The organism is Variovorax ureilyticus (assembly GCF_037889935.1).
Taxonomy (GTDB): Bacteria; Pseudomonadota; Gammaproteobacteria; order Burkholderiales; family Burkholderiaceae_C; genus Variovorax; species Variovorax ureilyticus.
Genome location: NZ_JBBKZU010000026.1, coordinates 1 through 53490, shown reverse-complemented (window position 1 = coordinate 53490; position 53490 = coordinate 1). Strand labels below are relative to the sequence as shown.

The following is a 53490-nucleotide window of genomic DNA, read 5'->3' as shown; positions in this document are numbered from 1 at the left end:
CGATTTTTTGAAGTTCAGAAAAAATTTTTGAAGATTTTTTTCTTTTCTTCCCTCCGCCCAACTCGCTACACCCCGAAGGATCTAACTCGTCACCGTGTTTGGCGGAGCCTTTGATTATGACAGGTTTTTTTAAATCCCGTCAACCTCCAGGGTCTTTGCTTCTTCAACTGCTCTTGCGAGCCGCTGATTCAGCAGAGCCTGCGATTATGACCTGTTTTTTAGGACTTCGTCAACACGCCGACTCTTTTTTTCTCTCCCGATCCGCTTGCGCGTTTTCAGTCGAGCCGCAGAGTATATGCCATTTTTTGCCGCCAGCGCAGCATCGTCGACGCCAACACGCGGCCCGATCCGATAATCCGGGGCACATGGCACTCATCACCCTTCTCGACGCACAGCTGGCATTCGGGCACGTCCCGCTGCTGGATCACGCAGATTTCTCTCTTATAGAGTCCGAGCGCATTGGCCTGATCGGGAGAAACGGCGCAGGCAAGTCGTCGCTCCTCAAGATTCTGGGAGGACTGGAGAAACCCGACGACGGTGTCCTGCAGGTGCAGCAGGAGGTGAGGATCACCTACGTGGCCCAGGAGCCGTCGCTCGACCCCGATGCGGACGTGTTCACCGCAGCGAGCGCCGGCCTCGCGCACGTCATCGCACTCCGGGAGCAATATCTGTCGGCTGCGCCCGGCATCGATCTGGACGCGCTTCAGTCGCAGATCGAGGCCTTCGACGCATGGAATTGGGAGCAGCGCGTCGAGGAAACCCTCCACCGCCTGCACCTGGACGGTTCGGCTCGCGTCGGCGCGCTGTCCGGCGGCACCCGCAAGCGGGTGGCGCTGGCGCAGGCGCTCGTGGCTGCACCGGACGTTCTCCTTCTCGACGAGCCGACCAACCACCTCGACCTCGACTCCATCGAATGGCTCGAGCAACTGCTCATCGACTTCAAGGGCAGCGTGGTGACGATCACGCACGACCGGAGCTTTCTCAACCGTGTCGCGACGCGGATCGTGGAGCTGGATCGCGGCAAGCTCACCTCGTACCCCGGCAACTTCGAGCAGTACCTCGTACAGAAGCAGGAGCAACTGGCGCAGGAAGCGATCGTGAATGCGAAAGCAGACAAGCTGCTCGCACAGGAGGAGATCTGGATACGCAAAGGCGTCGAGGCGCGCCGCACGCGCAGCCAGAGCCGCATCAACCGTCTCGTGGAACTGCGCGCCAACCGGGCGGCGCGCCGCGAAGCGTTGGGCAGCGTGAACATGGATGTCTCTGCAGGCCAGGCGAGCGGCAAGATCGTGGCCGAGTTGACGGGTGCGTCCAAATCGTTCGGCGACAAGACGATCGTGCGCAACTTCACGAGCACGATCCTGCGCGGCGACAAGGTGGGGCTGGTCGGGCCGAACGGCGCAGGCAAGACGACGTTGCTGAAGCTGATCCTCGGCGAGCTCGAACCCGACGCGGGCACCATCCGGCGCGGGACCAATCTGCAGGTCGCGTACTTCGACCAGATGCGCAACGCGCTCAACCTCGATGCAACGCTCGAGGACTTCATCAGTCCGGGCAGCGAGTGGATCGAGATCGGGAACCAGCGCAAGCACGTCAAGAGTTACCTCGCCGACTTTCTGTTCTCGCCCGCGCGGGCGCATTCGCCGGTGCGCTCCCTGAGCGGCGGCGAGCGCAACCGGCTCCTTCTCGCGAGATTGTTCGCGCGGCCGGCCAATGTGCTGGTGCTCGACGAGCCCACCAACGACCTCGACATCGACACGCTCGAGTTGCTCGAGGACTTGCTCCAGAACTACGACGGTACGGTCTTCCTGGTCAGCCACGATCGCACGTTCCTGGACAACGTGGTGACGAGCACGATCGCGTACGAGGGCGATGGCCACTGGCGCGAATACGAAGGCGGCGTTCAGGACTGGCTCACCCAATCCAAGCGGGCCCGCGAGATTGCGGAACAGCGAGCGTCCGCTTCCATATCGGCGCCCGCGCCCGCCCCCGCCACTCCGCCGCCGGCCGCGCCCCAGCGAAACAGCGCCAGGCGAAAGCTTGGCTACAAGGAACAGCGCGAACTGGAGATGCTTCCTTCGCGGATCGCCGATCTGGAGGACGAACAGAAGCAGATCGCGGAGATCCTCGGGAAGGACGGCGGTGCGATCTACGGCACCGACGCCTCCCGCGCCGCTGAATTGGGCGAGCGCCACGCCCAGATCGAAGAGGAACTGCTCGCCGCGCTCGAGCGCTGGGAAGAACTCGGCTCGGTCGGCCAAGGATAGCGGCGTCTTTGTCTGACGCGCGGCGCGCCAAGGCCGCGCTATACATCCGGCGTCGAGACTTTCCGAACGCCGCATGAGGTCACTCCACCCATTCGAACGATTGTCCGCCGCGATGCAGTGCCTCATCGTGTCGCTTGGCGTGGTCCTCTGTCTTTCGGCGTGCGCGGAGTTGCCCAAGAATGTGGAGCGCCCTGTTTCCACGGCACTGGAGGCTCCAGCCGACACGCCTCTGGCGCGCCTGGTGAAGCAGCGACGCGAAGCAGCGGCGACGCGCTACGACTCCGGCTTCCTTCTGGTCGATGGCCCGTCGGCGGCCTATGGCAGCCGGCTCGCTCTGGCGCAAGGCGCGCAAAAGACACTGGACCTGCAGTACTACACGATCCACGCCGACGAGAGCACCGCCCGTCTGCTTCGCGCGGTGCGAGACGCGGCCCGGCACGGGGTGCGGGTGCGTATCCTGCTGGACGACTTCCACAGCACCGGACGAGACGCCGTCGTGATGTACCTCGCGTTCGAGCCCAACATCGAGATGCGGATGTTCAACCCGCTCGCCGGCGCGCGAACCTCGACGCTGTCGCGGCTCGTCAACTCGATCGACGATGCCTCGCGCATCCAGCAGCGGATGCACAACAAGCTCTTCGTCGCCGACAACGTCCTCGCCGTGACCGGCGGCCGCAACCTTGGCGATGCGTACTTCGGCAACGCGGCCAATGCCAACTTCGTCGACCTCGACGTGCTGGTGGCGGGCCGCGCGGTGCAGGATCTGTCGCGCAGCTTCGACGCCTACTGGAACAACGAGCGCGCCTACCCGGTGGAGTCGCTGGTCACCCGCGAGGAGCTCGAAAAGATCCGCGCCGATGCGAAAGCCGCGGGAGAACGCGAGCAGGCTGAGACCCAGGCAACCCAGGCCGACGAACAGGGCGCAGCGCAGGCCGATCCGCGCCGACCACGCTGGGACCGGCAGCCGATGGATCTCCGTACCGCATCGTTCATCTGGGCTCCGGCCGCAGTGATGGTGGACAAGCCAGCCAAGATTCCATCGGATCGAACGAACGCGGCGAGCGGCGAAGGCAAGGCACCGGGCGTCGAGATCAGCGGCGGCAAGGCGCGGGCGGCGGGCAAGGGCACGAGCGGCTCGCTCCAGGTCGCGGTCAGCGCCGCGGCCGACGGTGATACGGTGGTCGAGGGACTGCTGCAGTTGATCGGCCTCGCGCACAAGGATCTTCTGATCATCTCGCCCTACTTCGTTCCCGGACCGGATATGAAGCAGGCCTTTGCCGCCGCCCGGGCGCGAGGCGTCCGGATTCGCGTGCTGACCAATTCCCTCGCGTCCAACGACGCGCCGGTCGCGCACGTGGGATATGCGCGCCATCGCGACGAGTTGCTGAAGATGGGCGTCGAGCTCTACGAGCTTCGCAGCGAGCAGGCCGGCCTCGGCAGCGCCTTCGGCTCGTCGGGCGGCGGGGCGTCGGGCGAGTCCCGCTCCATGCTGCATTCGAAGGGCCTCGTCATCGACGGGGGGTGGGTGGTGGTCGGCTCGATGAACCTCGACCTGCGCTCGCAGCTCCAGAACACCGAGATCGCGGTGCTGATCCGCAGCGACGAACTCGCGCGCGTCGCCACCGACAAGATCGAGGTCACGCTGCGCGAGGGCTCATGGCATGTCGAGGAAAAGGACGGCCAGCTCGTATGGCATCCGCCGCAGGGAAGCGGGCTGCAGGACTCGACCACCGAGCCCGACGCAAGCCCCAGCCTGCGGCTGATGCTCAAGCTCTTCGGGCCGCTCGCCCCGGACAAGCTCCTCTGAATCAGAGCTGATCGCGCACGCGCGCGAACACCTTCCAGAACGCCGCGTCCTGTCCGGTCGCGAAGTTGATCCGCATCAGCGTGGTCGGAGGACGTCGCGCGTGGAACAGCGAGCCCGGCGCGATGAGATAGCCCTCGTCGAGCATGCGCTGCGTCAGGGCGTCGGTATCGACGCCGGTGTCGACCCAGCCGAAGAGGCCGGCGGGCTCCGCCGCCAGCGTGCAGCCCGCGCCGAGCGCGAGCTTGACCGTGCGCCCGCGCGCGCCGTCGAGCCGCAGGCGGATGCGCTCGGCGTGGCGGCGCAGCTGGCCCTGGTCGATGCACCAGGCCAAGGCACGCTCGAACAGGGACGGCGTGGTCAGGGTCGTGATCAGCTTGGTCTCGAGAAAGCGGCCGACCATGTCGGGCGAGGCTGCGAGAAATCCGATGCGCCAGTTCGGGGCGAGGATCTTGGCGAAGCCGCTCACATAGACGGTGCGCTGCAGGCCATCGAGCGAAGACAGCCGGGTCGCGTGTTCGGGCGCGAGGTGGCTGTAGGTGTCGTCCTCGACGATATGGAAGTCGTGCTGGTTCGCAAGTTGCAGCACGCGGTGGGCGCTGCCCGGCGAGAGGCTGTATCCGGTCGGGTTGTGCAGCACGCTGACGCTTACGAACAGCTTGGGCCGATGGCCTTCGCCGGCGTTGCAGTAACGCGCCATCACTTCCAGGTCGGGCCCGTCGGCGTTCCGCGGCACCGGCAGGATGCGCATGCCGAGCGCCTCAAGCCGGGCGAATTCGAGCGCCCATCCCGGCTCCTCGACCATCACCGGATCGCCGGGACGCAGCAGCGTGCGGCTGACGATATCGAGCGCGTGGGTCGCACCGACCGTCGTCACGATCTGGTCGGGCCCGGCCGGCACGTTGATGCGCGCGAGCTTGGTGGAGAGGCTGCGCCGCAGGCCGCCGTCGCCCGCCGGCTCGCCGTATTGCAGCGAGAACTCCTGAAGGGACTTGGCGCCGGTGACGCGCCTCAGCGCGGCGGGCATGAAGGTCGATTCGAGCCAATCGGGCGGGAACACGCCCATGCCCGGCTGCGGCTTGTCGCTGGGCCTGTGGAACATGCCGCGAATCAACGTGCTGGCGTCCGCGGCCACGACCGGCACAGCTGCAGGCTGGCTGACGAAGCTCATGCTCGTCGCTGCCGTACCGTTCACGGCCGCCGCGTCACGCACATAAAAGCCCTTCTGCCGGCGCGCCTCGACCAGGCCCTGCGCAAGCAGCTGATCGTAGGCGGCAACCACGGTATGCGGGCTCACACCCTGCTGGCGCGCGCATTCGCGCACCGACGGCAAGCGCGCCCCCGGGGCGAGCAAGCGATTGCGGATTCGTTCGGCAAACCGGTCCGCCAACTGGCCGGTGAGGGACTGCGAAGACGTTCGTGTCAGCATATGTGCCTGCTTCTGTGTCGATCGGTAAACCGATACAGACCACCCTCTTGTTTGACCAACTGTATCGCTACTGTAATGGTCCCCAGTTTAAAGTGTGTCCCATGAACTGGCAAGAATTCACCGCGCTGCTGGTGCTCGCCACGGCGATGAGTTTCTCGCCAGGCCCGAACACGACGCTTTCCACGGCACTGGCGGCCAACGGCGGCCTGCCGCGCGCGATGCGGTTCGTGATCGCGGTTCCCGTCGGTTGGACCTTGCTGCTCCTGTTGTGCGCCGCCGGCGTCGGCGCCCTGGTGGTGGCGGCTCCATCGCTGCGTTGGGCCATCAAGGCTTTCGGCGTCGGCTACCTGCTATGGCTGGCGTGGAAACTCGGGCGCGGTGCCTCGCTCGGCCAGGCGGACGGCGCGCGGCTGAACGTCGGATTCAAGCAGGGCGTGCTGCTGCAGTTCCTCAACATCAAGGCCTGGCTGCTGGCGCTGACGCTGGTGGCCGGCTGGATCGCCGGGCAGCCGGATGCGCTGCGGCGTCTTGCGATCGTGGCGCCGGTGATGCTGCTCTACGCATTCGTCAGCAACCTGACGTACGCCGTCGCCGGTGCGTTGCTGCGCCATTGGCTGGCTCAGGGACAGCGTCTGCTGTGGTTCAACCGTCTCATGGGCGCAGTGCTGGTTCTCACCGCCTGGTGGATGCTGAGCGTATGAAAAGACATCGGGACGAAACCCTCGGCATGTGGCTGGGCGTGCTCGGCGTTGCCTTCTTCGCGGTCACGCTGCCGATGACGCGCCTGGCCACCGGGACGCAGGCCGACCCGCAGCTCTCGCCGTGGTTCGTGACGCTCGGACGGGCGGCACTCGCCGGCGTGCTGTCGACCACCTTTCTCGTCGTCACGCGCGCGCCGCGTCCGCAGCCGAACCACTGGCGGCCGCTGGGCATGGCCGTGTTGGGCAATGCGATCGGTTATCCACTCCTGCTGGCCTACGCGCTGCGCGTCGTCAGCGCGAGCCATGCGGCGGTGATCACCGCGCTTCTCCCGCTGGTGACGGCGGCATGCGCCGCATGGGTGCTTCACCAGCGCGCACGACTCGGCTTCTGGCTTTGCGCCGTGGCCGGCAGCACCCTGGTGGTGGTGTTCTCGCTGCTGCGCGCATCGGGCCACGGCACGGGCTTCGGTTTCGAATGGGCGGACCTGCTCCTCGTGGGCGCGGTGTTCGCGGCTTCGCTGGGGTACATCTACGGCGCGCAGGTCACGCCGGCGCTCGGCGCCGAGCGCGTGATCTGCTGGGTCTGCGTCCTTGCGCTGCCGGTCACGCTGCCCGGCACGATCGTGCTCTGGCCTCGCGAGCCGGTGGCCGCATCGGCGTGGGTCGGGTTCGTCTACGTCGGGGTGTTCTCGATGTGGATGGGCTTCTTCGCCTGGTATCGCGGTCTGGCGATGGGCGGCGCGCTGCGCGTGAGCCAGACGCAACTGCTGCAACCTTTTCTTTCCATCCTCGCCGCGATGCCATTGTTGGGCGAGCCCCTCGATATCGTTACGCTCGGCTTCGCGGCCGCTGTCGTCGCCACCGTGATCGCCGGCAAGCGGCTGTCGCAACCCGCCACGCCCGCCGCGCTCGCCCCGGCTTCGCGATAGCGATTCACACACCTCAAGGAGTCAAGAAATGCAATGGAAACTCGCCGCACGCGCCGAAAAGATGAATCCTTCGGTGATCCGTGAAATCCTCAAAGTCACCGAACGCCCCGGCATCATCAGCCTGGCCGGCGGCCTGCCTTCGCCCAAGACCTTCCCGATCGCGGAGTTCGCCGAGGCTTGCGCCAACGTGCTGCACAAGGACGGCCAGGCGGCGCTGCAGTACGCCGCCAGCGAAGGCTACGGCCCGCTGCGCGAAGCGGTGAGCCAGATGCTCCCCTGGAAGGTGGACCCGGCGCAGGTGCTGATCACGACCGGTTCGCAGCAAGGCCTCGACCTGATCGCCAAGGTGCTCCTCGACCCCGGCAGCCGCGTGCTGGTGGAGACGCCGACCTACCTCGGTGCGCTGCAGGCCTTCTCGCCGATGGAACCCGAGCCGGTGAGCGTCGCGAGCGACGACGAGGGCGTGAGCGTCGAGGACATGGTCGCCAAGTCGAAGGACGCGCGCTTCATCTACCTGCTGCCGAACTTCCAGAACCCGACCGGCCGCACGATGACCGAAGAGCGCCGCGCCGCGGTGTCCGCCGCCGCGGCCAAGGCCGGCCTGCCGATCATCGAAGACAACCCCTACGGCGAACTCTGGTTCGACGAAGCCCCGCCGCTGCCGCTCACAGCTCGCAATCCCGAGGGCTGCGTCTACCTCGGTTCGTTCTCGAAGGTGCTGGCGCCGGGCCTGCGGCTCGGCTTCCTCGTGGCGCCGAAGGCGATCTTCCCGAAGCTGCTGCAGGCCAAGCAGGCGGCGGACCTGCACACGCCGAGCTTCAACCAGCGGATGGTGTCCGAGGTCATGAAGGAAGGCTTCCTGAACAAGCACGTGCCCACGATCCGCGCGCTCTACAAGCGCCAGCGCGATGTGATGCTGGCCGCACTCACCCGCGAGATGAATGGCCTGCAGGTCCAGTTCAACAAGCCCAACGGCGGCATGTTCCTGTGGTTGCGCCTGCCGCCGGGCGTGGACGCGGTCGCACTGCTGCCCAAGGCGGTCGAGCGCGGCGTGGCCTTCGTTCCGGGCCTGCCGTTCTACGCCGGAGAGGGCGATCCACGCACGCTGCGGCTGTCCTTCGTGACTGCCAGCGACCAGGAAATCGACACCGCGATCGCCGCACTCGCGGACGCGATCCGCGAACAGCTCGCGCACAGCGCCGCCGCCGAGGTCGAGCGGCAGATGGCTGCCAACCCCCGCTGAGGCCACGGCGAAAGACCCGACATGCTCAACATCTGGGGGCGCATCAGCTCCATCAACGTGCGCAAGGTCGTCTGGTGCGCGCAGGAACTCGGCCTCGACTTCCAGCGCACCGAAGCGGGCGGCAAGTTCGGCGTGGTGCAGACGCCCGAATATCTCGGCATGAATCCGAATGCGCTCGTGCCCGTCATCGATGACGGCGAAGGCGCAGACCGGGTCGTGCTCTGGGAATCGAACGTCATCGTGCGCTACCTCTGCGCGAAGCATTCAATGGGCCGGCTCTATCCCGAGCCGCTGGCCGAGCGCTTCGACGCGGAGCGCTGGATGGACTGGCAGCAGACCACCCTGAACCCGGTGAGCGCCGGCGCCTTCAGGCAGTGGGTCCGCACGCCCGCCGCGCAGCGCCAGCCCGAGGTGATCGCGCATTCGGTGCACGCCACCGAACCGCTCTTCGCCTTGCTCGATGCCCACCTCGCCACGCGCACCTTCATGCTCGGCGACCGCTTCACGATGGCCGACATCCCGGTCGGCTGCGAGGCGCATCGCTGGTTCGGCCTGCCGCAAACCGAATACACGCGGCCTTCGTGGCCGAACGTCGAGCGCTGGTTCGCCGACCTGCGCGCCAGGGCCGGCGCGCGCGGTGTTCTCGACCTCCCCCTGGAATGACTCCAATGAAGACACGCCCCTTCAAGCAAGTCGACGTTTTCACCTCGACGCCGTACTTCGGCAATCCCCTCGCCGTGGTGCTCGACGGCACCGGGCTCGATGATGCGACGATGCAGCGCTTCGCGTCCTGGACGCATCTTTCCGAGACCACCTTCCTGCTGCCGCCGACCGATCCTTCGGCCGACTACCGCGTGCGCATCTTCACGCCGGGCGGCGAGCTGCCTTTTGCCGGCCATCCGACGCTGGGCAGCTGCCACGCCTGGCTGCAGGCCGGCGGCAAACCGAAGGGCGGCCATCTGATCGTGCAGCAGTGCGCGAAGGGCCTCGTGCCGATCCGGCGCGAAGGCGAGCGGCTGACGTTCGCTGCACCGTCGCTGCGGCGCAGCGCACCCAGCCCCACGCTGCTGGCGAAAGTGGCGAGCGCGCTCGGTATCCGGGCGCAGCAAATCGTCACGGCGCAATTGCTGGACAACGGTCCGGTGTGGCTCGGGCTGCTGCTGAACGACGCGGACACCGTGCTCGCCCTCGAGCCCGATCACCGTGCACTGGCCGAGCTCGGGCAGAAGGTCGGCGTCGCCGGCATCTATCCGGCGAGCGCCGCATCGGCACTGATCACACGATCGAACCGCGAGGCCCGCGCCTTCGTGCGCGCCGAAGAGACCGCCCCGAGCGTGGAGGTGCGCGCATTTGCAGCGGCCATCGGCGTGGAAGAGGATCCGGTGACCGGCAGCTTCAACGCGAGCCTCGCCGAATGGCTGATCGCCGAGGGACATCTTCCGGACCGGTTCATCGCATCTCAAGGCCAGGTGCTGGGCCGCGATGGACGCGTTCACATCGAGCGCGACAGCGACCGGCAGGTCTGGGTCGGAGGTGATTCGGTCACCTGCATCGACGGACAGGTCACCCTCTAGCACCACCGCGCAGCACCGTCCCGCTGCATTCACGAGGTATCTGACGTGCTGACGCCCACCGAACTCGCGTGGTTCACCCTGGCGGCCCTGGTGCTGGTCCTCACGCCCGGACCCAACATGATCTATTGCGTTTCCCGGGCACTTTGCCAGGGGCGGGCCGCGGGGCTGATTTCGCTCGGCGGCGTCCTGCTCGGCTTCGTCGTGCACCTGATGGCCGCGGCCCTCGGCCTCACCGCACTCCTGATCGCGGTCCCCTTCGCATTCGACACGATCCGCCTGGCCGGCGCTGCCTATCTGCTCTGGCTCGCCTGGCAGGCGCTCAAACCCAATGGCGCCGCGCCGTTCGAAGCCCGCCTGCTCCCACACGACCGAACGGCCAAGCTGTTCAGCATGGGATTCCTGACCAACGTCCTGAATCCCAAGGTCGCGATGTTCTATCTGTCGTTCTTCCCGCAGTTCCTGCATCCCGATCGCGGCTCCGTGCTGCTGCAGAGCCTGGCGTTGGGCGCCATACAGATCCTGGTAAGCGGCGGAATCAACGCGCTGCTGGTTCTGGGCGCAGCCGGCATCACGGCGTTCCTCTCGCGCACCCGCGGCTGGCTCCTCGCACAGCGGTACGTGATGGGCAGTGTTCTCGCGGCGCTGGCGGTGCGCATCGCCTTGTCGGACCGGAAATGAAGGGACCGGATTGCGGGGCACCGACGGGGCCCGCAATCAACGCCCACTTTGGCATTGGTGACATTGTTCACCGAATGCACCGTACTGAAACGACCCTCCCCCGGAGGCGGGGTTCGACCTACTGGTCGCAAGTAGAATGTGTGCCCCCGGTTCAAGGGAGCCGCACCGTTCTCAAGATTGGGTTGATTGCATGAACAAGCGCGTCATCATCGCCGACGACCACCCCATCATCCGGGCCGGCGTCCGCATGGTGCTGGAAAGCGCGATGAACACCTCGATCGTTGCCGAGGCTGATTCACCGGAAGCGCTGCTGTCGGCGTTGCGCGAGACGCCCGCGGATCTGCTCATCACCGATTTTTCAATGCCGAGCGGCCAGGAGGCCGATGGCCTGGGCCTGCTCCAGCGGATCCGCCGCCTGTACCCTGATCTGCCCGTGATCGTCCTGACCATGGTGGGCAATGTCGGCGTGATTGGCGCAATCCTCGGAACCGGCGTGCGCGGTCTGATCGACAAAGCCGCGGGCATGTCCGAGATTTCGCTCGCCATCCAGGCGGTGAACCAGGGGCGGGACTACGTCAGCACCACTTTCAAGCAAAACCTTCTACAAAGCCAGTTCGACGCCGAGAACGGCGGGGCCGCGCGCCTGTCGCCACGGGAAGTCGAAGTCCTTCGACTTTTCGCGTCCGGGATGACCGTGTCCGCGATCGCCGATCGCCTCTCACGAAGCGTGAAGACGGTCAGTCGCCAGAAGACCGATGCGATGAACAAACTCGGCCTCAAGAGCGATCTGGAGATCTACGCTTTCGCGAGAGAGCACAACCTGATTTCCTGAACCCGTCCGGCCGACGGCCCTCATGCCGGTGTGTTCGCGGCCACACTGGCAAACGCCGTTGCCCGCCGCAGGACGGACACGAGCTCCCCGCGAGCGTTCGGGTAGAGCGCGAGGGTCTGCGGGTCGGAGTCGCTGTGCTCGACGGCCTGTAAGGCACGCACCGCGGCATCCTCGTCGAGCTGATGGCAGGCGGAGCGCAGGCGATGCGCGAGCTGACGCAGCGCGACGTGATCGAAGGCGGCAGCGGCCCGGTCCATCGCTCTCATATCTTCTTCGCTGGCCGTCACGAAGACACGCACCAGTTTGCGGACCTTGGCCTCGTCGCCATCGCACAGCTGCATGAGCCGGGCGTAGCGCAGCGGAGAAACAGGTGCGCCAACGGCGCCGCCCGAACTGGCCTGGATCGCGCCTCCCTCGCCGGCGCCCGTCTGCAGTACCTTCGACAGCGCCTCGGACAGATCCTCGAGCTGCAGCGGTTTGGACAGATAGGCATCCATCCCCAGCGCGAGACAGCGCTCCGCCTCACCCAGCAGCGCATTGGCCGTCAGCGCCACGATCGGCAGCCGAAGCCCGCCTCGCAAGGCCTCCCGCTCACGCACGCGGCGGGTCAATTCATAACCGTCCATGCGGGGCATGTGGCAGTCCGTCAGCAGCACGGCGTAGCCGGCGCCGAGCGCCGACGCGGCTTCCAGCATCTCCCACGCCTGTTGCCCGTCCTCGGCGCAATCGCTCGCGTAGCCCAGCTTGCGCAGTTGCCGGGTGAGCACCTCGCGGTTGATCGGATGATCTTCGGCCAGCAACACCCGCCAGCCCTGGACGGTCGGGGGTACTCGCAGCGCTCCGGCGCCCATCGGCTGCTGGCCCGCATCGATGGCCAGCCGGTGTGGCGCACTGCGCCCGGGCATGGAGCCGACACTGGGCACCCAAGGGCGCAGGGGCAAGGTCACGATGAAGCGGCTGCCCACGCCGAGCGCGCTCTCGCAGCGCACGCTGCCTTGCATCAGTTCCACCAGCTGCCGGACGATCGTCAGCCCCAGGCCCGTGCCGCCGAAGCGCCGGGTGGTGGCGATGTCGGCCTGGCGGAAAGGCTCGAAGAGCGTCTGCGTGGCTCGCGGATCGATGCCGATGCCAGTGTCCTGCACGGCGAACTCGAGCTCGCCCTGCGCGCTGCGCAACGCCTCCACACGAACTTCTCCGTTCGCGGTGAACTTGACCGCATTGCCGATCAGGTTGGTGAGCACCTGGCGCAGCCGCACGGCATCGCCCACCACGAACTGCGGGATGGCCGCGTCGACGTGGAAGTCCAGTCCGATGGCCTTGCGCGCAGTCTCCGCCGCGAAGGTGGCGCACACGTCCTCCACGAGACTGGCCAGCGACAGCGGCCGGCTCTCGATGTCCAGCATGCGCGCCTCGATCTTCGAGAAGTCCAGGATGTCGTTGATGATGGTCAACAGCGACACCGACGACTCCCGGCAGCGCATGAGCATCGTGCGCTGGTCGTCGTCCAGGGGCGTGTCCAGCACCAGGTCGATCATGCCGAGCACGCCGTTCAGCGGCGTGCGCACCTCGTGGCTCATCATGGCGAGGAAGTGGGCCTTGGCGTCCACCGCCGAGCGCGCCTCCTCGGCCTTGGTCACCAGGCTCGCCTTGAGCGCTTCTTCATCGGTGATGTCCTTGACGATGCCGATGAAGGAGATGACGGTGCCCGGGGCGGCCGGGTCGCTGCGCATCGACAGGCTCCCGCGCACTTCCAGGGTGCGCTCCACGCCTTCACGGGCGAGGACGCGGAACTGCTTGCGGTAACTGCCGCGGCGCTGACGGTACACCTCCTCGAGTCGGGCGGCCACACGCTCGCGGTCCTGCGGATGGATGCGCATGAACACTTGCCGATAGGTGACCGGCTCATCGTCGCTGAAGCCGCAGATCTCGCGGATGCGGCGGTCCGCGCGGATGGGTGCGTCCAGAAACGCCGGGTCGCTCAGGCGGGCACGCCTGCAAAGCCGCGCGACCGAGCGCCACACACCCAGTCCGCCGATGCTCAGCGCAAGCTCCAGGTCGGCGCGCGATTGTTCGAGCTCGCGTCGGATCCGCAATTCCGGCGTGACGTCGATCGCGACACCGACAAGCCCCTGAAACCGCCCCCGCCGATCGAAGATCGGCTGCTTGCGTGACTGGAAGTTGTGCAGGACGCCATCGACCGCGATCTCGTCGTCGTAGGTGCTCGCAACGCCCGAGCCCATCAGCTCACGGTCCTGGGCTCCGAATCGCCTGGAAAGGTCGGGGCCGAAGATTTCCCGATCGCTCCTGCCGACGACACGCTCGGAGTCAATGCAAAAGACGCGTTCGAACTCCGAATTCAAGGCCTTGTAGCGAAACTGGGCGTCCTTGACGAACAGCGCGTGCGGAACCGCATCAAGAATCGCATTGAGCGTGTCGCTGCGCCGCTGTGCCCGCAACGAACTGGTGAACCGCAGCACGGCCAGCGCAATGATGCCTATCGACATCAGGGCCACCCATTGCCAACTGAGCTCAATGGCGCTCGGTCGCCCGAACAGATAGCTCGCGACACCGAGCAGACAGGTCAACAGCGTCGCGAAGATGCCGCCGTCGAGCACACGTCGAAGAGGGCCGGACGCCGCGCGGGAGCGAAAGGTCCCATCGAATTTCGACGAATGGAAAGGCGACACGGACGGATCTCGAACCGGTGAGCGCGAAACCCGATCCGGTCCCGGCGATGAGGAAGACGTCAGGCCGCGGCGACCGGAGCCGAATGCGAGCCGCCTGCACGCAGGCGCGGCGGCGCGACGCACGCTGTGCTCCAGGACGAAGCGAGCCTGATGGGTGCGTGTCGGCCACTCAGAAAGACGGAATGCGTACGCGCGTAGCGCTCCCATTCCGACGTTTCGAAGACCTCCATGGCGCCTCGCATGCCGAGGCCGACCAGCGCAGCCATCGAATAGACCTTCCACGAGCCGTAGTGCATGCGCGCACGAAGAGTCAATCGCGCGAGGACCGCTTCCGCCTGGCCGTGCGAGACGTGACCAACGGCGCGCGCGAGACGAACCAGATACGCGAGCTGCTGGATATCCCATGCCAGCACACTGAGGTGGCCGTGGCTGAGGTCGTCGGCAGAGGCAAGATGCTCAGCCGCCGGCCGTGCAGGACGAGCGCCTTCGCCCCTTCGGCGCCGATCATCGAGCCAGGCCGCCACAGCTTGGATTTCCGCGGGAGAGGTCTCCCCCAGCCGCTCCATGCGTTGCTCGATCACATGAACGCAATCCGCGCGGTTCTCGATGCCCCAGTGTTCGGCCAGCAGCTTCCTGATACGGTGTTCGGGCAACGCGCTCGCCAACTGGTTGAAGTCGTCTTTCATCAGCACGGCGAAGTTCGCGCTGAGCAGGCACCCAAAGAGCAACTCGGGGCACGTGTCGTGGGGCGGAACGGATTCGACGGGGCGTGCGTTCCCGACGCGCGCGCTGAGCCTTAATCGAACCGAAGCCAACGATTTCATACACCACGCCAGGGCGGCAGCAAGCAGAGCCATCATGAGAGTTCCCAGGATTTCTGAAACAAGAAGCGGGGGCGGCAACGGCGCCCGAGGAGGTTCGATTCAGACTGGGGGGTGCCACGAATCGAGTGAAACTGATCGTAAGAAGAGGTGACCGGCGCACCCATGAGAACCATCTGAAAAGCCTCATCCGACCGGTCGCCGAGTGGGCTCTCCGTGAACAAAGTCCGCTGGCCCGTGCTCAAGGTCAGGTCACCGCGGCGACGCAGAAAATTGCAGGCTCTCGGCAGAATTCGGCGCATGGGAACCCTCTATCTCGTCCGTCACGGACAGGCCAGTTTCGGCGCGGCCGACTACGACCAACTCAGTGAGCTGGGCCACAGGCAGTCGGTGCGCCTGGGTGAGTACTGGCGCGAGCGCGGCATGCGCTTCGATGCGGTGATCACCGGCACCTTGCGGCGTCACCGGCAGACCTGGCACGGCATCGCCGAAGGTCTGGGCCTGTCGCCGGACGACGTTCTCCCCTGGCCGGGTCTGAACGAATACGACAGCGAAGCCATCATCGCGACCATTCACCCCGGAAAGCTGGAGAAGGCGGATACGCCGGAGATGTACAGGCATCACTTCCGACTCCTGCGCGATGGACTCAACGCCTGGATGGAGGGACGAACCACCCCCGCGGGGATGCCGAGCTACATCGATTTTCTGGCCGGCGTGACCGGCGCGCTGGACCATGTGCGCGCACGGCACCATGGCGCGAAGGTGCTCGTCGTGTCCAGTGGCGGCCCGATCTCCACGGCAGTGGGTCACGTCCTCGGCACCAGCCCGGCAACCACGGTGGAACTCAATCTGCGCATGCGCAATTCGGCCATCACCGAATTCGCGTTCACACCCAAGCGCCACATGCTGGTGACCTACAACACGCTACCCCATCTCGATGGGCCGGCGTACGAGAAGTGGATCACCTATTCCTGAGTGCGGCGCGGCGTGCTGCCGGCCCTGAGCCAGTCGAGATAGTCGGCAGATCCGGCCGTTATCGGCACGCGAACGATCTCGGGCGTGTCGTAGCTGTGCCGCTCGCGGATGAAGGCTTCGAGCGCGCCGTAGCGCGCGTCGAGCGTCTTGATGTGCAGCACCCACTCCGGCTCGCGGTGCAGCACGTCCTGCCACACGTAGAGGCTGCGCACCCGCTGCACCTGGACGCATGCCGCAAGCCGCGCCTCCACGATCGCTTCGGCGAGGGATTCCGCCTCGTCCTCGGTGCCGATGCTCGTCATCACGATGCAAACGCCTGAATCCATTTGGTTCTCCCCCGGAATGAGTCGCTAGCCCTGCCACACGCCGTATCCCGCCTCGCGCAGCGCGATGCCGAGTTCGACCTCCATCTCGCGAGCGGCTTCGTAGGGCATCGGGTTGTACATGGCGTAGAGGGCGGGCAGCAGCCGCACGCCGTGGTCGCGCACGTAGGCATTGGCCTGGATGCCGGCCTTGTGCTTGTCGAATCGCACGTCGGGGTCGAGCCCCGTCATTCCGACGTAGACGAAGGGCATGCCGAGCTTGTAGTCGGGGTTGGCCCGCCGGAACCGCGCCGCGTTCCACACGCGGTCGTCGAGTTCGATCACGTAGACGTGATGGTGATGGCGACTGCGCGTCTTGCGCGTTGGCATGCGCCAGACCGGTTCGATCTCACTTGCGCCTGATCAGGCCGTAGAGGACCAGCAGCACGATCGCGCCGAGCACGGAGGCGATGAACCCCGCGCCCTGCCCTGCCGAGTACCAGCCCATGGCCTGTCCCGCGTAGGTCGCCAGGAGCGAACCGGCGATGCCGATCAGCGTCGTGACGATGAAGCCGGCCGAATCGTCGCCGGGTTTGATTGCGCGAGCCACCAGGCCCGCAACGAAGCCGATCAGAATGGTCCAAACGATGCTCATACGGTGCCCCTGGTGGAGAAAGTCGACACATGCCGCTGCGACGATGTGGGTTTTGATGATAGCGGAGCCCCCGTGAATCGTTCCTACACGCGGTGCGATCGGGGACGCTATATAAGAACGGCATGCTGGAAAAACTCCCGGACGCGATCGGCCACGCATTGCACGAGGTGCGCGCGGGGCTCGACAAGATCGCCTTCAACACCATCGGCCTGCGCCAGGGAATGGCATCGATCCAGATCTCCAGCCTGGCTTTCGCCGATCACGCGCCGCTGCCCGCGCGCTACACGGCGGACGGCGAAGGCCACTCGCCGCCGCTGCACTGGATCGGCATTCCGCCCGGCGCGGTTTCGCTGGTGCTGCTGGTGGAAGACGCGGACTCGCCCACGCCGCACCCGCTGGTCCATGCGATCGCGGTGGACCTGCCGGCCGCCGATGGCGGCCTGGCCGACGGCGCGCTGTCGGACGACGACGATGAAAAGGGCGTCCACACCGGCCGCAACTCCTACCTGCGAACCGCCTGGCTGCCACCCGATCCGCCGCCGGGCCACGGCGTGCACCGCTATGCGTTCCAGATCTTCGCGCTCGGCGCGGCGCACGAGTTCTCGGCGAGCCCGGGGCGCGACGAGTTGCTCGACGCCCTGAAGGCGCACGCCATCGCAAGCGGCCTGCTGATCGGCACCTGCGAGAGGCCCGACGGATCGATCAAGATCGGCGACGCCGTGCCGAGCGGCGCGGCGCCGGCGGGTTGAGGACTTCAGGGGTTCGGCGCGTTGCCGATCATCCCGAGCGGCAGGCGGGAGACTTCGGCCAGCAGCAATGCGAGCTGCTTCGCCGCCGCATCGACCAGCGCCCGGCCTTTCGCGGGAGTGGCTGCCGCAGCGTTGCCCGCGGCTCCGGCGGGGTTGTAGTCTTCCATCGCCCAGCCCAGCTTGGCGCTCTTGCCATTGCCGAGAATGGCGTAGGCGCGCGCCCGGTCGCGCGAGGTCGAGTCGAAATCGCGGGCGGCTTCCATCGCGACGTCGCCCGGCGCAAGCGCCAGCATCATCGAGGTCTCCATGTCGCCGGCGTGGACCCCGAACCGGTGTTCGTCCGCGCTGAACTGCGCGCCCGCTTCGCCGAGCGGCAGGTTGAACCAGCTGACGCTGTAGACGATCAGGTCATGCGCCATGCGCAGTTCTCGGGCCACGATGTCCATCGCACCGACATGCCCGCCGTGCGCATTGAAGAGCACCAGTTTCCGGATGCCCGCGCGCGCCACGCTGGCGCCGATCTCGCTCCAGAGCCGGATCAACGTTTCGGACGACAGCGTCAGCGTGCCCGGGAAGCGCGCATGCTCGGGGCTGAGTCCGATCTGCTGGGTCGGCAGGAAAAGCACGGGCAGGTCGGCCGGCAGCAACGGCAGTGCCGCCTCGATGATGCCGTCCGCCAGCGTCGAATCCACGCCGAGCGGCAGGTGCGGGCCATGCTGCTCGGTCGCACCCAGCGGCAGCACCGCGACGGTCACAGTCGGGTCGAGCGCGGCGAAGTCGCGCGTGCTGAGTCGGGACCAGAAGCGGCTGGCAGGGGCATTCATGCGGGCGATCTTAGTGCCCCGGCTTCACTTGCGGGGCGACGCGCCACACCGCATTGCCGACATCGTCCGCGACCAGCAGCGCGCCGCCCTTGTCCAGGGCCACGCCCACCGGGCGGCCTTGCGCCTTTTCGTCGGCCGACAGAAACCCCGTCAGGAAATCCACGGGCTGCCCGCTCGGCCGGCCATTGGCGAAGGGCACGAACACCACCTTGTAGCCCGCCAGCGGCTTGCGATTCCACGAGCCGTGCTCCCCGATGAATGCACCGCTGGCGAATTCCGGCGGCATGCCGCGCGGGCTCGAGAAGGCGATGCCCAGCGGTGCACGGTGCGAGCCCAATGCGTAGTCCGGCACGATCGCCTTCGCCACCATGTCGGGGCGCTGCGGCTCGACGCGGGTATCGACGTGATTGCCGTAGTAGCTCCACGGCCAGCCGTAGAACGCGCCGTCCTTCACCGACGTGAGGTAGTCGGGCACGAGGTCGCTGCCGAGTTCGTCGCGTTCGTTGACCACGGCCCACAGCGCCTGCGTTGCCGGCTCCCAATCCACCGCCACCGGATTGCGCAGGCCGCTCGCGAAGAGGCGCTTCTGACCTGTTTTCGCGTCCACCTCCCAGACCGACGCGCGCCCATCCTCGACCTGCAGCCCGTTTTCGCCAACATTGCTGTTGGAGCCGACGGTCACGTAGAGCTTGGTGCCGTCGCGGTTGGCGACCACGTGCTTGGTCCAGTGGTGATTGATGCCGGCGGGCAGATCGGTCACCTTCGCCGGCGTCGCGCCGATGCGGGTGTCGCCATCGGTGTACGGCACCTTGACCAGTGCATCGGCATTGGCGATGAACAGTTCGCGGCCGACGAGGACGACGCCGAAGGGCGATGTCAGCTTGTCGATGAACACTTTCCGGACCTCGGCCACCCCATCGCCGTCGGTGTCCCGCAGCAGGGTGATGCGGTCGGCGCTCGGCACCCCGGCGCCGGCGCGCTTCTGGACGATGTCCATGGCCTTCTGGCGCACCTTGGCGGTGAGGCCGTTCGCTTCACTGCCGTCAGGCTTCGGTGGCCGGTTGCTCTCCACCACGAGGACGTCGCCGTTCGGCAGTGTGTAGACCATCCGCGGATGGTCGAGCCCGCGCGCGAAGGCGGTCACGACGAAGCCTTCGGGCGCGGTCGGGCCGGCGGTGTCCGCCCAGCCGACGGCCGGCGCGATGTGGATGGTCGGGATCACCGTCTTGACCGGCGGCGGCAGTTCGGGGGCCTGGCCGATACCGGCTTCGGCGGGCAGCTTCGCGGTTTCGCCGCAGGCACTCAGCAGCATTGCCGCCAGCATCGGCGCGAAGATCGCGGTGTGCACGGCGTGGGGGGTGAGCACTCTCGTCATTGTCAGGATCCTGGGATCGCCACGAAATGGCATCCGTTTGTATCGTGCAACGGGTGTGATCTCCGAGTGTCGGCGACGGGCGCTTTCGGGCGTGGGAGCCACCGGCATGACGCGGCCGCTACCATCGCGCGATGACCGACGAACTCTTCCGCTCCGACGCGTACCTGCGCGACTGCGAAGCCTCCATCCTCCGCATCGAAGAAGGAGGCATCGTGCTCGACCGTACCGTGTTCTATCCGCAGGGCGGGGGGCAGGCCGGCGACAGCGGCTGGCTGGCGCTGGCCGATGGCCGGGAAATCGCGATCGCCGATACCCGCAAGGCCAAGGACGCGGAAGGCCAGGCGACCCAGGACATCGTCCATGTTCCCGCCCCGGGCCAGGAAGCGCTGCTGGATGCATTGCACCCCGGCGACGGCGTGAGGGTACGCATCGACTGGGAGCGCCGGCACAGGCTGATGCGCTTCCACACCGCCACGCACCTCCTGTGCCACCTCGTGCCGCAGCCGGTCAACGGATGCTCGATCACGCCCGAGTACGCGCGGCTGGACTTCCACATGACCGAACCGCTCGACAAGGAAGCACTCACCGCCGGCCTCGCGCGGCTGGTCGCGGCCGGCCATCCGCTCACCGTCGGCGCGATCACCGATGACGAGCTCGATGCCAATCCTGCGCTCGTCAAGAGCATGAGCGTGCAGCCGCCGCGCGGCACCGGCACCGTCCGCACGATCCGTATCGGCGACGCCGAGTCGATCGACTTCCAGCCCTGCGGCGGCACGCACGTGGCCAACACGCGCGAGATCGGCGCGGTCGTCGTGACCAAGATCGAGAAGAAAAGCGCCAACAGCCGCCGCGTCGTGCTCGGGTGGGCGCTGTGACGCGGCCCCGGAACTTCGACCGAAGCGCCCGCTCCGACTGACCGCATGGCAATCCTGATTCGTCGACACCTCGCGGGCCTCTGGCTCGCCGCCTTCGCCACGGCCGCCTCGCTGCCGGCCGCGGCACAACTCTCCCCCCGTGTCGGTCCGGTCGTGACGACGCCGCATGTTCGCGCCGAGCTGATCGCGCATGCGCCCGACGGCATATCGCCCGGCACGCCGGCCTGGGTCGGTTTGCAGATCACGCACCAGCCCGAGTGGCATACCTATTGGAAGAACGCCGGCGACTCCGGCCTGCCGACCGAGTTGGCGTGGACACTCCCGCCCGGCGCGTCGACGGACGACATCGCCTGGCCGGTTCCTCGGAAGATCCCCATCGGCAATCTCGCCAACTACGGCTACGAAGACACGGTGCTGCTGCCGGTGCCGCTCAAGGTCGGCCAGGACTTCAAGCCGCCCGCGTCGCTCACGGGCGCACAGGAACTCGACGTCAGGCTCAAGGCCTCCTGGCTGGTCTGCCGCAAGGAGTGCATTCCCGAAGAGGGCGAGTTCCAGCTCAAGGTGCCGCTGCACGGCTCGACCGCGCTGCACAAAAGCGAATTCGAGGCCGCATGGGCCGCCCAGCCAGTCGCGCTCGGCAAGCCCGGCGAGATCACGATCGACGGCAACAAGCTCCAGATCCGCCTGCAAGGCTTGCCCGCGTCCGCGCGCGGAAAGACGCTCGAGTTCTTCCCGGAGACCAGCGAGGTCATCCACACCGCCGCGGTGCTCGGCAAGGACTGGACGCAGTCGTGGCAGGGCGACGCCTGGATTGCGACCGTCCCGCTCGCGGAGCAGCGCAGCGCGAGCCCCGCCGTGATGCCGGTTGTCGTCTCGTTGGCCGATGCCGACCGGCAGCCGGGCCAGCCGATGGCTTGGCGGGCCGAGGCACCGGTGAGCGGCACGTGGCCCGCGGTGGCCGCCAAGGCCCAGGTCTCCCCGGCACTGCAAGCCGCGCTCGAAGCCAACGCGGCGCCCCCATCGTCGCCGCGCCCTTCGGGCACGCTCGTCGCCGCACTGCTGGGCGCGCTGATCGGCGGCCTGCTTCTCAACCTCATGCCATGCGTGTTCCCCGTGCTGGCGATCAAGGTCCTGAACTTCACGCGCCACGCGGAAGATCGCCGCAGGCACCGTCTCGCCGCGCTCGCCTACACCGCGGGTGTGATCCTGTCGTGCCTGGCGCTCGGCGGCGCGATGCTGGCGCTGCGCGCCGCGGGCACCCAGCTCGGCTGGGGATTTCAGTTGCAGTCCCCGGCGGTCGTGGCCGCGCTTGCGGCGCTGTTCACGCTGATCGGGCTCAACCTCGCGGGACTTTTCGAGTTCGGCAACGTCGCGCCCCGGTCGCTCGCGGCGGCGCAGGTCCGGCATCCCGTGGTCAACGACTTTCTCTCCGGCGTGCTCGCGGTGGTGATCGCCTCGCCGTGCACCGCGCCGTTCATGGGCGCCTCGCTCGGTTTCGCCATCGGGCTGCCTGCGGCGGAAGCGCTACTGATGTTTGCCGCGCTCGGGCTCGGCCTGGCGCTGCCGTATCTCCTGGCGGGCTTCGTTCCGGCAGTCGCGCGGCTGCTGCCGAGGCCCGGCGCCTGGATGCAGACTTTGCGCCGCCTGCTCGCGTTTCCGATGTTCGCCACGGTGGCATGGCTGGTCTGGGTGCTGGGCCAGCAAAGCGGGATCGATGGCGTGGGCGCGCTGCTCGGCCTTCTGGTCTGCCTCGCGGCGGTCGTCTGGGCATTTACCCTGCGCGGGCGCACCCGGATCGTGGTGGCCGGCATCGCGCTCGCCGCGACCGCCGCACTCGCAACGGCGATCGGCGGCAACGTCGTACGGGTCGCCGAACCGGCAGCCGCCGCCTTGGCGGGCGATCGCTGGCAGCCTTGGTCCGAGGCGAAGACCGCCGAACTCCGGGCCGCCGGCCGGACGGTGTTCGTCGACTTCACCGCCGCCTGGTGCGTCACCTGCCAGTACAACAAGCGCGCCACGCTTTCCAATCCCGAGGTGCTGGCCGATTTCGATGCCCGGAACGTCGCGATGCTGCGCGCCGACTGGACGCGGCGCGACCCGGCCATCACCGCCGCACTGACCGCGCTGGGGCGCAGCGGCGTGCCGGTCTATGTGCTGCACGCGCCGGGGAAGGCGCCGGTGGTCCTGACCGAAATCCTCAGCACGGAGGAGGTGCGGGCCGCGCTCGCCAAGCTGTGAGACCATGAACCGGTACGGGTTGTCACAAGAGCATGAAGAATCCGTTCTAAGCTGTCGTGGTTGTTGAGTTTTATCGATTGGAGTTCAAGCTGACCATGTCGTCATCGTCATCTGTAGATTCCCGCTCGTATCGCGCGGCGCGCCAGGCCCGGGCCGCGCTGAGCCGTGCCTCCCGCCGCGCCGTGATGGCCGCCGCGGTCGCCCTCGGTGCCACCTTCCTCATGAATGCGCAGGCCGTGGCCGCCCCCGCCGTCGGCCAGCCGGCGCCCGATTTCATCGCCGTCGACACCGCCGGCAAGCAGCATCGCCTTTCGGATTTCGCCGGCAAGTACGTGGTTCTCGAATGGACGAATCCCGGCTGCCCATTCGTGCGCAAGCACTACGGCAGCGGCAACATGCCGGCCACGCAGAAAGCCGCGACCGCCAAGGGCGTGGTCTGGCTCGCCATCAATTCGACCGAGCGTGCCGCCGGCGACTACCTGAAGCCCCCGGCGCTCGACGCCTGGATGAAGGACCAGTCCGCCGCGCCGACCGCCGTGCTGATGGATGAAGACGGCGTGATCGGCCGCGCCTACGGCGCCCGCACCACGCCGCACATCTTCATCGTCGATCCCAAAGGCACGCTGGTGTATGCCGGCGGCATCGACAGCATCGCCTCGGCGCGGCCCGAGGACATCAAGACCGCCACCAACTACGTGAACCAGGCGATCGGCGAAGCCTTCGGCGGCAAGCCGATCAGCGCGGCGACGACCCGACCCTACGGGTGCTCGATCAAATACAAGAGCTGACGACGCTCCGGCGGCGCGAAGCGCCCGCCCGTTCGCGGGCTGCCGTGGAACCGGCTTCGCCGGGCCACCGGCGGCGCCCCCGGTAGGGGGTTGGCGGCTACACGAAGTGAGCAAGCCTGGGGGCGAGCGACAATCGAGGGATGCCTTTCGCCCCTCTGAAGAACGACACCTTCCTGCGCGCCTGCTGGCGTCAGGCCACCGACCACACGCCCGTCTGGCTGATGCGGCAGGCAGGGCGCTACCTGCCCGAATACGTGGCAACGCGCGCGAAGGCGGGCAGCTTCATGGGGCTCGCCACCAACGTCGACTACGCGACAGAGGTCACGCTCCAGCCGCTGGATCGATATCCGCTGGATGCGGCGATCCTGTTTTCCGACATCCTGACCGTGCCGGACGCGATGGGCCTCGGCCTGTCATTCGAAGCCGGCGAGGGCCCGCGCTTCGCGCGCCCGGTGCGCGATGAAGCGGCGATTTCCGCTCTGGCGGTGCCCGACATGGACAAGCTGCGCTACGTCTTCGACGCGGTCACGTCGATCCGCAAGGCCCTCGCCGGCCGCGTGCCGCTGATCGGCTTTTCGGGTAGCCCTTGGACGCTCGCCTGCTACATGGTCGAGGGCGCAGGCTCCAGCGACTACCGGCTGGTCAAGACGCTCATGTACAGCCGTCCGAACCTGATGCACCGCCTGCTCGAAGTGAACGCGGACGCGGTCGCCACCTACCTCAACGCCCAGATCGCGGCAGGCGCGCAGGCGGTGATGGTGTTCGACAGTTGGGGTGGCGTCCTGGCCGATGGTGCGTTCCAGGCATTCAGCCTCGCCTACACCGCGCGCGTGCTCGCGCAGTTGCGTCGCGAAGGTGCCGACGGCCATCCGGTTCCGCGCATCGTGTTCACCAAGGGCGGCGGACTCTGGCTTCAGGATATGCGCGCACTCGACTGCGAAGTGCTCGGTGTGGACTGGACCGTGAACCTGGCCCGCGCGCGCAGCCTCGTCGGCGAAGGCAAAGGTGGGAAAGCGCTGCAGGGGAACATCGACCCGAACGTGTTGTTCGCGCCGCCGGCGCAGATCGAAACGGAAGTTGCAAAGGTGCTGCAAAGCTTCGGCAAGCCGCACAAGGATATGCAGACGAACGGCCCGACGCACATCTTCAACCTCGGCCACGGCATCAGCCAATTCACGCCGCCAGAGCACGTCGCCGCGCTGGTTGCGGCAGTGCACGGGCAGTCGCGCGCGCTTCGCGCATGACCGTATTGTTATGACTTGTAAACACCGAGATCGTCGATCCGAGGTTTGTCAAGGGCTTCGAAGCGTGAGGAGAGACTGACTTATGCACAAAACAGCTGTTGCGGTGCGCAAAACCATCTGAAGCGCGCCGAGCCCCGCTCCTAAAGCGATAGCGTCGCTAAGTCATTGATTTATATAAGTTTTGAACTTTGCTTTTTTTGCGGGCATTCCAGCGGGAGCCTTGATTTTCAAGGGCTGGCGGCGCGTCGGACCCCAATATCAACAAAGTTATCCACAGAAACTCTGGATGATGCGCAAAGCACTGTCAAATCAACAACTTAGGTCGTTTTGCTCCAAGTCGCTTTAACAAACCCGCCCGACGGAGAACGGCGTTGAGCTGGCGAATCGATGTCGCGGTTCAGACGCCGGCGCACAGTGCACTAGGGGATGTCCTTAGCTACGCCAGTGGCGTGCGCGTCACGCCGGGCGCACTGGTGCGGGTTCCGCTGGGACGCCGGGAGGTGCTCGGCGTCGCCTGGGCGGCGCATCAGGAAGACGCCGGGCCGGCGGCAGTGGAACTCAAGCCCATCGGCGCCGTCCTCGACGCCTTGGCGCCGCTCGATGAGGCCTGGCGCGATCTGGTCGCCTTTGCGGCGCGCTACTACCAGCGCTCGCTCGGCGAGATTGCGCTGGCCGCCTTGCCGCCGCAGCTTCGCGATCTTTCCGCGGTCCAACTGGCGCGGCGGCTGAAGCGCAAGCGCAGCGACAGCCCGCCAGGCGGCGTTTCGCCCTGCGCGGTGGCGCTCAGCGCCGAGCAAACCGAAGCGCTGTCGCGATTCGAGGCCGAAGCCGGGCCGTTCCTGCTCTTCGGCAGCACCGGCAGCGGCAAGACGGAGGTCTATCTGCGCGCAGTCGCCGCGCTGCTCGCGCGGGAGCCGCAGGCCCAGGCGCTCGTGATGGTGCCGGAGATCAACCTCACGCCGCAGCTCGAAGCCCGCTTCAAGGAGCGCTTCGGCGCCGATTCGGTGGTTTCGCTGCACAGCGGCATGACGAACCCCCAGCGTCTGGCGAGCTGGCTCGCGGCGCACAGCGGCGCAGCGCGGATCGTGCTGGGCACGCGCATGGCAGTGTTCGCGTCGATGCCGGCGCTGCGGCTCATCGTCGTCGACGAGGAGCACGACCCCAGCTACAAGCAGCAGGAAGGCGCCCGCTACTCGGCGCGCGACCTGGCCGTCTGGCGGGGCCGGCGCGAAAGCGCGAAGGTGATCCTCGGCTCGGCCACCCCCTCGCTGGAAAGCTGGCACCAGAGCCGGCCGGCCGCAGGCGACGATGCCGGCGGGCGCTATGTACGGCTGTCGATGCCATCGCGGATCGGCACCGGTGCGCTGCCCCGGGTGCGTCTGGTGGACATGAATCTGCAGCCGCCGAAGACGGTGCTTTCCGCCGCGCTGCTCGATGCGATCGGGCAGCGCATCGCCCGCGGCGAGCAGAGCATGGTCTTTCTGAACCGCCGCGGCTACGCGCCGGTGCTGGCCTGCGCCGACTGCGGCTGGAAGAGCGAATGCCCGCACTGCAGTGCCTACCGCGTGTTCCACAAGATCGACCGGACCCTGCGCTGCCACCACTGCGGCTTCACCGAGCGCGTGCCGCGCGCCTGCCCCGAATGCGGCAACCTCGACATCGCCCCGGTGGGCCGCGGCACCGAGCGGCTGGAAGAGCATCTGGGCGAGCTCTTCGCGGCGGTCCGCCGGCCGGACGGCAGCGCGGTGCGCATCGCCCGCATCGACGCCGACAGCACCCGCAAGCAGGGCGCGCTCGAATCGCAGCTCGCCGCCGTCCATTCCGGCGAGGTGGATGTCCTCGTGGGCACGCAGATGATCGCCAAGGGGCACGACTTCCGGCGCATCACGCTGGTCGCCGCGATCAATCCCGACGGGGCGCTGTTCTCGGGCGACTTCCGCGCGCCCGAGCGCTTGTTCAGTCTGCTCATGCAATCTGCAGGGCGCGCGGGCCGCGACGCGGCTTATGTTTCGGCGCAGGGGGCAACCGCGGAGATGTGGATCCAGACCCACCATCCGCAGCATCCGCTCTTCGTCGCGCTGAAGCGGCACGACTACCCGGCGTTCGCGCAAGGAGAACTCGAAGATCGCGCTGCCGCCGGCATGCCGCCTTTCGCCTTCCAGGCACTCCTGCGCGCGGACGCGCGCACGCAGGAAGTCGCTCAGGCATTCCTGGGCGCCGCAAATGCCGCCGCGGATGCGCTAGCGGGTTCCGACCAGGTCACGAGATACCCGGCGGTGCCCCTGGCGATTCAGCGCGTGGCGAACGTGGAACGGGCGCAGATGCTGCTGGAGAGTGCGTCGCGCGCCGTGCTGCAGCGGGTACTTGCGGGCTGGCAGCCCTTGCTGCATGAATTGAGGCGCACGCCAGAGGGCAAGGGCGTGATCCGGTGGCTGGTGGACGTGGACCCACACAGCATCTGAGACGCTGCGTCGCCCGTCGATGACGGGGCCGGCGGTTCAGAGCTGGCCGACGGGGTCCTTGCCCATTTCGACGTACTGCAGGCTCGATCGCCTTCTTCGGCTCGCCGTGCTCGGCCATACGAGCAGCAGCGTGCTCAAGAGCCCGGCGGCCAGCGCCGCGCCCGTGCGCAAGGCCCCCATGTGCCATAAGGCGGCGGCCATGGTGAGCCAGACCAACCACAAAGCCCCTCGCAACCATGTCGTCATGCCATCTCTCCCGATCTGAGAAACCACTTTAGCAGCGCTTGTGAAAACCTAAGCATTAACAATAGGCAATATTTGGCACTATTGCCTTATTGCGCCGCCCGCCGTGTAGGAAATACTCTGAAACAGTGGTTGACGACGCATCGACGCGCTGTTCAAGCTACGGAAAAGGATGGATTCATGCCGGATCCGACAGGGGTGGACCAGTGAAATCGCCGCTCGGAGTCATTTGGGGTATTTCGCTCGCTTTGCTGTGCCCGGCCGCGCTCGCGGCGGAGCTGGAGCTCCAGGGCACCCGGCTCCTGGTCAGCGGCATGCTGGACGGAACGGCCGTCAAGGCCTTCGAGGAGCAACTCGCGTCCGGCCACATCCGGACCGTCGTGTTCGAGAACTCGCTCGGCGGCACACCCGAGGTGGCCAGCGAATTCGCCCAGGCCATCCGGGCCAACGGCGTCAACACCGAAGTCAAGGGACAGTGCCACGCCGCCTGCGCCTATGCATTCCTGGCGGGCAAGGAGCACCGGTTCGGCCGCGGCTTCCAGGTGAACGGGCTGCTGATTCCGGTCGCGGGGCGGCCGCGCCCGGCCGATCTGGTGAGCCGATGGAACGGCGACGACGGGGTGCGGACCCTGTCTGATTTCATCGCGCCGCCCGCGGAAGCGGCGCCGACGGACACCGCCGCAACCGCCCTACCGTCAGCGGCAGCTGCATCGGCCAGCGCCCCGGCGGCCGTCCAGGCCGCAGCAGCCCCCAAGGAGCGCTGGCAGGCCAACCAGGGCGTGCTGTTCGTTTCCACGCCCACGCTGTTCGGCCGGGTCTACAACAGCTTCTACTGCGACGGAACGCAGGGGCGCGACATGTCGCGCTGCGAGCTGCTCTCCGACGCCGATCCGTACAAGCTTGGCGTCCTGACGCCTTAGTCACCTGGTCAAGGCGCCCCGTGCAGCCAACCCGCGACGAGCGGGAAGCTGAAGAATGCCGCCACGGTGGTCCAGAAGATGATCCGCGCGATGCGCGCGTTGTCGGCCCCGAATCGCTCGGCGAGCATCGAGACATTGCTCGCACTCGGCAGCGCGGCGATGAGGACGATCGTGACCAGCGTCGACGGTGCCAGCGCCACGCCCAACGCCATGGCAGCGCGCGCGACGCCGTAGACCAGGAGCGGATGCACCATCAGTTTGATCGCGATCACCGGCAGCACATCCCCAAGAGGCGCCTTCGGCGACAGCGCGGATGCACTCCCCATCGCCTTGGCCACGACCGCGCTCGCCTGATGCTCCCGCGCCAAGACAGAGGCACGTGCGAGCACCGCGCCGATGGTGAACAGCGCGACCGGCGAAGCGGCTTCCGCGAGCATCGTGATCGTCCGGTCCATTGCAGCGGGCAGGACCAGCCCGGTCGCGGAGGCGAGCCCGCCCAATACGATCGACCACGGCATCGGGTTCTGCGCGATGCCGCGGAGCGCCTGCCGCACCGCCTTCGCGCCGCCATGCTCATCCGCGCCGTCGAGACGCGACAACGCGATGCACAGCGATGACGTCACGATCATGTCGAATGCGATGGTGATGATCGTCGGCGTCGCCGCTTGCCCGCCGAGGATCGCCACCAGCAGCGGGACGCCCATGAAGCCCGTGTTCGGGAAGGCTGCCACCAGCGCGCCAAAGGCCGCGTCGTTCCATCCGATGCGCCGGTTGCGGCTCAGGGCCACGGTCACACCCACCACGATCAGCGCACAGAGGCCCCAGATCAGCACCACGCCCGCATCGAGCAACTGGCCGATCGGCGCGCCGGCGCCGAACCGGAAGAGCATGCAGGGCAGCGCGAAGTACAGGACGAAGACATTCAGGCCCGGGATCGCAGCCAGCGGCAGCGCCCCGCCGCGCGCCGCGGCGTAGCCGGCTGCGATCAACGCGAAGAAGGGGACTGTGACAAGAAATATCTGCAGCACGCGGCGATTGTCCCTGCCCCGCGCCGCACGGCCGGGCAGCGTCCGGCTAACGCAAAAAGCGGCGCGGGTCTAGCACAAATCAAGAAGGCGGCGACCTCGAGCCGACCCGTATCATTGCCCGCTTTGCGCCTCCCCGTTCCCACTCTCCATGTCCTCCGGTCTCAATTTCGCGCAGCAAGAAGCGGTCAACTACATGCACGGGCCCTGCCTCGTGCTCGCGGGCGCGGGTTCCGGCAAGACGCGCGTGATCACCCACAAGATCGCGCGGCTGATCCAGGCGGGCCTCGAGCCCAAGCGCATCGCCGCCATCACCTTCACCAACAAGGCCGCCGCCGAAATGCGCGAGCGTGCCAAGGGGCTGATCGGCCGCGATGCGAAGAACGTGGTGGTCTGCACCTTCCACGCGCTCGGCGTGCGCATGATGCGCGAGGACGGCGCGGTGCTCGGACTCAAGCCGGCCTTCAGCATCCTCGACGCCGATGACGTGGCGAAGATCCTGAAGGACGCCGGCGGCACCAGCGACCTGGCGACCGCACGCATCTGGCAGTGGACGATCAGCAAGTGGAAGAACATGGGCCTGAACGCTGCGCAGGCCGAGGCCCAGGCGGCCGACGACAACGAGCGCATCACCGCGCGAATCATGGCGCGCTACGAAGAGCGCCTCGTCGCCTATCAAAGCGTGGATTTCGACGACCTGATCGGCATGCCGCTCAAGCTGCTCAAGGACTTCGACGAGGTGCGCGCCAAGTGGCAGGCCGCGCTCGGCCACATCCTGGTCGACGAATACCAGGACACCAACGCCACCCAGTACGAAGTGCTCAAGGCGCTGGCCGGCGAACGCGGCCGCTTCACCGCGGTGGGCGACGACGACCAATCGATCTACGGCTGGCGCGGCGCGACGCTCGACAACCTCAAGAAGCTCCCCGTCGACTATCCCAGCCTCAAGGTCATCAAACTCGAACAGAACTACCGGAGTACGAGCGCGATCCTGCGCGCGGCGAACAACGTGATCGGGCCGAATCCCAAGCTGTTCCCGAAGACGCTGTTCAGCGAGCTCGGCGAAGGCGAGCCGGTGCGCGTGGTCGACGCGGACAACGAACAGCACGAGGCGGAACGCGCGGTGGCGCGCATCCAGAGCCTGCGCGCGGGCGACGCGAGTTCGCAGGGCCAGCAGTTCCGGGAGTTTCGCGACTTCGCGATCCTCTATCGCGCCAACCACCAGGCCCGGGTATTCGAGCAGGCGCTGCGCAAGGCGCAGATCCCCTACAAGGTCTCCGGCGGACAGAGCTTCTTCGACCGCGCGGAAATCAAGGACCTGTGCGGCTGGTTCCGGCTCTGGGTCAACAACGACGACGACCCGGCCTTCCTGCGCGCGGTGACCACGCCCAAGCGCGGCATCGGCCACACCACGCTCGCGAGCCTCGGTACGTTCGCGAGCCAGTACAAGCTCAGCCTGTTCGAGGCGCTCTTCAGTCCCTCGCTGCCCAGCGTGATGCCCAAGCGCGCGCTCGATGGCCTGCATGAATTCGGCCGCTACATCAACGACCTCGAATACCGTGCACGGAACACCACGGGCGCGGAGGACTCACGCGCTTTCCTCGCGGAGTGGCTCAAGGAAATCGAATACGAGAAGCACCTGTACGACGGCGAGGACAGCGAGCAGGCCGCCGCCAGCCGCTGGACCAACGTGCTGGAGTTCTGCGATTGGATGTCGCAGCGCTGCGGAGGCCAGATCGACGATGCCTCCGGCGCGACGATGGAGAACGAACGCAAGAGCCTGCTCGAAGTGGCGCAGACGATCTCGCTGCTCTCCACCATCAGCGAGCGCGAGCAGGAGCAGAACGTGGTCACGCTCTCCACGCTGCATGCGTCCAAGGGCCTGGAGTGGCCGCACGTGATGCTGATCGGCGTGAACGAAGGCCTGCTGCCCTTCAAGCTCGACGACGACAACGGCCGGCAGGAGAAGGTCAGCGAGAGCACGCTGGAACGCCTGCAGGAAGAGCGACGCCTGATGTACGTCGGCATCACGCGCGCGCAGCGCAGCCTGGCGGTGAGCTGGACCAAGCGCCGCAAGCAGGGCCGCGAGATGGTGGCCGCGCAGCCCAGCCGCTTCATCGCCGAGATGGCGCTCGACAAGAACACCGTCAAGGAGGACCCGCGCGAAAAGCTCAAGGCGCTGCGCGCCGAGTTCGCCCGGAAGGTCAAGGACAATGCAGCCGCGGCCGCCGCGGCATCGGCGCCATGAGAGGCGCGCTGCTCGCCTGCGTCGCAACCGCATGCCTGCTCTCCGGCAACGCCCTGGCGCAGGGCGCGACGCCCGCCGCTGCCGCGTCCGGCTGTCCTGCCACAGCGTCGGACATGCCGCTCGAATCGCTCTTCGGCACCTGGGAGGCGCGCTTCGAAGGGCTGCCCGGCGCGGCCAAGGTGCAGCTTGCCAAGCACCCCGACTACGCCGGCGTGCGCGGCACCATCACCCGCGGCGGAGGCGATACGCCCCCGACCACCGCCCAACTCGCGGGCGACGTCGATGAGGACGGCTACCTGAGCCTCGACGAATCGGTGGACGGGCGCTCCATCAGCGGCGTCTGGCTGGGAGAGCTCCAGGCCGCCTCCTGCGGCAAGGAATTCAAGGGAATCTGGCGCAACGCGGCCGACGAAAGCACGCGCCCCTTCGTACTGACCAAGATCAACGACAACACAGGGAAATGACGATGAAGGTGGACGTTCGCATCCTCTCTTTCGTGACGCTCGTCGGCGGGCTCGGCGCAACCGGCGCGCAGGCGCAAGCCGTGGACGTGCCGCGCAGCCCGCTCGCCGACGCGCAACTCACCTGGCAGGAGTGCCAGCGGCTGACCGGCAACAACGAAGCACGTCTGGCCTGCTTCGACCGCTGGGCCCAACAGCAGTCGCTGCCCGCCGCAGCGGTGCCTCCGGCGCCGGCCGTGCTCGCCGAAACGCCGCCGCCGACGCCGGTCGACGCCAGCGTACCCGCAACACGCGTGATCTCGGTCGCCAAGACGGATGGCTGCCGCGATCGGCAATACAACTCGCTGTCGCGATTCTGGGAACTCGAAGCCGGCACCGACTGCGGCACCTTCGGCTTCCGCGGATACCGTCCCCTGAACGTTTCCCTCGGCGTGGCCGCGAACGACCCGGAAACCCCGACCTCGCCGGCGCCAGGCCGCGACGGCGTGGATCGCCCCTATCAGTCGCAGGACATGCGCATCGCTCTTTCATTTCGCACCAAGCTCGCGCACGGGCTGCTGACCCGCGACGATCCGGAGAAGAGGGACGCGCTGTGGTTCGGCTATACGCAGCAGTCGACCTGGCAGGTGTTCAACGAAGAGCTCTCGCGTCCGTTCCGCACCACCGACCACGAGCCGGAGTTCATGTACTCCTACCCCACCGACTACAAGCTGCCCGGCGGCTGGAGGATGCGCTACACCGGCCTGGGCCTGAACCACCAGTCGAACGGCCAGGACCTGCCGCTGTCGCGGAGCTGGAACCGCATCTACCTGATGGCAGGCGCCGACCTGGACGACCGCTACATCATCACGGGACGCATCTGGAAGCGCATTTCCGAAGCCGGCTCGGTGCACATCGATCCGGCCAAGGACGACAACCCGGACATCGAGGACTACATCGGGCGCGCCGAGATCAAGGGCATCTGGAACTTCGATCGCAACAACCAGTTCGCCGCCACCGTGCGCAACAACCTGCGACCGAGCGGCAAGGGCTCGATCCGCCTCGAATGGCTCAAGGCGATCGGCGACCCGGCGCACAGCAACCTGCGCTTCCACACGCAGCTCTTCTACGGCTACGGCGACACGCTGATCGACTACAACAAGAAGCGCACGGTCTTCATGGTGGGCGTGAGCCTGGTGGACTTCTGAGGGCCTACCAGGTCACCTCGCGCTCGGGCGTCGCCGAGATGCGGTGGATGGAGATGTCCGCGCCGTCGTACTCCTCCTCCGGGGTCAGCCGGATTCCCACAGTGGCCTTGAGCGTGCCGTAGACGACCGCGCCCGCCACCGCGGCCCAGGCGACGCCGATGACGACGCCGATCAACTGGGCGACGAGGCTGACGCCGCCGATACCGCCCAGCGCCTTGCTGCCGAAGATGCCCACCGCGAGCCCACCCCAGGTGCCACAGAGGCCGTGCAAGGGCCAGACGCCGAGAACGTCGTCTATCTTCCACTTGTTCTGCGTCAGCGTGAACATCGCGACGAACATCGCGCCGGCCACGCCGCCGACCGCCAGCGCGCCCAGCGGATGCATCACGTCGGAGCCGGCACAAATAGCCACCAGACCCGCCAGCGGCCCGTTGTAGGTGAAGCCCGGGTCGTTCCGCCCGAGCGCGAGTGCCGCGAGCGTGCCGCCCACCATCGCCATCAGCGAATTCACGGCGACGAGGCCGGAAATCTTGTCGAGGGTCTGCGCGCTCATCACGTTGAAGCCGAACCAGCCGACGCACAGCACCCAAGCTCCAAGGGCCAGGAAGGGAATGCTCGACGGCGGATGTGCGCTCAGCGAGCCATCGCCGCGGTAACGATTCCGGCGCGCGCCAAGGAGCAGCACTGCCGGGAAAGCCAGCCAGCCCCCCACTGCGTGCACGACGACCGAGCCCGCGAAATCGTGGAACTCGCTGCCGGTGACCGAGGCGATCCACGTTTGGATGCCGAAGGCCTTGTTCCACGCAATGCCCTCGTACAACGGATACACGAAGCCGACGATCACCGCAGTGGCGACGAGCTGCGGCCAGAACTTCGCGCGCTCCGCAATACCGCCGGAGATGATCGCGGGGATCGCCGCTGCAAATGTCAGCAGAAAGAAGAACCGCACCAGCTCGAAGCCGCTCTTTGCCGAGAGGGCTTCCGCGCTGACGAAGAAATGCGTGCCGTAGGCCACCCCGTACCCCACGAGGAAGTACACGACCGTCGAGACCGAGAAGTCGACGAGGATCTTGATCAGTGCATTGACCTGGTTCTTCTTGCGGACCGTGCCGAGCTCGAGAAAGGCGAAGCCGGCGTGCATGGCGAGAACCATGATGGCCCCAAGAAGGATGAAAAGCGCGTTCGCGCCCTGAGTTAGTGCGTCCATGAAGAGCTTGCGAGGGGAATTGTCTTGTTGTGGTGCGATTCGCCGTCTTTGTGCGAATGCCCGGCTTTCGCAAGCAAAAATGGTGCCGAAGGGGCTCGGATGTGGTGCCGCCTGCGCCACTTCATGGCGCCGCGCACCGAAACGTCGCGCGGGTTTGGTGCGCCAAAAGCGAAAAGCCCTCGAACTCTTTCGAATTCGAGGGCTTGATGATTTGGTGGCCTGGGGCGGAATCGAACCACCGACACGCGGATTTTCAATCCGCTGCTCTACCAACTGAGCTACCGGGCCTTGGTATGAAGCCCTCGATTATACAGTGCTTCTGCGCCCTCTCGAAAGGTCGACGCCAAGTTGCTTCAGTTTTCTGTAAAGGTGGGTGCGTTCGAGCCCCGTCTTTTCGGCGACGCGCGTCATGGAGCCGTTCTCCATCGCGAGATGGAACTCGAAGTAGGCTTTCTCGAAGCCGTCTCGCGCATCGCGCAGCGGACGATCGAGATCGAAGCTTTGGGTGGATTGCGGACCGGTCTCCACAGCGGCGGCCTGCGGCGCAGTCGGCACCAGGGCGCTTTCACCCACGGTCGTGACCACCGCGGAGAAACTGTTCGCTGGCGGCACCACGCTGGCGGCGGCGCGGCGCGCGCTTTCGCGCGCCAAGCCCTGCTCGACCGCTTTCAGGAGCTTCTGCAGCGTGATCGGCTTTTCGAGGAACGCGAATGCGCCGATGCGCGTGGCATCGACTGCCGTGTCGATGGTGGCATGGCCGCTCATCATCACCACGGGCATGCTCAACAGGCCTGCCGCCGACCATTCCTTCAACAGCGTCACGCCATCGGTATCGGGCATCCAGATGTCGAGCAGCACGAGATCGGGACGGGCCCGCTGTCGCGCGGCTCTGGCTTCGGCAGCGTTCTCGGCGAGTTCGACGTTGTGACCTTCGTCGTTGAGAATTTCAAAGAGCAGGTCTCGGATGCCCAGCTCGTCATCGACCACGAGGATGTTTGCCATGTCTTTGAGGTGTGCGCCGATGTTTATCTAGTTTGGTGATGTGCCCGAAGATTGAAGCAATGGCTCGCCTGCCGTGTGCTCAGGTCGCGGATGACTTGGAATCTTCTGTGTGAGTAACCGCTCCCTGCGGCCCCCCTGAAAGCGCAAATGATAACGAGACTTGTGCACCAACCACAGCCCCATCGACGACACGGTTCGAAAGTTCGATGCGCGCGCCGTGTTCGTCGGCGATCTTCTTGACGACCGCGAGTCCCAAGCCGGTGCCCTTCGCCTTGGTCGTGACGTAAGGCTCGAACGCGCGCTTGAGGATGTGTTCCGCGAAGCCGGCGCCGCTGTCCTGCACCGTCAGGCGCACGCGCTGGCCGGATTCCGCGAGCCGGGTGCGGATGACGACCTCGCCGGCATGGCCTGTCCGGCCGGCATTGGCCTCGGCCGCATCCTGGGCGTTCTGCAGGAGGTTGTGAATGACTTGCCGAATCTGCTGAGCGTCGGCACGGATCGTGGGGCAGCGCTCGTCAAGTTCCGGTCGCAGGGCGACCGAAGCGTTCTCCGCCGGGTAGAGATGGAGGATGTCGGTCACCAGCGCATTGATATCGACAGCCTTCAGGTCGGCCGCCGGCAGCCGCGCGTAGTCGCGGAACTCGTTGACGAGACGCTTCATGGCATCGACCTGGTCGACGATGGTCTTGACGGACTTGGTCAGTACGGTTTGCTCGGGCGCGGCAACCTTGCCGGACAGCTTCATCTCGAGCCGCTCGGCCGAGAGCTGGATCGGGGTCAGCGGATTCTTGATCTCGTGCGCGAGCCGTCGCGCGACTTCGCCCCAGGCCTGCGCGCGCTGCGCAGAGACGATTTCGGAAATGTCGTCGAACACCAGCAGCCGGGTCGCCCCGGGAAGCTCGGCGCCGCGGGCGACGATGTTGATCGTGTCTTCCACCATCGCGTCGCCGGAGGCGTGCAGTTCGAACGCATGCTGCCAATGGTCGAGGCCGTGTTGCAGGCGCTCCACCTCGAAGTCGTCGAACTGCTGCTGCACGCTTTGCGCGAAGTCCGCAAGACCGGGCACGTCGGACAGGCGCTGGCCTTCGTACGCCGCCAGCGGCGCGCGCAGAACGCGCGTGGCGCCCGGGTTGGTCGAGGCGATGACGCCGTCCGCGTGGAGCACGATCACGCCGGAGGTCAGGTTGTCGAGGATGGTCTGCAGGTTGGACCGCGCGGCATCCAGCTCGCCCATGGTCTTTTCGACCGCGCCGCGGGCCTCGGCGAGTTGCTGGGTCATGACGGCGAACGAACGGGTGAGGCCACCGAGTTCGTCCTTGCCTTGCAGCACGGCGGTCGGCCGCAGGTCGCCGCCGGCCACCTGGCGCACGCCGTCGGCCAGCACCAGGAGGGGTCGCGCAAGCTGGTTGCCGAAAAGCACGGCCAGGAGCACCGCGCCGAACACAGCCAGGAAAAGCGTCAGCGTGAGCGTGCCGATGTACATCCTGCGCAAGCCCTCGCGGGCGAGCGCTCGTTCCTGGTATTCGCGGTTGGCCTCCTGCACCGCCAGCGCGTTGGCGACCACGGCAGGTGGCAGGGGTTGCGTCACCTGCAGGAAGCGGGGCTCCGTGTTGAACTCGAAACCCTGCCGCTGCACGAGCGCGATCGCGCGGACACTCGCGGGTGGCGGCGCGGCGCCGCCTGGAGCGGGGATCTCGTCGAGGCCCTCGATGTGCGCGATGGCCCTGTCGGCGCGCACCTGCCGCAGTTGCTGCGAGGTTGGCCGCTCGGGGCTGAGCTGGAAGCGCGAGGTGCCGGCACCGGCGATGAGCTGGCCGCTGCTCGACCACAGCACGACATCGGTGGCCCCCAACTGGTCGCGGATCCGCTCCAGCACCAGGCCGGCGCCCGCATCCGACACGTTGGCCAGTTGCGTACCGGACGCCTTCGTCTTGTTCATGAGGTCTTCGGACAGCGAGTCCAGCGTGGCCCGCCCGAGGTTCAGACCCGCATCGAGCGCGCCTTCCACCTTGACGTCGAACCAGCTTTCGATGGACCGCGCCACGAACTGATAGGACACCACATACACCAGCATGCCCGGTACCACGCCCACCAGCGCAAAGATGGCTGCAAGCTTGACCAGCAGGCGGCTGCCGAACTTCCCCTGGCGCAGCCGGCTCAGCAGCCGGTAGGCGACCCATCCGATCACGAGGACGAGCACCACCGCCACGACCACGTTGATACCGAGCAGCCGCTCGTAGTTGCGCTCGTAGAACGCTCGATTGTTGGTCGCCTGCGCCAGCAGGAACATCAGCACGAGGCCGATGGCGGTGACCATCGCCGCACCGACGCCGACAGCCCAGCGAACCGCGCGCGAACGCCGCGCCGCCGGCGACTTGGAGCCGCCGCGCGATGCGATGCTCACTTCGCTTTCTCCAGCGGCAGACGGGCGCTTTTCTCGATGGCGATGTTCCAGTCAGGCTGGCCGCCGAGGCCACCGATCTGGAACTGGAACGGCCGCGGCAGCTGCGAGGTGTCGAGGCGGAAGCGGAACGTCACCGGGTGATCCTGCGCGTCGCCGATCTCGGACAGATCGCCCAGACGCATCCGGCCGACCCGCCGCACCCCATCCAGGGCGTCGGCGAGGGTGTCGAAGTTCTGGTTCAGCGAAACGCCGAACCCGGCATTGGTGATGGGCACGGGCGACACGTTCAGACGCCACCGCCGGCTGAGCGGCTGATAGGCGAGTCGCATGTGCCGCGCGGCTTGTGCGACTTTAAGGTCAGTCCAATACCAGCGTTCGCGGTAGACCTCGGCCTCGGCGACGAAATAGATCGCGATGCCCTTTTCCAGCACCTCCTCGACCAGCGTCGGCAGTTCGAACTGGACCTGGGCGGTGAGGTAGATCCCATCGTCCGCCTGCTCGAGCCGCATCTGGGTGACGGATGCGCCGTGCGGGTCGGCCTTTGCGGCGCCCGGAAACCATGCAAGACAGCAGGCGACCATCAGCAGCACGGCCAGCCGGGCCGCGAAGCATCGGTCAACCCTTCTGCTTTTCCAGCAGGGCGAAGAAGAAACCGTCGTGATCACCCAACGGATTGTCCGGGAGCCCACGCGCGTTTACCCCGATTCGAGGCAGCAAATGCCCCGGCGAAGGCAGTAAACGACCGTCTTTGTTGCGTGCAAAGAACGCCTCGATTTGGTGCGAACCCTCTTCCCTGAACACCGAGCAGGTGCAATACAGGAGGCGGCCGCCCGGTCGGACCAGAGGCCAGAGCGCCTGCAGCAGCATGGCTTGCTCCAGGGCCAATTGCTCGATATCGCTCTCGCGTCGCAGCCATCGCACGTCCGGATGGCGCCGGACGATTCCGGAGGCCGTGCACGGGGCGTCGAGCAGGATGGCGTCGAAGGGCACGCCGTCCCACCACTCGGCGGGTCGGGAAGCGTCGGCGACCACCACCTTGGCGCGCAGGCCGAGCCGCGAGAGCGTTTCATCGATGCGCCGGCTGCGCGCCGCATCGACTTCGAGGGCGGTGACTTCGATGTCACCAATGGCGGCCGATTCGAGGAGGTGCGCCGTCTTCCCGCCCGGTGCGGCGCAGGCGTCCAGCACACGAAGCGGCGCGCCACCACTGCGAAAACCGGTCATCAGAAGCGGCGCGGCGATCTGGGCGGCGGCGTCCTGCACCGAGCACTCACCCTCGGCAAAGCCAGGGAGTTGCTGCACCGGCCGCGCACGTGCCAGCTGGATGCCGCTTTCGCCGACGGGAAAGCCTTGCAGGCCAGCGTCGTTCAACTTGCGGAGGTAGCCGGCGACACTGCCTTTGCGGAGATTGACGCGAAGGGTCATGGGTGCCTGCGAATTGTCGGCAGTGAGCACACGCTGCCATTCGCGCGGGTGGTCGCGCTTCACGCGCTCGATCCACCAGCGCGGATGGTTCCACTGCGCGACCGGCTCGCGATCCGTGCTCGAGATCAGCTCTTCTCGATCCCGGAGGAAGCGCCGCAGGCACGCATTGATGAAGCTCGCCTGCGCGCGGGTCTCCGGATTGCGCTTGGCCGCTTCGACGGTCTGGTCGACCAGGGTGAACGGTTCGTAGGGCGAGCGCCCCGCGTCCCACGCCAGCGCGAGTGCGGTGCAAAGCAGCGCGTCCGCCGCGGGCGGCGGCGTGCGCTTGGCGAGTTGCCGGCGCAGCGCCTCGGCGCGTCCGAGCCAGCGCAGCGCCTGGAAGCCCAGGGCCTGGACGCCCGGGCGCAGCGAAGGCTCCACCGCCTCGAATGCGACGGCGCCCGAAACCCCCGTGCGGACCGAAGCCAGCGCGGCGGCGGTCAGGTGCAGCTGGCGCCACAGGGGCGGCGAAACAGAATTGGGATGGGAAAGGTCTGGCAAATCGGGTCGATGGTAATTGGGTGATGCGTCAGGCACGCAACACTGGGCTCAGCGCAGCGGGGCGGCTGCCTTGATCTGCATGATCCACGCCACCAGCACCGCCGGGAAGTCGGCGATCGCGGCGTTGTACTGGGCCACGGCGAGATTGAATTGCCCTCGGGCCATCTCGGCGGCCGCGGACGGTTCCGGCCAAGCGATGGGTGTCGAGACGTCCGCGCCTTCCACGTGACCCTCGAGCGACGCCGGCCGCGACAGGGTTCCGTCGGCGTCGAAGCTGACCACCGCATCGGGATGGAGGCTCTGCCAGGCCGCGAGCATGACGTGCATCGCCGTGCTCATCGCGGCCATGCCCGCCGGGTTCAATGGCCGAAGGCGCGTGGTCGCGAGCAGCGTCGAGAGCTGGTTGGCCGCAGCCCGCGCCGAAGCGCTGGGCGATTCGAGCGGCGTGGTGGACGGCTCCTCCTCGGCCACGCGGGCGAGCACGAAGTCGAGTTGCCGGACCAGCGCCGCATCGAGCACCGCATACGACTGCAGCGCGGCCGAACGCAGGCGCATCAGCCGGTTGTAGGCGCCCACGAACCAGAACAGCGCGATCGCACCGGCAATCCAGTATGGCAAGGATTCAGGCATGTCCGGCATCTAGTGCGCGCCCAATAAAAAGCCCCCGATCCGCGGGCGGAAAGGGGGCAGTTGGGGACCGGTCATGACCGGCGATGCTACTACCGCTTATTCGGTTGCAGCACCTTCGCCGGCGTCGACCGTCACCGTGGCATCGTCGGCCGCGGTGGAGCCGGACAGCTCTGCCGCTTCGGCTTCGGCGATGGCGCGGCGCTCGGCCTCGTCCATGGCGTCCTTCGCCTTGCGCGCCTGGTGGTACGCCATGCCGGTGCCTGCAGGAATCAGGCGGCCGACGATGACGTTTTCTTTCAGGCCGCGCAGTTCGTCGCGCTTGCCCATGATCGCGGCCTCGGTCAGCACGCGCGTCGTTTCCTGGAACGATGCGGCGCTGATGAAGCTGTCGGTCGAGAGCGAGGCCTTCGTGATACCCAGCAGCAGGTTGGTGTACGTCGCGGGGATCTTGTCAGCGGCGCGCAGGGCGTCGTTGGTGTTGAGCATCTCGCTGCGTTCGACCTGTTCACCGGCGATGTAGCTGGTGTCGCCCGGGTTCTCGACCACGACGCGGCGCAGCATCTGGCGAACGATCACCTCGATGTGCTTGTCGTTGATCTTCACACCCTGCAGTCGGTACACGTCCTGCACTTCGTCCACGATATAGCGCGCCAGTTCTTCGGACCCCAGCAGGCGCAGGATGTCCTGCGGATCGGCCGGGCCGTCGACGATCGACTCGCCCTTGTTCACCACCTGGCCTTCGTGCACCAGGATGTTCTTTTCCTTCGGCACGAGTTCTTCCCAGACCTTGCCTTCCGGATCGGTGATCTGCAGGCGGACCTTGCCCTTCGTTTCCTTGCCGAACGACACGGTGCCGGTCATCTCGGCCAGCATGCCCTTGTCCTTCGGCGAACGGGCTTCGAACAGCTCGGCCACGCGCGGCAGACCGCCGGTGATGTCGCGGGTCTTCTGGCCTTCGACCGGAATCCGCGCCAGCACTTCGCCGGGGCCCACGTCCTGGCCGTCGCGCACCTGGACCAGCGCGCCGATCGGGAAGCCGATCGTCACCGAGTGGTCGGTGCCGGGGATCTTCACCTCGGCGCCCGAGGCGTCGATCAGCTTCACCTGCGGACGCACGACCTTGGCTGCGCCGCGGCGCTTCGGATCGATCACGACCAGGGTCGACAGGCCCGTGACTTCGTCCACCTGCTTGGCGACCGTGAGGCCTTCCTCGACGTTCTCGAACTTCGTCTTGCCGGCGAATTCCGTGATGATCGGGCGCGTCAGCGGATCCCAGTTGGCCAGCACGTGGCCCGCCTTGATCTGCTGGTCGGCCTTCACCGTCAGCGTGGCGCCATAAGGCACCTTGTGGCGCTCGCGCTCGCGGCCGTGCTCGTCATGAATGACGATCTCGCCCGAGCGTGCAATCACCACCAGCTCGTTCTTGCTGTTGGTCACGTAGCGCATCGTGGCGTTGAAGCCGATCACGCCGTTGGACTTGGCTTCGACGCTCGAAGCGACGGCTGCACGCGATGCCGCACCACCGATGTGGAAGGTACGCATCGTCAGCTGCGTGCCCGGCTCGCCGATCGACTGCGCCGCGATCACGCCGACCGCTTCGCCGTTGTTGACGAGACCGCCGCGGCCCAGGTCGCGGCCGTAGCACTTGGCGCAGAGACCGAAGCGGGTCGCGCAGGTCAGCGCGGTGCGGACCTTGACCTCGTCGACGCCTTCGGCTTCGAGGGCCTCGATCGTGTCTTCGTCCAGCATGTCGCCGGCCTTCGCGAGCACCGCACGCGTTTCCGGGTGCAGCACGTCTTCCGCAGCCGTGCGGCCCAGGATACGTTCGCGCAGCGACTCGATCACTTCACCGCCTTCGACGATCGCGCGCATCACGGCGCCGTCCTGCGTGCCGCAGTCCTGTTCGATCACGACCAGATCCTGCGTCACGTCGACCAGACGGCGGGTCAGGTAACCCGAGTTCGCGGTCTTCAGCGCGGTGTCGGCCAGACCCTTACGGGCACCGTGGGTGGAGATGAAGTACTCCAACACGTTCAGGCCTTCGCGGAAGTTCGCGGTGATCGGCGTCTCGATGATCGAGCCGTCCGGCTTGGCCATCAGGCCCCGCATGCCGGCCACCTGACGGATCTGGGCGGCGGAACCGCGGGCGCCCGAGTCGGCCATCATGTAGATGGAGTTGAACGACTCCTGCTCCACTTCCTTGCCGTTGCGGTCCACGACCTTTTCCTTCGACAGCTTGGCCATCATGACCTTCGACACTTCGTCGCCGGCCTTGCCCCAGATGTCGACCACCTTGTTGTAGCGCTCGCCGGCGGTCACGAGACCGGAGACGTACTGCTGCTCGATCTCCTTCACTTCCTTGGCCGAGCGGTCGATGATGCCGTGCTTCTCCGAAGGCACGAGCATGTCGTCGATCGCGATCGAGATGCCGGCCTTGGTCGCGAGGCGGAAACCGTTCTGCAGCAGTTTGTCGGCGAAGACCACCGTCTCCTTCAGACCGCACTTGCGGAACGAAGCGTTGATGAGCTTGGAGATTTCCTTCTTCTTCAGCGCCTTGTTGATGTTCGAGAAAGCCAGGCCCTTCGGCAGGATCTCGGACAGCAGCGCGCGGCCCACGGTCGTATCGACGAGCGAGGTCGAGGGCGTGAACTCGCCCGTTTCCTTGTTCTTCGTGTACTCGGTGATGCGCACCGCGATCTTGGCGGTGAGCTCGACCACGCCGGCGTCGAGTGCGCGCTGCACTTCGCCGATGTCGGAGAACACCAGGCCTTCGCCCTTGCCGTTCACGCGATCGCGGGTCGTGTAGTACAGACCCAGCACCACGTCCTGCGACGGCACGATCGACGGTTCGCCGTTGGCCGGGAACAGCACGTTGTTGGAAGCCAGCATCAGCGTGCGGGCTTCCATCTGCGCTTCGACCGACAGCGGCACGTGGACGGCCATCTGGTCACCATCGAAGTCGGCATTGAACGCCGCGCAGACCAGCGGGTGCAGCTGGATCGCCTTGCCTTCGATCAGGATCGGCTCGAAGGCCTGGATGCCCAGTCGGTGCAGCGTCGGTGCGCGGTTCAGCATCACCGGGTGTTCCTTGATCACTTCTTCAAGGATGTCCCACACCACCGGCGTGCCGGATTCGACTTCCTTCTTCGCCGCCTTGATGGTGGTCGCGATGCCCATCGCTTCAAGGCGGGAGAAGATGAAGGGCTTGAACAGCTCGAGCGCCATCAGCTTCGGCAGGCCGCACTGGTGCAGCTTGAGCGTCGGGCCCACCACGATGACCGAACGGCCCGAGTAGTCGACGCGCTTGCCCAGCAGGTTCTGGCGGAAGCGGCCGCTCTTGCCCTTGATCATGTCGGCCAGCGACTTGAGCGCACGCTTGTTGGCGCCCGTCATGGCCTTGCCGCGACGGCCGTTGTCCAGCAGCGAATCGACCGCTTCCTGGAGCATCCGCTTCTCGTTGCGCGCGATGATTTCCGGCGCCTTCAGTTCGAGCAGACGACGCAGACGACTGTTGCGGTTGATCACACGTCTGTAGAGGTCGTTCAGGTCGGAGGTCGCGAAGCGGCCGCCGTCCAGCGGCACCAGCGGACGCAGGTCCGGCGGCAGCACGGGCAGCACGTCCAGCACCATCCACTCGGGCTTGATGCCCGACTTGCGGAAGGCTTCCAGCACCTTGAGGCGCTTGGAGTTCTTCTTGACCTTGACTTCGGAGCCGGTCAGGTCACCGCGGAGCTTCTCGATCTCGGTGTCGAGTTCGATGCCCATCAGCAGGTCCTTGATGCCTTCGGCGCCCATCTTGGCGATGAATTCATCGCCGTATTCCTTGCGCTTCGCGTCGTAGTCGTCCTCGGACATGATGCTGAACTTCTTCAGCGGAGTCATGCCGGGGTCGGTCACCACGTAGGCTTCGAAGTACAGCACGCGCTCGATGTCGCGCAGCGTCATGTCGAGCACGAGGCCCAGACGCGACGGCAGCGACTTCAGGAACCAGATGTGCGCGCAGGGCGCGGCCAGGTCGATGTGACCCATGCGCTCGCGGCGCACCTTGGTCTGCGTGACTTCGACGCCGCACTTCTCGCAGATCACGCCGCGGTGCTTGAGGCGCTTGTACTTGCCGCACAGGCACTCATAGTCCTTGATCGGGCCGAAGATCTTGGCGCAGAAGAGACCGTCGCGCTCGGGCTTGAATGTGCGGTAGTTGATGGTCTCGGGCTTCTTCACCTCGCCGAAAGACCACGAACGGATCTTCTCGGGCGAAGCCATGCCGATCTTGATGGCATCGAAATGCTCATCCGGGGTGAACTGCTTGAACAGGTCGAGTAGCGATTTCATAAGACTCTTTCCCCTTTTCGATTACGAACGCTCGAGCTCGATGTCGAGACCCAGCGAACGGATTTCCTTCACCAGCACGTTGAACGATTCCGGCATGCCGGCTTCGATCGAGTGCTCGCCCTTGACGATGCTTTCGTAGACCTTGGTGCGGCCTTGCACGTCGTCGGACTTCACGGTCAGCATTTCCTGCAGGACATAGGAAGCGCCGTAGGCTTCGAGCGCCCACACTTCCATTTCCCCGAAACGCTGGCCGCCGAACTGCGCCTTGCCGCCGAGCGGCTGCTGCGTGACCAGCGAGTACGGGCCGGTCGAGCGGGCGTGCATCTTGTCGTCCACCAGGTGGTGCAGCTTCAGGAAGTGCATGTAGCCGACCGTGACCGGACGCTCGAAACGCTCGCCGGTGCGGCCGTCGTACAGGTAGGCCTGCGTGCGGGTTTCGGTCAGGCCCTTGAGCTGGGCGATGTCATCCGGGTAGGCGAGCTTCAGCATGCCCCGGATTTCCTCCTCCGAGGCACCGTCGAACACCGGCGTCGCGAAAGGCACGCCCTGCGACAGGTTCTGCGCCATCTCGATCACATCGGTATCGGAGAGCGCGCTGAGCTCTTCCTTGCGGCCCGATCCGTTGTACAGGTCCTCGAAGAACTTGCGCAGCTCGGCCACCTTGGCCTCGGCCTGCAACAGGTCGCCGATGCGCTGGCCGACGCCCTTGGCGGCCCAGCCCAGATGCACTTCCAGCACCTGACCCACGTTCATCCGCGAAGGCACGCCCAGCGGGTTCAGGCAGATGTCGCACGGCGTGCCGTCGGCCATGTGCGGCATGTCTTCGACCGGAACGATCTTCGACACCACACCCTTGTTGCCGTGACGGCCGGCCATCTTGTCGCCGGGCTGCAGGCGGCGCTTGACGGCCAGGTAGACCTTGACCATCTTGAGCACGCCCGCGGGCAGCTCGTCGCCCTGCGTGAGCTTCTTGCGCTTTTCTTCGAACGCGAGGTCGAAGCTGTGGCGGGTCTGCTCCAGCGAGTTCTTGATCGACTCGAGCTGCAAGGCCACCTCGTCTTCCGCCGGGCGGATGTCGAACCAGTGGAACTTCTCGATCGACGAGAGATACGCCTTGTCGAGCTTGGTGCCCTTGGCCAGCTTGTTCGGACCGCCGTTGGCGACCCGGCCCGTCAGCAGCTTCTCGATCCGGTCGAACGCGTCGGCTTCGACGATGCGAAGCTGGTCGTTCAGGTCGAGGCGGAAGCGCTTGAGTTCATCGTCGATGATCTGCTGGGCGCGCTTGTCGCGCGTGATGCCTTCGCGGGTGAACACCTGCACGTCGATCACGGTGCCTTGCGAGCCCTGGTCGACGCGCAGCGAAGTGTCCTTCACGTCCGAAGCCTTCTCGCCGAAGATGGCGCGCAGCAGCTTTTCTTCCGGCGTCAGCGTGGTCTCGCCCTTCGGCGTGACCTTGCCCACCAGCGTGTCGCCCGGCTGCACTTCGGCGCCGACGTAGATGATCCCGGATTCGTCCAGGCGGTTGAGCTGCTGCTCGGCCAGGTTCGGGATGTCGCGCGTAATTTCTTCCGCGCCCAGCTTGGTGTCGCGGGCCATCACCACCAGTTCCTCGATGTGGATCGAGGTGTAGCGGTCCTCGGCAACGACGCGCTCGCTGATCAGGATCGAGTCTTCGAAGTTGTAGCCGTTCCAGGGCATGAAGCCGATCAGCATGTTCTGGCCGAGCGCGAGCTCGCCCAGGTCGGTCGATGCGCCGTCGGCGATGACGTCACCCTTGGCGATCTTGTCGCCGCGCTTGACGATCGGACGCTGGTGGATGTTCGTGTTCTGGTTCGAACGCTGATACTTGATCAGGTTGTAGATGTCCACGCCGACTTCACCGGCGGCCGCTTCCGCGTCGTTCACGCGCACCACGATGCGGGTCGCGTCGACGTAGTCGACAACGCCACCGCGGGTCGCGGTCACGACGGTGCCCGAGTCGACCGCGGAAACGCGCTCGATGCCGGTGCCGACGAACGGCTTTTCGGGACGCAGCACCGGCACCGCCTGACGCTGCATGTTGGCGCCCATCAGCGCGCGGTTCGCGTCGTCGTGCTCCAGGAACGGAACGAGCGACGCGGCCACCGACACGATCTGCGCGGGCGACACGTCCATGTACTGGACGCGCTCCGCGCTCACCAGGATCGATTCGCCGGTTTCACGGGCAGACACGAGGTCGCCGGTCAGCCGGCCTTCCTTGTCGAGCGCGGCGTTGGCCTGCGCGATCACGTACTTGCCTTCCTCGATGGCCGACAGGTAGTCGATCTCGTTCGTGACCTTGCTGTCCACCACGCGGCGATACGGCGTCTCGATGAAGCCGTATTCGTTGAGACGGGCATACAGAGCCAGCGAGTTGATCAGGCCGATGTTCGGGCCTTCAGGCGTTTCGATCGGGCACACGCGGCCGTAGTGCGTGACATGCACGTCGCGCACTTCGAAGCCGGCACGCTCGCGCGTCAGACCGCCCGGGCCAAGAGCCGAGACGCGACGCTTGTGCGTGATCTCGGACAGCGGGTTCGTCTGGTCCATGAACTGCGACAGCTGCGAGGCGCCGAAGAATTCCTTCAACGCGGCCGAGATCGGCTTGCTGTTGATCAGGTCGTGCGGCATCAGCGGCTCTTGCTCAGCCTGGCCCAGACGCTCCTTCACGGCCTTCTCGATCCGTGCGAGACCGGTGCGGTACTGGTTCTCTGCGAGTTCGCCGACGCAACGCACGCGGCGGTTGCCGAGGTGGTCGATGTCGTCGACTTCGCCGCGGCCGTTGCGCAGGTCGACGAGGATCTTGACCACGGCCAGGATGTCCTCGTTGGTCAGCACCATCGGGCCGGTCGATTCGTCGCGGCCGACCTTGGCGTTGAACTTCATGCGGCCGACGCGCGACAGGTCGTAGGTGTCGGGGTTGTAGAACAGACGCTGGAACAGGGCCTGCACCGCGTCTTCCGTCGGCGGTTCGCCGGGGCGCATCATGCGGTAGATGGCCACGCGTGCGGCGAATTCATCCACGGTTTCGTCGATGCGCAGGGTCTGCGAGATGTACGCACCCTGGTCGAGCTCGTTCGTGTAGATGCACTGGAGCTCTTGAACGCCAGCCGAACGCAGCTTCTTCAGCAGCGTTTCGGTCAGCTCGTCGTTGGCCTTGGCCAGGATTTCGCCCGAGTCCGGATCGACGATGTTGCGAGCGACCACGCGGCCGATCAGGAAGTCTTCCGGCACGCTGATGTGCGTCGTGCCCGACTGCTCAAGCTCGCGCGTGTGGCGCGCCGTGACGCGCTTGTCCTTGGCGACCACGACCTTGCCCGACTTGTCGGTGATGTCGAAGCGCGCCACTTCGCCACGCAGGCGCTCGGAGACGAACTCCATCTGCGCGCCGCTGTCCATGAGGCGGAAGTTGTCGTTGACGAAGAAGTTCGCGAGGATCGATTCCGGGTTCAGGCCGATCGCCTTCAGCAGGATCGTGACCGGCATCTTGCGGCGACGGTCGACGCGGAAGTACAGCATGTCCTTCGGGTCGAACTCGAAGTCGAGCCACGAGCCGCGGTAGGGAATCACGCGGGCCGAGAACAACAGCTTGCCCGAGCTGTGCGTCTTGCCCTTGTCGTGCTCGAAGAACACGCCCGGCGAACGGTGGAGCTGCGACACGATGACGCGCTCGGTACCGTTGATGATGAACGAGCCCTTGTCCGTCATGAGCGGCACTTCGCCCATGTAGACCTCCTGCTCCTTGACTTCCTTGACCACCTTCGACTGCGGCGTCGACGACTCGCGGTCATAGATGATCAGCTGCACCTTGGCGCGAACGGCCGAAGCGAAGGTCAGGCCACGGGTCTGGCACTCGCGCACATCGAAGGCCGGCTTGGCCAGGTTGTACTCGAGGAACTTCATCTCGACGAAACCGTTGTGCGAGACGATCGGGAACGCTGCGTGGAATGCGGCCTGCAGACCTTCCACGGTCCGCTTCTGGGGCGCGACACCCGCTTGCAGGAACGCGGTGTACGCGTCTTTTTGCATCTGCAGCAGGTAGGGGATTTCGACGACGCTGTCGCGGCTGCCGAAATTCTTTCGGATGCGCTTGCGTTCGGTGTAACTGTACGTGGACGTTTGGGCCATGAGAGCTCCGGTGCTTGAGATCTTCAGCGACTTGTCAGCCGCGCTTTCGCGCCGCTGCTTGGCGGCTGGCCACTACCAGCCGTTGGCGGACAGTGATGCGTTGCACATCACCCGAACCAAGGGGTCTTCTGTAGTCGGGGTCAGAAGACACTCAAAAATCGCTGGGGGAAGGCGACTTTTGAGTGCGCTCTGAAAGCGGCAAAGGCTGGAGGGCCTTTCGGCACACTCCAGCCCTCCAGGGAGACCGAATTACTTCAGTTCCACCTTGGCGCCAGCGTCTTCCAGCTTCTTCTTGGCGGCTTCGGCGTCTGCCTTCGGCAGCGCTTCCTTGACGGCCTTCGGAGCGGCTTCCACGAGGTCCTTGGCTTCCTTGAGGCCCAGGCCGGTGATTTCGCGCACGGCCTTGATCGCCGACACCTTGTTCGCGCCTGCGTCGAGCAGAACGACGTTGAACTCGGTCTTCTCTTCAGCGGCAGGGGCGGCGGCGCCACCGGCAGCAGCCGGAGCAGCCATCGCAGCGGCGCTCACGCCGAACTTCTCTTCGATGGCTTTCACCAGGTCGTTGAGTTCGAGGACCGTCATGCTGTCGAGCGCGGTCAGAAATGCGTCTTTATCGAATGCCATTTTTGTTTCCTAACAATTGGGTTGAATTTTTCAAACGCAAGGCTCAGGCGGCCTGCGCTTCTGCGGCGGGAGCTTCCGCCTGTGCGTCGCCACCACCACGCTTCTCGGCGAGCGCGGCCAGGACACGGGCCGTGCGCGAGATCGGGGATTGCATCAAGCCCAGCAACTGGGACAGCAACACTTCCTTCGAAGGAATGTTGGCCAATTGCTTCACGCCGTCGACGTCCAGGGCCTTGCCACCGAATGCGCCGCCGCGAATCACCAACTTGTCGTTGGTCTTCGCGAAATCGGCCACCACCTTCGCGGCAGCCACGGCGTCTTCGGAGAAGCCATAGATCAGCGGGCCGGTCATCTGGTCGCCGACGACCTCGAACGCGCTGCCAGCGACAGCACGGCGGGCCAGCGTGTTCTTCAACACGCTGAGGCTCACGCCCTTGCTGCGCGCTTCGGTGCGCAGTTTGGTCATATCGGCAACCGTGATGCCACGGTATTCCGCCATCACGAGCGTTTGAGCTTTTGCGGCGAGGCTGGTCACTTCATTGATGACCGCTTCTTTCTCACTGCGATTCAGACTCAAGGTCTACTCCTTTTCAATGCGCCCCTCGACTGGAGTCTCGGAGCGCGCTTCATGCAGCGACCAACTGTTCGGGAAACGAGTTCCTTTGCAGCGGGATCGCCATCTGCGCTGGCCGCGACACCAGGGTGAAGCGATTAAGTACGAGGACTCCCGTACGCCAGCGGTCTTGGATGGCCCGAAGCCGCTTCGAGCAGCTTCGACCCACCACATCGCCCGACGACCTTTTGAAGGGTCGCCAGGCAAATTCACATCAGCCTTGGGCGATGGTCTGCGTGTCCACGCGGACACCCACACCCATCGTCGAGGACACCGCGACCTTGCGCAGGTACACGCCCTTGCTCGAAGCCGGCTTGGCCTTGACCAGCGCTTCGATCAGCGCGGCGAGGTTGCCTTGCAGCTTGTCGTTCTCGAACGAGCGACGGCCGATGGTGCCGTGGACGATCCCCGCCTTGTCGACGCGGAACTGCACCTGACCCGCCTTGGCGTTCTTGACCGCCGTTGCGACGTCGGGCGTCACGGTACCGACCTTGGGGTTCGGCATGAGGCCACGCGGACCGAGGATCTGACCCAGCGTACCGACGACACGCATGGCGTCAGGTGCAGCGATCACGACGTCGAAGGGCATGTCGCCCGCCTTCACCTGCGCGGCGAGGTCGTCCATGCCGACGATGTCGGCGCCGGCGGCCTTGGCTTCCTCGGCCTTGGCGCCCTGGGCGAACACTGCAACGCGCTTGGTCTTGCCGGTGCCGTTCGGCATCACGACGGCGCCGCGCACCACCTGGTCGGACTTCTTGGCGTCGATGCCGAGTTGCACCGCGACGTCGATCGACTCGTCGAACTTCGCCGTCGCGGCCTCCTTCACGATGCCGAGCGCATCAGCCAGCGCATAGAGCTTGCTGCTGTCGACCTTGCCCGCGAGGGCTTTTTGCTTCTTGGTGATCTTGGCCATTTACACGCCCTCCACATTCACGCCCATCGAGCGGGCCGAACCGGCGATGGTACGGACTGCGGCGTCCAGATCGGCCGCGGTCAGATCCTTCATCTTGGTCTTGGCGATTTCTTCGAGCTGTGCGCGCGTGATCTTGCCGACCTTGTCGGTGTGCGGACGTGCGGAGCCCTTCTCGAGCTTGATCGCCTTCTTGATCAGCGTGATCGCCGGCGGCGTCTTGATGATGAAGGTGAAGCTCTTGTCGGCGAACGCGGTGATGACCACCGGCAGCGGCAGACCCGGCTCGACGCCTTGGGTCTGCGCGTTGAACGCCTTGCAGAATTCCATGATGTTCAGACCGCGCTGGCCCAGAGCGGGACCGATCGGCGGCGACGGATTGGCCTTACCAGCTGGCACTTGCAGCTTGATGAAGCCGACGATTTTTTTCGCCATGCTTTTCTCCTTGCGGGTATTGACGCCTTGGCCGTCTCGGCCTCAGCTCCCCGGGGTTGACGACTCTTTCAAAACAGATTCACGCCGAGTCGGAGGAGCGTGAATCACAAAAGTTCAAGGCCAGGGCGCCCGGCCTTGTTCCGGTCCGCTCAGGTCTTCTCGACCTGCGCGAACTCCAGTTCAACCGGGGTGGCACGTCCGAAAATCATGACGGACACGCGAACCTTGTTCTTCTCGTAGTTGACTTCCTCGACTGTGCCGTTGAAGTCGGTGAACGGGCCTTCCTTGACGCGCACGAACTCGCCGACGACGAATTCGACCTTGTGGCGCGGCTTCTCGGTGCCCTGCTGCATCTGGCTGACGATGTCCTCGACTTCCTTCTGCGAGATCGGAGCAGGGCGATTCTTCGCGCCGCCAACGAACCCCGTCACCTTGTTGGTGTGCTTCACCAGGTGCCAGCTCTCGTCGTCCATGATCATTTCGACCAGGACGTAACCCGGGAAGAAGCGACGCTCGGTCGTCCGCTTCTGGCCGTTCTTGACCTCGACCACTTCTTCAGTCGGAACGAGGATTCGGCCAAACTTGCCCTGCATTCCGGCGCGCGTGATGCGCTCCGTGATGTTTCGCTCCACGGCCTTTTCCATGCCGGAATACGCGTGCACCACATACCAGCGGAAGTCCGGGTTGGCGGCCGGAGCCAGCACATGCCCACCCTCCGGTGCAACGTCGATGGCATCGTCAGTCATTTACTTTCTCCAGCCCAGAATGAGATCAAAAAACACCCATTCGAGCGTCTTGTCGGTGAGCCAGAGGAAGATCGACATGATCGCCACGAAGGCAAACACATACGCCGTCATCTGGATCGCCTCTTTGCGGGTCGGCCAGACCACCTTCTTGACTTCACGCCAAGAGTCGCGGCCGAATGCCCACAATTGACGGCCACTCTCAGAGCTCGCAAACACCCCGACAGCGGCAGCAAGACCGACCAGCAAGGCTCCCCACTGCACCACCGCACCCTGACGGGTCAGCAGATAGAACGCAGCAAGGGCAACCACGACCAAGACGGCCGCCGTCGCCAACTTGGCCTTGTCAGCACTGGTGCTTACGGTTTCGATTTGAGAAGAAGCCATCTTGGGCACTATTCCTGAAGCCTTTCGGCTTCCATTTCAATGCGTCTTCTGAGACGCCGAAGCCCGTCAGGGCGTGACGGGCTTTCTGGGACCACCCTCAGGTGGCAGGGGCAGTAGGAATCGAACCTACAACCTTCGGTTTTGGAGACCGACGCTCTGCCAATTGAGCTATACCCCTCCGCGATTCCTAGATCAGATGTCGAGGATCTTGGCGACGACGCCCGAACCCACGGTGCGGCCGCCTTCGCGGATCGCGAAGCGCAGACCTTCTTCCATGGCGATCGGAGCGATCAGCTTGACCGTGATCGACACGTTGTCGCCGGGCATGACCATTTCCTTGTCCTTGGGCAGCTCGATCGAGCCGGTCACGTCGGTCGTGCGGAAGTAGAACTGCGGGCGGTAGTTGTTGAAGAACGGCGTGTGACGGCCACCTTCGTCCTTGGAGAGCACATACACCTCGGCGGTGAAGTGCGTGTGCGGCTTGATCGAGCCGGGCTTGCACAGCACCTGGCCGCGCTCGACTTCTTCGCGCTTCGTGCCGCGCAGCAGCACGCCC

The 53490-nt window shown here is 66.0% G+C and carries 45 protein-coding genes and 2 tRNA genes; 20 read left to right on the top strand and 27 right to left on the bottom strand.

Features of this window, described 5'->3' with window-relative positions; genetic code table 11:
• Positions 1 to 365 precede the first annotated feature (365 nt).
• Positions 366 to 2267, top strand: a complete 1902-nt coding sequence (locus tag WKW77_RS33135) for an ATP-binding cassette domain-containing protein (protein ID WP_340361139.1) — start codon at positions 366 to 368, stop codon at positions 2265 to 2267.
• Positions 2268 to 2340: 73 nt separating this feature from the next.
• A complete protein-coding gene (locus WKW77_RS33130; RefSeq protein ID WP_422823311.1) occupies positions 2341 to 4074 on the top strand; it encodes a phospholipase D family protein in 1734 nt (577 codons plus the stop codon).
• 1 nt (position 4075) lies between these two features.
• Here WKW77_RS33130 and WKW77_RS33125 read toward each other — a convergent pair whose 3' ends face one another.
• The gene (locus WKW77_RS33125; protein WP_340361138.1) at positions 4076 to 5500 is read right to left on the bottom strand and encodes an aminotransferase-like domain-containing protein; all 1425 of its coding nucleotides are present in this window, start codon (positions 5498 to 5500) and stop codon (positions 4076 to 4078) included.
• Positions 5501 to 5601: 101 nt separating this feature from the next.
• Here WKW77_RS33125 and WKW77_RS33120 point away from each other — a divergent pair, with 101 nt between their 5' ends.
• From WKW77_RS33120 to WKW77_RS33090, 7 genes are all read left to right on the top strand, one after another.
• Positions 5602 to 6201 (top strand): LysE family translocator, encoded by a 600-nt coding sequence (locus WKW77_RS33120; RefSeq protein ID WP_340361137.1) that lies wholly within the window; start codon positions 5602 to 5604, stop codon positions 6199 to 6201.
• Positions 6198 to 7130, top strand: coding sequence for a DMT family transporter (locus WKW77_RS33115; RefSeq protein WP_340361136.1), 933 nt, complete (start codon positions 6198 to 6200; stop codon positions 7128 to 7130). Before WKW77_RS33120 ends, WKW77_RS33115 begins: the two co-directional genes overlap by 4 nt.
• A gap of 28 nt (positions 7131 to 7158) precedes the next feature.
• Positions 7159 to 8373, top strand: a complete 1215-nt coding sequence (locus tag WKW77_RS33110) for an aminotransferase-like domain-containing protein (protein WP_340361135.1) — start codon at positions 7159 to 7161, stop codon at positions 8371 to 8373.
• Between the two features lie 21 nt (positions 8374 to 8394).
• Positions 8395 to 9036, top strand: coding sequence for a glutathione S-transferase family protein (locus tag WKW77_RS33105; RefSeq protein ID WP_340361134.1), 642 nt, complete (start codon positions 8395 to 8397; stop codon positions 9034 to 9036).
• 5 nt (positions 9037 to 9041) lie between these two features.
• Entirely contained in the window at positions 9042 to 9947 is a 906-nt protein-coding gene (locus WKW77_RS33100; RefSeq protein ID WP_340361133.1) for a PhzF family phenazine biosynthesis protein, read from the top strand.
• 45 nt (positions 9948 to 9992) lie between these two features.
• On the top strand, positions 9993 to 10625 hold the full coding sequence (locus tag WKW77_RS33095; RefSeq protein WP_340361132.1) for a LysE family translocator: 633 nt from the start codon (positions 9993 to 9995) through the stop codon (positions 10623 to 10625).
• Positions 10626 to 10815: 190 nt separating this feature from the next.
• Complete coding sequence (locus WKW77_RS33090; protein WP_340361131.1) at positions 10816 to 11457, top strand: response regulator; 642 nt, start codon at positions 10816 to 10818, stop codon at positions 11455 to 11457.
• Positions 11458 to 11477: 20 nt separating this feature from the next.
• Here the strand turns inward: WKW77_RS33090 and WKW77_RS33085 are convergent, their stop codons facing one another.
• Together WKW77_RS33085 and WKW77_RS33080 are read right to left on the bottom strand one after the other, a co-directional pair.
• Complete coding sequence (locus WKW77_RS33085; protein WP_340361130.1) at positions 11478 to 14072, bottom strand: ATP-binding protein; 2595 nt, start codon at positions 14070 to 14072, stop codon at positions 11478 to 11480.
• Positions 14073 to 14203: 131 nt separating this feature from the next.
• A complete protein-coding gene (locus tag WKW77_RS33080; RefSeq protein ID WP_340361129.1) occupies positions 14204 to 15004 on the bottom strand; it encodes a DUF1266 domain-containing protein in 801 nt (266 codons plus the stop codon).
• 261 nt (positions 15005 to 15265) lie between these two features.
• On the opposite strand from WKW77_RS33080, the gene WKW77_RS33075 reads away from it, so the two are divergent.
• The gene (locus WKW77_RS33075; protein ID WP_340361128.1) at positions 15266 to 15940 is read left to right on the top strand and encodes a histidine phosphatase family protein; all 675 of its coding nucleotides are present in this window, start codon (positions 15266 to 15268) and stop codon (positions 15938 to 15940) included.
• Here WKW77_RS33075 and cutA read toward each other — a convergent pair.
• The 3 genes from cutA to WKW77_RS33060 are packed head-to-tail and all read right to left on the bottom strand — an operon-like array spanning position 15931 to position 16897.
• Entirely contained in the window at positions 15931 to 16266 is a 336-nt protein-coding gene (gene cutA / locus WKW77_RS33070) for a divalent-cation tolerance protein CutA (protein ID WP_340361127.1), read from the bottom strand. The genes WKW77_RS33075 and cutA overlap by 10 nt on opposite strands.
• A gap of 24 nt (positions 16267 to 16290) precedes the next feature.
• Positions 16291 to 16632: a hypothetical protein gene (locus WKW77_RS33065; RefSeq protein ID WP_340361126.1), complete on the bottom strand. Its 342-nt coding sequence runs from the start codon at positions 16630 to 16632 to the stop codon at positions 16291 to 16293.
• A 19-nt stretch (positions 16633 to 16651) separates the two neighbouring features.
• Complete coding sequence (locus WKW77_RS33060) at positions 16652 to 16897, bottom strand: GlsB/YeaQ/YmgE family stress response membrane protein (protein ID WP_340361125.1); 246 nt, start codon at positions 16895 to 16897, stop codon at positions 16652 to 16654.
• Positions 16898 to 17019: 122 nt separating this feature from the next.
• Between WKW77_RS33060 and WKW77_RS33055 the strand changes: the two genes are divergently transcribed.
• Positions 17020 to 17646, top strand: a complete 627-nt coding sequence (locus tag WKW77_RS33055; RefSeq protein WP_340361124.1) for a YbhB/YbcL family Raf kinase inhibitor-like protein — start codon at positions 17020 to 17022, stop codon at positions 17644 to 17646.
• 5 nt (positions 17647 to 17651) lie between these two features.
• On the opposite strand, the gene WKW77_RS33050 is transcribed toward WKW77_RS33055, so the two are convergent.
• On the bottom strand, positions 17652 to 18470 hold the full coding sequence (locus WKW77_RS33050) for a creatininase family protein (RefSeq protein WP_340361123.1): 819 nt from the start codon (positions 18468 to 18470) through the stop codon (positions 17652 to 17654).
• Positions 18471 to 18480: 10 nt separating this feature from the next.
• Positions 18481 to 19845 (bottom strand): PQQ-dependent sugar dehydrogenase, encoded by a 1365-nt coding sequence (locus tag WKW77_RS33045; RefSeq protein ID WP_340361122.1) that lies wholly within the window; start codon positions 19843 to 19845, stop codon positions 18481 to 18483.
• Between the two features lie 131 nt (positions 19846 to 19976).
• Between WKW77_RS33045 and WKW77_RS33040 the strand changes: the two genes are divergently transcribed.
• The 5 genes from WKW77_RS33040 (at position 19977) to priA (ending at position 27452) form a co-directional block, all read left to right on the top strand.
• Positions 19977 to 20720, top strand: a complete 744-nt coding sequence (locus WKW77_RS33040) for an alanyl-tRNA editing protein (RefSeq protein ID WP_340361121.1) — start codon at positions 19977 to 19979, stop codon at positions 20718 to 20720.
• A 45-nt stretch (positions 20721 to 20765) separates the two neighbouring features.
• Entirely contained in the window at positions 20766 to 22958 is a 2193-nt protein-coding gene (locus WKW77_RS33035) for a protein-disulfide reductase DsbD family protein (RefSeq protein WP_340361120.1), read from the top strand.
• Between the two features lie 95 nt (positions 22959 to 23053).
• Complete coding sequence (locus tag WKW77_RS33030) at positions 23054 to 23746, top strand: thioredoxin family protein (protein WP_340361119.1); 693 nt, start codon at positions 23054 to 23056, stop codon at positions 23744 to 23746.
• 140 nt (positions 23747 to 23886) lie between these two features.
• A complete protein-coding gene (gene hemE / locus WKW77_RS33025) occupies positions 23887 to 24990 on the top strand; it encodes a uroporphyrinogen decarboxylase (RefSeq protein ID WP_340361118.1) in 1104 nt (367 codons plus the stop codon).
• Between the two features lie 371 nt (positions 24991 to 25361).
• On the top strand, positions 25362 to 27452 hold the full coding sequence (gene priA / locus WKW77_RS33020; protein WP_340361117.1) for a replication restart helicase PriA: 2091 nt from the start codon (positions 25362 to 25364) through the stop codon (positions 27450 to 27452).
• 36 nt (positions 27453 to 27488) lie between these two features.
• Here priA and WKW77_RS33015 read toward each other — a convergent pair whose 3' ends face one another.
• On the bottom strand, positions 27489 to 27698 hold the full coding sequence (locus tag WKW77_RS33015) for a hypothetical protein (protein ID WP_340361116.1): 210 nt from the start codon (positions 27696 to 27698) through the stop codon (positions 27489 to 27491).
• 203 nt (positions 27699 to 27901) lie between these two features.
• On the opposite strand from WKW77_RS33015, the gene WKW77_RS33010 reads away from it, so the two are divergent.
• Positions 27902 to 28615: a hypothetical protein gene (locus tag WKW77_RS33010; protein ID WP_340361115.1), complete on the top strand. Its 714-nt coding sequence runs from the start codon at positions 27902 to 27904 to the stop codon at positions 28613 to 28615.
• Positions 28616 to 28623: 8 nt separating this feature from the next.
• Here the strand turns inward: WKW77_RS33010 and WKW77_RS33005 are convergent, their stop codons facing one another.
• Entirely contained in the window at positions 28624 to 29643 is a 1020-nt protein-coding gene (locus WKW77_RS33005; protein ID WP_340361114.1) for an AEC family transporter, read from the bottom strand.
• A gap of 148 nt (positions 29644 to 29791) precedes the next feature.
• Here WKW77_RS33005 and WKW77_RS33000 point away from each other — a divergent pair, with 148 nt between their 5' ends.
• From WKW77_RS33000 to WKW77_RS32990, 3 genes are read left to right on the top strand one after another with little or no spacing between them, the layout of a single operon-like run.
• Positions 29792 to 31888: an ATP-dependent helicase gene (locus tag WKW77_RS33000; RefSeq protein WP_340361113.1), complete on the top strand. Its 2097-nt coding sequence runs from the start codon at positions 29792 to 29794 to the stop codon at positions 31886 to 31888.
• Positions 31885 to 32352, top strand: a complete 468-nt coding sequence (locus tag WKW77_RS32995) for a hypothetical protein (RefSeq protein ID WP_340361112.1) — start codon at positions 31885 to 31887, stop codon at positions 32350 to 32352. Before WKW77_RS33000 ends, WKW77_RS32995 begins: the two co-directional genes overlap by 4 nt.
• 2 nt (positions 32353 to 32354) lie before the next feature.
• Positions 32355 to 33536: a phospholipase A gene (locus tag WKW77_RS32990; protein ID WP_340361111.1), complete on the top strand. Its 1182-nt coding sequence runs from the start codon at positions 32355 to 32357 to the stop codon at positions 33534 to 33536.
• Between the two features lie 4 nt (positions 33537 to 33540).
• Here WKW77_RS32990 and WKW77_RS32985 read toward each other — a convergent pair whose 3' ends face one another.
• The 17 genes from WKW77_RS32985 to WKW77_RS32905 all read right to left on the bottom strand — a co-directional run.
• Positions 33541 to 34743 (bottom strand): ammonium transporter, encoded by a 1203-nt coding sequence (locus WKW77_RS32985; protein ID WP_340361110.1) that lies wholly within the window; start codon positions 34741 to 34743, stop codon positions 33541 to 33543.
• A 212-nt stretch (positions 34744 to 34955) separates the two neighbouring features.
• Positions 34956 to 35031: transfer RNA gene (locus tag WKW77_RS32980), tRNA-Phe, on the bottom strand.
• A gap of 18 nt (positions 35032 to 35049) precedes the next feature.
• Entirely contained in the window at positions 35050 to 35745 is a 696-nt protein-coding gene (locus tag WKW77_RS32975; protein ID WP_340361109.1) for a response regulator, read from the bottom strand.
• Between the two features lie 79 nt (positions 35746 to 35824).
• Positions 35825 to 38062 (bottom strand): sensor histidine kinase, encoded by a 2238-nt coding sequence (locus WKW77_RS32970; RefSeq protein WP_422823312.1) that lies wholly within the window; start codon positions 38060 to 38062, stop codon positions 35825 to 35827.
• An 83-nt stretch (positions 38063 to 38145) separates the two neighbouring features.
• On the bottom strand, positions 38146 to 38730 hold the full coding sequence (locus WKW77_RS32965; protein WP_340361140.1) for a DUF4390 domain-containing protein: 585 nt from the start codon (positions 38728 to 38730) through the stop codon (positions 38146 to 38148).
• A gap of 34 nt (positions 38731 to 38764) precedes the next feature.
• Complete coding sequence (gene rsmB / locus WKW77_RS32960) at positions 38765 to 40114, bottom strand: 16S rRNA (cytosine(967)-C(5))-methyltransferase RsmB (RefSeq protein ID WP_340361107.1); 1350 nt, start codon at positions 40112 to 40114, stop codon at positions 38765 to 38767.
• A 48-nt stretch (positions 40115 to 40162) separates the two neighbouring features.
• Positions 40163 to 40744 carry a LemA family protein gene (locus tag WKW77_RS32955; protein WP_340361106.1) on the bottom strand — a complete coding sequence of 194 codons (582 nt, stop codon included), beginning with the start codon at positions 40742 to 40744 and terminating at the stop codon, positions 40163 to 40165.
• Positions 40745 to 40840: 96 nt separating this feature from the next.
• Entirely contained in the window at positions 40841 to 45076 is a 4236-nt protein-coding gene (gene rpoC / locus WKW77_RS32950) for a DNA-directed RNA polymerase subunit beta' (RefSeq protein ID WP_340361105.1), read from the bottom strand.
• A gap of 21 nt (positions 45077 to 45097) precedes the next feature.
• On the bottom strand, positions 45098 to 49222 hold the full coding sequence (gene rpoB / locus WKW77_RS32945; RefSeq protein WP_340361104.1) for a DNA-directed RNA polymerase subunit beta: 4125 nt from the start codon (positions 49220 to 49222) through the stop codon (positions 45098 to 45100).
• Between the two features lie 249 nt (positions 49223 to 49471).
• The gene (gene rplL, locus WKW77_RS32940; protein ID WP_340361103.1) at positions 49472 to 49846 is read right to left on the bottom strand and encodes a 50S ribosomal protein L7/L12; all 375 of its coding nucleotides are present in this window, start codon (positions 49844 to 49846) and stop codon (positions 49472 to 49474) included.
• A gap of 43 nt (positions 49847 to 49889) precedes the next feature.
• Complete coding sequence (gene rplJ, locus WKW77_RS32935) at positions 49890 to 50423, bottom strand: 50S ribosomal protein L10 (RefSeq protein WP_340361102.1); 534 nt, start codon at positions 50421 to 50423, stop codon at positions 49890 to 49892.
• Positions 50424 to 50673: 250 nt separating this feature from the next.
• Positions 50674 to 51372 (bottom strand): 50S ribosomal protein L1, encoded by a 699-nt coding sequence (rplA, locus tag WKW77_RS32930; protein ID WP_340361101.1) that lies wholly within the window; start codon positions 51370 to 51372, stop codon positions 50674 to 50676.
• On the bottom strand, positions 51373 to 51804 hold the full coding sequence (gene rplK / locus WKW77_RS32925) for a 50S ribosomal protein L11 (RefSeq protein ID WP_028252759.1): 432 nt from the start codon (positions 51802 to 51804) through the stop codon (positions 51373 to 51375).
• Between the two features lie 149 nt (positions 51805 to 51953).
• Positions 51954 to 52550, bottom strand: coding sequence for a transcription termination/antitermination protein NusG (gene nusG, locus WKW77_RS32920; protein ID WP_340361100.1), 597 nt, complete (start codon positions 52548 to 52550; stop codon positions 51954 to 51956).
• Positions 52551 to 52934 carry a preprotein translocase subunit SecE gene (gene secE / locus WKW77_RS32915; protein WP_340361099.1) on the bottom strand — a complete coding sequence of 128 codons (384 nt, stop codon included), beginning with the start codon at positions 52932 to 52934 and terminating at the stop codon, positions 52551 to 52553.
• A 102-nt stretch (positions 52935 to 53036) separates the two neighbouring features.
• Positions 53037 to 53112, bottom strand: a tRNA-Trp gene (locus tag WKW77_RS32910).
• A 14-nt stretch (positions 53113 to 53126) separates the two neighbouring features.
• Positions 53127 to 53490 (bottom strand): EF-Tu C-terminal domain-related protein (locus WKW77_RS32905; protein ID WP_479694174.1); only part of this gene is annotated, 364 nt, incomplete at its 5' end.

Excerpts from the sequence above, each read along its gene's own strand:
- WKW77_RS33135 (WP_340361139.1), top strand. The coding sequence starts at position 366 with ATGGCACTCATCACCCTTCTCGACGCACAGCTGGCATTCGGGCACGTC.
- WKW77_RS33130 (WP_422823311.1), top strand. The coding sequence starts at position 2,341 with ATGAGGTCACTCCACCCATTCGAACGATTGTCCGCCGCGATGCAGTGC.
- WKW77_RS33125 (WP_340361138.1), bottom strand. The coding sequence starts at position 5,500 with ATGCTGACACGAACGTCTTCGCAGTCCCTCACCGGCCAGTTGGCGGAC.
- WKW77_RS33120 (WP_340361137.1), top strand. The coding sequence starts at position 5,602 with ATGAACTGGCAAGAATTCACCGCGCTGCTGGTGCTCGCCACGGCGATG.
- WKW77_RS33115 (WP_340361136.1), top strand. The coding sequence starts at position 6,198 with ATGAAAAGACATCGGGACGAAACCCTCGGCATGTGGCTGGGCGTGCTC.
- WKW77_RS33110 (WP_340361135.1), top strand. The coding sequence starts at position 7,159 with ATGCAATGGAAACTCGCCGCACGCGCCGAAAAGATGAATCCTTCGGTG.
- WKW77_RS33105 (WP_340361134.1), top strand. The coding sequence starts at position 8,395 with ATGCTCAACATCTGGGGGCGCATCAGCTCCATCAACGTGCGCAAGGTC.
- WKW77_RS33100 (WP_340361133.1), top strand. The coding sequence starts at position 9,042 with ATGAAGACACGCCCCTTCAAGCAAGTCGACGTTTTCACCTCGACGCCG.
- WKW77_RS33090 (WP_340361131.1), top strand. The coding sequence starts at position 10,816 with ATGAACAAGCGCGTCATCATCGCCGACGACCACCCCATCATCCGGGCC.
- WKW77_RS33080 (WP_340361129.1), bottom strand. The coding sequence starts at position 15,004 with ATGATGGCTCTGCTTGCTGCCGCCCTGGCGTGGTGTATGAAATCGTTG.
- WKW77_RS33075 (WP_340361128.1), top strand. The coding sequence starts at position 15,266 with ATGGGAACCCTCTATCTCGTCCGTCACGGACAGGCCAGTTTCGGCGCG.
- cutA (WP_340361127.1), bottom strand. The coding sequence starts at position 16,266 with ATGGATTCAGGCGTTTGCATCGTGATGACGAGCATCGGCACCGAGGAC.
- WKW77_RS33065 (WP_340361126.1), bottom strand. The coding sequence starts at position 16,632 with ATGCCAACGCGCAAGACGCGCAGTCGCCATCACCATCACGTCTACGTG.
- WKW77_RS33060 (WP_340361125.1), bottom strand. The coding sequence starts at position 16,897 with ATGAGCATCGTTTGGACCATTCTGATCGGCTTCGTTGCGGGCCTGGTG.
- WKW77_RS33055 (WP_340361124.1), top strand. The coding sequence starts at position 17,020 with ATGCTGGAAAAACTCCCGGACGCGATCGGCCACGCATTGCACGAGGTG.
- WKW77_RS33050 (WP_340361123.1), bottom strand. The coding sequence starts at position 18,470 with ATGAATGCCCCTGCCAGCCGCTTCTGGTCCCGACTCAGCACGCGCGAC.
- WKW77_RS33045 (WP_340361122.1), bottom strand. The coding sequence starts at position 19,845 with ATGACGAGAGTGCTCACCCCCCACGCCGTGCACACCGCGATCTTCGCG.
- WKW77_RS33040 (WP_340361121.1), top strand. The coding sequence starts at position 19,977 with ATGACCGACGAACTCTTCCGCTCCGACGCGTACCTGCGCGACTGCGAA.
- WKW77_RS33035 (WP_340361120.1), top strand. The coding sequence starts at position 20,766 with ATGGCAATCCTGATTCGTCGACACCTCGCGGGCCTCTGGCTCGCCGCC.
- WKW77_RS33030 (WP_340361119.1), top strand. The coding sequence starts at position 23,054 with ATGTCGTCATCGTCATCTGTAGATTCCCGCTCGTATCGCGCGGCGCGC.
- hemE (WP_340361118.1), top strand. The coding sequence starts at position 23,887 with ATGCCTTTCGCCCCTCTGAAGAACGACACCTTCCTGCGCGCCTGCTGG.
- WKW77_RS33015 (WP_340361116.1), bottom strand. The coding sequence starts at position 27,698 with ATGACGACATGGTTGCGAGGGGCTTTGTGGTTGGTCTGGCTCACCATG.
- WKW77_RS33000 (WP_340361113.1), top strand. The coding sequence starts at position 29,792 with ATGTCCTCCGGTCTCAATTTCGCGCAGCAAGAAGCGGTCAACTACATG.
- WKW77_RS32995 (WP_340361112.1), top strand. The coding sequence starts at position 31,885 with ATGAGAGGCGCGCTGCTCGCCTGCGTCGCAACCGCATGCCTGCTCTCC.
- WKW77_RS32990 (WP_340361111.1), top strand. The coding sequence starts at position 32,355 with ATGAAGGTGGACGTTCGCATCCTCTCTTTCGTGACGCTCGTCGGCGGG.
- WKW77_RS32985 (WP_340361110.1), bottom strand. The coding sequence starts at position 34,743 with ATGGACGCACTAACTCAGGGCGCGAACGCGCTTTTCATCCTTCTTGGG.
- WKW77_RS32975 (WP_340361109.1), bottom strand. The coding sequence starts at position 35,745 with ATGGCAAACATCCTCGTGGTCGATGACGAGCTGGGCATCCGAGACCTG.
- WKW77_RS32970 (WP_422823312.1), bottom strand. The coding sequence starts at position 38,062 with ATGGTCACCGCCATCGGCCTCGTGCTGATGTTCCTGCTGGCGCAGGCG.
- WKW77_RS32965 (WP_340361140.1), bottom strand. The coding sequence starts at position 38,730 with ATGGTCGCCTGCTGTCTTGCATGGTTTCCGGGCGCCGCAAAGGCCGAC.
- WKW77_RS32955 (WP_340361106.1), bottom strand. The coding sequence starts at position 40,744 with ATGCCTGAATCCTTGCCATACTGGATTGCCGGTGCGATCGCGCTGTTC.
- rpoC (WP_340361105.1), bottom strand. The coding sequence starts at position 45,076 with ATGAAATCGCTACTCGACCTGTTCAAGCAGTTCACCCCGGATGAGCAT.
- rpoB (WP_340361104.1), bottom strand. The coding sequence starts at position 49,222 with ATGGCCCAAACGTCCACGTACAGTTACACCGAACGCAAGCGCATCCGA.
- rplL (WP_340361103.1), bottom strand. The coding sequence starts at position 49,846 with ATGGCATTCGATAAAGACGCATTTCTGACCGCGCTCGACAGCATGACG.
- rplA (WP_340361101.1), bottom strand. The coding sequence starts at position 51,372 with ATGGCCAAGATCACCAAGAAGCAAAAAGCCCTCGCGGGCAAGGTCGAC.
- rplK (WP_028252759.1), bottom strand. The coding sequence starts at position 51,804 with ATGGCGAAAAAAATCGTCGGCTTCATCAAGCTGCAAGTGCCAGCTGGT.
- nusG (WP_340361100.1), bottom strand. The coding sequence starts at position 52,550 with ATGACTGACGATGCCATCGACGTTGCACCGGAGGGTGGGCATGTGCTG.
- secE (WP_340361099.1), bottom strand. The coding sequence starts at position 52,934 with ATGGCTTCTTCTCAAATCGAAACCGTAAGCACCAGTGCTGACAAGGCC.